Here is a 53054-nt window from a genome sequence, read left to right as displayed (position 1 = left end):
TTCTGCTGATCGACGAACGCCCGGAAGAAGTCACCGACATGCAGCGCACGGTGAAGGGCGAGGTCGTCGCCTCGACCTTCGACGAACCCGCCACCCGCCACGTCGCCGTCGCCGAAATGGTGATCGAAAAGGCCAAGCGCCTGGTCGAGCACAAGAAGGACGTGGTGATCCTGCTGGACTCCATCACCCGCCTGGGCCGCGCCTACAACGCCACCGTCCCGTCGTCGGGCAAGGTGCTGACCGGCGGCGTCGACGCCAACGCCCTGCAACGGCCCAAGCGCTTCTTCGGCGCCGCGCGCAACGTGGAGCAGGGGGGCTCGCTGACCATCATCGCCACGGCCCTGATCGACACCGGCAGCCGCATGGACGAGGTCATCTTCGAAGAGTTCAAGGGCACGGGTAACTCGGAAATCGTCCTGGACCGCAAGGTCGCCGACAAGCGCATCTTCCCGGCCATCGACGTGCTCAAGTCCGGCACCCGCAAGGAAGACCTCATCACGCCGAAGGATCAGCTGGCCAAGACCTATGTCCTGCGCCGCATCCTCAACCCGATGGGGCCGCAGGACGCGATCGAATTCCTGCTCGACAAGCTGCGCCAGTCCAAGAACAACGGCGATTTCTTCCAGTCCATGAACACATAATTCCGGCCCTAGCGCCGCCCGCGCGGCGGGCGGCTGCTTGAGGGCGTGTTTCACGTGAAACACGCTCCGGTCTGAAAGGCGAACGTCATGAAGCTGAACATCGAGATCGACTGCACCCCGGCCGAGGCCCGCGCCTTTCTCGGCCTGCCCGACGTGACCGTGCTGAACGACCATCTGGTGGCCGAGATGCAGAAGCGGATGGACGCCAACATGGCCTCCCTGCAGCCGGATGAACTGATGAAGACCTGGACCAGCTTCGGCGCCCAGGCCCAGGATCAGTTCCGTCGTCTGATGGAAGCCGCCGTCACGGGCGCGCCCAAGGGCTGACGATTTGACTGCCAAGGCCGACACCATCTTCGCCCTGGCTACCCCGCCGGGGCGGGGCGCCATCGCCATCCTGCGCCTGTCCGGCCCGGGGGTGGACGTGGCGCTGACCGCGCTGGGGGCAGGGGGACTGACGCCGCGGCTGGCGGCGCTGCGCACCCTGCGCCATGACGGCGAAATGGTGGATCAGGCCCTGGTCCTGCGCTTCCCCGGCCCCAACTCCTACACCGGCGAGGACTCGGCCGAGCTGCATCTGCACGGCGGCCGGGCCGTGATCGAGGCCGTCAGCCGCGCCCTGATCGCCCTCGGGGTTCGTCCGGCCGAGCCGGGCGAGTTCACCCGTCGCGCCTTCCAGAACGGCCGCATGGACCTGGCCCAGGCCGAGGCCGTCGCCGACCTGATCGACGCCGAAACCGCAGCTCAGAAAGCTCAGGCCCTGGGCCAACTGGACGGCGCCCTCAGCGCCGCCTACGCCGGATTCCGCCGCGACCTGCTGAAAGCCCTGTCCCTGGTCGAGGCCGAGATCGACTTCCCCGACGAGGAGGTCCCGGACAATCTGGCCCGCACCGCCGGCCCGGTCCTGGATCAACTCGCCGCCGACCTGCGCGCCGCCCTGGCCGATTCCGATCGCGGACGGCGGGTGCGCGAAGGCTACCGCATCGTCCTGATCGGCGAGACCAACGCCGGCAAGTCGTCGCTGTTCAACGCCCTGACGGCGCGCGAGGCGGCTATCGTCACCCCTATCGCCGGCACCACCCGCGACGTCCTGGACGCCGAACTGATGATCGGCGGCTACGCCGTGACCCTGTCCGACACCGCCGGTCTGCGCGACAGCGACGACGTGGTTGAGGCCGAGGGCATCCGCCGCGCCCGTCTGCGGGCGCAGGAGGCGGACCTGCGGCTCTGGGTCCGGGCGCCGGGCGTGGGGCAGGGGGAGGGGATGGGCGAAGATCCCGCCGCCGCCTTCGCCCAGGCCGACGACCTGCAGATCCTGAACAAGGCCGACCTCGGCGCCGCCGCTCCGGCCTCTGGGCTTGAGGCCCTGACCGTCAGCACGACGACGGGACAGGGGCTGTCCGAGCTGCACGACTGGATCGCCGCCCGTCTGGCCCGCGACCTGTCCGGCGCCGACTTCCCGGCGGTGACGCGCGAGCGCCATCGCCGTCGTCTGGACGAGGCCCTGGCCGCGGTCGAGGCGGGGCGCCGCGCCCTCGATCTCGCGCCGGAGATGGCGGGCGACGATCTGCGCCGGGCCGCCGACGCCCTGGCCCGGGTCACCGGCGCCATCGGCGTCGAGGACATCCTGGGCGAGGTCTTCTCGACCTTCTGCATCGGCAAGTAGTCGCCGATCAGCGGTGTTTCACGTGAAACACCGACGTCGTTCCAGTGGCGATTTCGGCCGGGATAGACTATGTCCTCGGCCATGAGTTCCTCCCCCTCGACCTCTTTCGACGTCATCGTCATCGGCGGCGGCCACGCCGGCTGCGAGGCTGCGGCCGCCTCGGCGCGCGCGGGCGCCCGCACCCTGCTGCTGACCCAGAAGCTCGAAACCGTCGGCGAGATGAGCTGCAACCCGGCCATCGGCGGCCTCGGCAAGGGCCATCTGGTGCGCGAGATCGACGCCCTGGACGGCGTCATGGGCCGCCTGGCCGACGTGTCCGGCATTCAGTTCCGTCTGCTGAACCGCTCCAAGGGCGCCGCCGTGCGCGGGCCGCGCAGCCAGATCGACCGTCGCCTCTATCGCGAGGCCATGCAGGCCGAGCTGGCCCAGACGCCGAACCTGACCCTGATGGCCGGGACGGCCGAGGGCCTGATCCGGAACGGCGACCGCGTCGTCGGCGTCACGACGGGCGAGGGGACCGAGCTGCGCGCCGGGGCTGTGGTCCTGACGACCGGCACCTTCCTCAACGGCGTCATCCATCGCGGCGAGGAGCGCATCGCCGCCGGCCGTCACGGCGAGGCGCCGTCCGTCGGCCTGGCCGTCGACCTCTATGGCTCCGGCCTGATGATGGGCCGATTGAAGACCGGCACGCCCGCGCGTCTGGACGGCCGCACCATCGCCTGGGACCGGCTGGAGATGCAGGCGGCGGACGACCAGCCCGTGCCGTTCAGCTTCCTGACCGACCGGATCGAAGTGCCCCAGATCGCCTGCGGCATCACCCACACGACCGAAGACACCCACCGCATCATCGCCGAGAACCTGGGCGAGAGCGCCGTCTATGGCGGCAAGCTGTCAGGCCGCGGCCCGCGCTACTGCCCCTCGATCGAGGACAAGGTGGTCCGCTTCGCCGACAAGACCAGCCACCAGGTCTTCCTCGAGCCCGAAGGTCTGGACGATCCGACCGTCTATCCCAACGGCATTTCGACCTCGGTGTCCGACGCGACCCAACTTGCATTCCTCAAGACGATGCCCGGGCTGGAAGCCGTCGAGGTCTTTCGCTTCGGCTACGCCATCGAATACGACTATGTCGATCCGCGCGAACTGACTCCGGCGCTGGAGGTCAAGAAGCGGCCCGGCCTCTATCTGGCGGGTCAGATCAACGGCACGACCGGCTATGAGGAGGCGGGGGCCCAGGGCCTGATCGCCGGCCTCAACGCCGCCCGCGCCGCCGCCGGCTCGGACCCGATCATCCTCGGCCGCGACCAGGCCTATATCGGCGTCATGATCGACGACCTGGTGACGCGCGGCGTCACCGAGCCTTATCGCATGTTCACCAGCCGGGCCGAGTACCGCCTGACCCTGCGCGCCGACAACGCCGACGTGCGCCTGACCTCGCTCGGCATCGACGCCGGGATCGTCGGCGGCGACCGCGCCAAGGTATGGCTGGAGAAGGCGGACCAGTTGGACCGGGCGAACCGTGTTTCACGTGAAACGCAGTTCACGCCCAAGGAGGCCGGCGCGATCGGCATCAGCGTCAACGCCGACGGCCAGCGCCGCTCGATCCGCGACCTGCTGTCCTTCCCCGGCGTGACGCTGGACCAGTTTGTCGCCATCCGGCCCGAGATCGCCGACTGGGCGCCGGGCGTGCGCGAACAGGTCGAGATCGACGCCGTCTACGCCGGCTATCTGGACCGTCAGGCCTCGGAGGCCGAGGCCCTGCGCCGGGAGGAGGGGCTGACCCTGCCCGAAGGTCTCGACTACGCCGCCATCGGCGGCCTGTCGCACGAGGTGCGCGAGAAGCTGATCCTGGTCCAGCCCCGCACCCTGGGGCAGGCGGGACGGATCGAAGGCATGACCCCGGGCGCCCTGACGGCCCTGCTGGCCCATGTGAAGAAGGCGACGTCGCTCGCCGCAGAAGTCGAGACCATCGTCGCGTGAGCCTGGACCCCGTCGCCGCCTTCCGCGCCCATACCGGCGCCAGTGAAACCCAGATCGCCGATCTGACCGCTTTCCTCGGCATGCTGACCGAGGCCAACGAGGTGATGAACCTGGTCGGTCCGGATTCCATTCCGGACTTCTGGAATCGGCACGCCTGGGACAGCGCCCAGCTGCTGGCCCTGGCGCCCGATGCCCTGACCTGGGCCGATCTGGGCGCCGGCGCCGGCTTCCCCGGCGTGGTCCTGGCCATCCTGCTGAAGGACCGGCCCGAGGCTCATGTCTGGTTGATCGACAGCCTGGGCAAGCGCTGCCGGTTCCTGGACCAGGTGGTCGAGGCCCTGGATTTGCCGGCGACCGTGATCAACGGCCGGGCCGAGGAGCAGGACATCGAAGTCGACGTCGTCACCGCCCGCGCCGTGGCGCCGATGGAGAAACTGCTGGCTTATGCACAGCCTTACTTCCAGCACGGTGCACAAGGTCTGTTCCTGAAGGGGGAGAAGGCCGAAGCTGAGTTGAAAGATGCGGCCAAGGTCTGGCAGTTTAAGAGCGACCTCTCCGTCTCGCGCAGCGACCCGCGCGGACGCATCGTCCATATCCGGAGTCTTCGCCGTGTCCGCTGATCGCGAGAAACAGACCCGCGTGCATGAGACCAGAGTCCTGGCTGTCTCCAACCAGAAGGGCGGGGTGGGCAAGACCACGACCGCCATCAACCTGGGCACCGCCCTGGCCGCCATCGGCGAGAAGGTGCTGATCGTCGACATGGATCCGCAGGGCAATGCCTCGACGGGTCTGGGTGTTCCACGTGAAACACGCCGAGCGACGATCTATGACGTCATCGTCGACGGCCGTCCCATCGACCTGTCGGCGGTCGAAACCGCCGTTCCCGGCCTGTTCATCGTTCCCGCCGACGCCGACATGTCGGGGGTCGAGATCGAACTGAGCCAGGCGGATCGCCGCTCCTATCGTCTGCGCGACGCGCTGGCGGCGCAGGGCGGCAACGGCCATACGCGGTATGACTATGTCCTGATCGACTGCCCGCCGTCGCTGAACCTGCTGACGCTGAACGCCATGGCCGCCGCCGATGCGGTTCTGGTGCCGTTGCAGTGCGAGTTCTTCGCGCTGGAGGGCCTGACTCAGCTGATGCGGACCATCGACATGGTCAAGCAGAGCCTCAATCCGGCGCTGGAAATCCAGGGCCTGGTCCTGACCATGTACGACCGCCGCAACGCCCTGTCGGGGCAGGTGGCGGCCGATGTGCGCAGCCACTTCGGCGACAAGGTCTATGACAGCGTCATTCCCCGCAACGTGCGGGTGTCCGAGGCGCCGTCCTTCGGCAAGCCGGTGTTGATCTACGACCTGAAATGCACCGGCAGTCAGGCCTATCTGAAGCTGGCGCGCGAGCTTGTGGCGCGCGAACGCCAGCGTCGTCAGGCGCTCGCCGCCTGATCGGCGGCTTTCCCAGTAAGTAGAACGGAATCAGCATCTTGTCCGAACGTCAACGTGGTCTGGGCCGGGGCCTGTCGGCCCTTCTGGGAGAAAACGTCGCCGAGAGCGCGCCGGTCGACGGCGGCGTTCAGCCGACGGGCGTGCGCGCCGTGCCGATCGAGAGCCTGAAGCCCAATCCCGACCAGCCGCGCAAGCAGTTCGGCGCCGAGCATCTGGAAGAACTGACGGCCTCGATCCGCGACAAGGGGGTGCTGCAGCCCATTCTGGTGCGGGCTCAGCCCGGCGAGGACGGCGTCTGGCAGATCATCGCCGGCGAACGCCGCTGGCGCGCCGCCCAGGCCGCCCGGCTGAAATTCGTGCCCATTATCGAACGCCCGATGGACGACGTCGAGGTGATGGAGGTCGCCATCATCGAGAACGTCCAGCGCGCCGATCTGAACCCGGTCGAAGAGGCCATGGCCTATGGTTCGCTGATCTCGCGCTTCGGCCGCACCCAGGACGCCCTGGCCGGCGTGGTCGGCAAGAGCCGCAGCCACGTCGCCAACACCCTGCGCCTGCTGCAACTGCCCGACAGCGTGCTGAACCATGTCATGGAGAACCGGCTCTCGGCCGGTCACGCCCGCGCCCTGATCACCGCGCCCAACCCCGAGGCCCTGGCCGAGCAGGTCCTGTCCAAGGGTCTGAACGTGCGTCAGACCGAGGCCCTGGCCCGTCGCGCCGCCGATGGTCCCAAGGCATCGAAGGCCAAGCCGGTCCTGAGCGGGGAGGGCGCCGCCGACGTCGCCGCCCTGGAGCAGGATCTGGCCGACGCCCTGGGCCTGAAGGTCCTGCTGGCCGACAAGGGCGGTAAGGGCGAGATCACCATCAAATACGGCACCCTGGAACAGCTGGACGACCTGTGCCGCCGCCTGATGCGCGGCTGACGGGCGTTTCCGGTCAGGTCGTGCTAGGGTGCGTTCATGACTGAACCGACCGACAAGACCAGCGCCACCGAAGCCCTGAAACGCGCCCTCGCCGCCAAGAAGGCGGGCTCGCAGCCGGGCCCTGCCGGCGCCAAGGGCGGGGCGCGCGGCGCGGAAAAGACGATGCAGCGCCAAGCTGCTGCGGCGAACAAGCCCGCCTTCCGCAAGGCCTCGAAGCGGGGCTGACTGAGGCTTTCCTCCCCATTTGACGGGGAGTGGCGCGCGCTATAGCGCCGTCACGGAGGGGGCGTCTCGACGCCTACCCATAGCGTCGCCCCCTCCACCGCTACGCGGTCCCCCTCCCCACAAAGTGGGGAGGAAAGAGGGGGCCAAGCCTCAAGTAGGCCGAAGGCCGGTAGGCGCCTAAATTAAAGACCCATGCGGCGGGCGCGGGCGGCGATTTCCAGCAGCAGGCGCTCGGCGATCAGGGCCTCGGGCATGCCCGTGGTCTTGGTGGCGATGTCGGCGGTGTTGACGCTGTCCTGGACCTCGTCGAGCAGTTCCAGCCGCCAGGCGCGGGCCTGACGCAGGATCTCGGCCTCCTGTTTCCAGAAGACGCCGGCGGCCTTCGCAGCCTCCTTGGCGCCGGCGCCGGAGGCCTGCAGGACGTTGATGCGGCGCAGCTTGCCCAGATGGATGGCCGCCATGCGCACGGCCATGACAGCGCTTTCGCCCTCGGCCAGGGCGCGGCGCAGACCCGATTGCGCGGGACCGGGGCGTCCGCCGAAGGCCTGCAGCGCGGCGTCGGACAGGGAGGCGTCGGGCTCGACACCCAAGTGCTCTTCCAGTTCCGGCACGTCGATGGTGCGGCCCGAACCGGGGCCGATATAGAGGACCAGTCGCTCGATCTCCTGACGCATCAGGCCGCGTTCGCGGGGCAGGCGGGCGACGAAGCGGTCCAGGGCGTCGCCGGTCAGGCCGACCTTGTCGGCGCCCAGGGCCTCGCGCGTCATGCGGGCGACGTCGCCGACCTCGTCCTCATAACAGGCGATGCCGACGGCGCCGGGCGACTTCTCGGCGGCCTTGCGCAGGGCGGATTCGCGCCCCAGGGCCCCGGCCTCGATGACCAGCATGGCGTCGGGATTGTAGCCGCCGTCGGCGTGGATGGTCAGGGCGGCGGCGATGGCCTTGTCGACGCTGGGCTTGCCGTCCGACAGGCGGATGCGCACCAGACGCCGCCCGCCGATCATGCTCAGCGCCGTCAGGGCCTCCTCCAGCTTGACCGCGTCGCCGTCGATGTCGGCTTCGGTCAGAAAGGTGACGTTGAACGGGTCGTTCAGGTCGGGCGTGATGGCCTTGTAGAGGGTCAGGGCGCGCTCAGTGACGCCCGAGCGGTCCTTGCCGTGGATGACGGCCGCGCGAATGTTCGCGTCCGGCGCTTTCAGGAAACGGTCGACCTCGGGCCGCTTGGCCAGGATCACGCGGACATCCCCTTCAGAACAGGCTTCACTGGCCCGCCAGGGCGCGCATCATGTCCAGCCGGATCAGACGCGCCAGATCGGCGGCGGCGCGGTCCTCGCCGTCCTGCTGGGCGGCGATGGCGGCATAGGGCTGGTCGGCGGCGGCATAGGTGGTGGTCGTGGTCTGCGAGCCCTTGATCGGGGCTCCGCCGCTGACCGGGGTCAGGGTCCAGTCGGCCTTGACGGTCAGTTCGTAACGGCTGGCCGTGTCGTCGATGCGTCGGCCCAGGGAGCGGCGTCTCTGCACCACCTCGGTCGACAGACGATAGAGGGGCTGGGCCGACCCGTTCCAGCCGAAGACGTCCTCCAGCTGCTCGCGCAGCCGGTAGCCCAGGCGGTTGTCGGGGGTGGAGACCGCGATGCGCGACAGGCCCGCGCCCACGCCTGTCTCGCCGTACAGGGGCGTGAAACCGCAGCCGGACAGCAGGGCCGCGCCTGCGACGGCGATCAGGGCGAGGGCGCGGCGCATCAGCCGGCCACCAGATTGACGATACGGTCGGGCACCACGATCACCTTGCGGACGCTCAGGTTGTTGGCGGCAAGGTAGGCCTGAACCGTCGGATTGGCGAGAGCGGCGGCCTCGACCGTCGCATTGTCCGAGCCGCGCGGCAGGACGACCTCGCCGCGGCGCTTGCCGCCGATCTGGACGGGCAGGACGACTTCGTCGTCGGCGGCCAGGGCGGCGTCAAAGACGGGCCAGGGCGCGTCCAGGACCATGCCGTCCTGACCCAGACGGGCCCAGGCTTCTTCGGCCAGGTGGGGCGTGAAGGGGGCGATCAGGCGGGCCATGGTCGTCAGCGCCGTCTTCCGGGCCTCGCCGCCCGCCTTGTCGTGCTGACGCAGGGTCGCCAGGAAGGCGTAGAGCTTGGCGATGGCCGAGTTGAAGCGGAAGCCTTCGACGCCTTCGCTGACGGCCTTGATGGTCTTGTGCGTCTCGCGGATCAGGCTGGCGTCCACGTCGGCGTTGGCCGGGGCGGCGGGGTCGAAGCCGTCGAACTCGGTCCAGACGCGCTGGACGAAGCGGCTGGCCCCCTCGACGCCGCCGGCCGACCACTGGACGTCGCGCTCGGGCGGGCTGTCGGACAGGACGAACAGGCGTCCGGCGTCGACGCCATAGGCCTCGATGATGTCCTGCGGCGCGACCACGTTCTTCTTGGACTTGGACATCTTCTCGATGTCGCCGATCGTCAGGGCCGCGCCGTTGGACAGGCGGGTGGCGACGCGCTGGCCGTCCACGGTCTCGATGCGCACATCCGAGGGCTCGACCCAGCGCGGCTTGCCGCTGGCTTCATGGCCTTCGTAGTAGGTCTCGTGGACCACCATGCCCTGGGTGAACAGGCCGGCGAACGGCTCCTTCACGTCCATCAGACCGGCGTCCGACAGGGCGCGGGTGATGAAGCGGGCGTAGAGCAGGTGCAGGACCGCGTGTTCGACGCCGCCGATATACTGGTCGACCGGCAGCCACTTCGACGCGGCGGCCTTGTTGATCGGCTCGTCCGCCTTGGGATCGGCGAAGCGGGCGAAATACCAGCTGGAATCGACGAAGGTGTCCAGCGTGTCGGTCTCGCGACGGGCTTCGCCGCCGCACGTCGGGCAGTTGACGTGCTTCCAGGTCGGGTGACGGTCCAGCGGGTTGCCGGGCACGTCGAAGGTCACGTCCTTGGGCAGTTCGACCGGCAGCTGCTCCGCCGGCACCGCCACGGGACCGCAGGCCTCGCAGTGGATGATGGGGATGGGGCAGCCCCAGTAGCGCTGGCGGCTGACGCCCCAGTCGCGCAGGCGATAGATGGTCTTGGCCTCGCCTTGGGCCGCCGCCTCGATGCGGGCGATGGCCTCGGCCTTGGCCGTCTCGATGTCCAGGCCGTTGAGGAAGTCGGAACGGAAGATCGAGCCGGGGCCGGTATAGGCCTCGGTCCCCACGGCGAAGTCGTCGCCGGCGCCTTCGGGGCGGACGACCGGGATGACCGGCAGGTCGTATTTGCGGGCGAAGTCCAGGTCGCGCTGGTCGTGGGCCGGGCAGGCGAAGATGGCGCCCGTGCCGTATTCCGACAGGATGAAGTTGGCGATCCAGACCGGAACCTCGGCGCCGGTGAAGGGATGGACGACCTTCAGACCGGTGTCCCAGCCGATCTTCTCGGCCTGTTCGATCTCGGCCTGAGAGGCGCCGCCCTTGCGGCATTCGGCGACGAAGGCGGCGATCTCGGGGTCAGCGTCGGCCAGCTGTTTCGAGATGGGATGATCGGGGGCCAGGCCGACGAAGCTGGCGCCGAACAGGGTGTCGGGACGGGTGGTGTAGACCTCGACCGTCTCATGACCGGCGGGCGCCGCGTCGGGCGCGAAGGCCCATTTCATCTGCAGGCCCTTGGAGCGGCCGATCCAGTTTTCCTGCATCAGGCGGACCTTGTCGGGCCAGCGGCCCTCCAGTTCGGACAGGCCGTCGATCAGATCGTCCGCATACTGAGTAATGCGCAGGAACCACTGGTTCAGCTTGCGCTTCTCGACCAGGGCGCCCGAGCGCCAGCCGCGCCCGTCGATGACCTGCTCGTTGGCCAGGACCGTGTTGTCGACCGGGTCCCAGTTGACCACGCCGTCCTTGCGATAGACCAGACCGCGTTTGTACAGCTCCAGGAACCAGGCCTGCTGCTTGCCGTAATAGGCCGGGTCGCAGGTGGCGAACTCGCGGCTCCAGTCCAGCGACAGCCCCAGAAGCTTCAGCTGGTCGCGCATGGTGGCGATATTGGACCAGGTCCAGTCGCCGGGGTGGACGCCGCGCTCCATGGCCGCGTTCTCGGCCGGCATGCCGAAGGCGTCCCAGCCCATCGGATGCAGAACGTCGAACCCCTGCGCCCGCTTGTGACGCGCCACCACGTCGCCCATCACATAGTTGCGGGCGTGGCCCATGTGGATGTTGCCCGACGGATAGGGGAACATCTCCAGCACATAGTATTTCGGACGGCCGGTGTCGGCGTTGGGCACCGAAAAGGCGTCAGCGGCCGCCCAGCGGGCTTGCTGGCGGGGTTCGGCGGTCTTGGGCTCGTAACGAGTGGCCACGGCGTATCCTGAGGTATCGCCTCAGGCGCGAAGCTTGAGGCGGCCCTGAGGTCTGCGTTGGGGTGGCGGGTGAGAGGCGGCTCTTAGCGAGCCGCGTTGGCGAGATTAAGTTGGCGGGCGCGGGTCAGGATGGCGTTTTCCAGATCCGTTTCCGTCTGGGCCGCGACCGGGGCGGCCGACCAGGCGCCGGCGGCGTCCTTGACTTCCTTGGTCACCGACACGTTCAGGGCGTCGGCGCGCAGGCGGCGGTCCAGGATGAAGACGGTGGCCTTGAAGCGCTCGTTCGGCGCCTGCGGATTGACGTACCAGTCATAGTTGACCACGCCGCCCCACGGGTCGGCGCTGGCCAGGGGCATGAAGGCCAGGGTGTCCAGGGTGGCGCGCCACAGATAGGCGTTCACGCCGATGCCGAGCTGGGCGTCGGCCTTGGGGGCCTTCTCCTTGGCGCCGACGAAGGGCAGGCTGGAGCAGCCGCCGAGCAGCAGTCCCGACGCGATCAGGGCGACCGCAGCGCCGCGAACAAATGCCATTCCGAGAATCTCCGTAAGGGTTCGAGGTCGAGCCGTGATGCGGACCCCGAGCGCGCACGCCCGAAGCCGCGCACGTCTGCGCCGCAGCGAAGCTCTATAACACGGTGAAAAGGGGCGATGACAAGGCGAACCCGTGTTCGGGCGGCGCAAGCCGACTTATTGGCGTGCTGTCAGCGCCACAGGGCGGCACCAGAGTCGCGTGGAACCGTGTGCGCACGGCCACGTTGCGTTGACCGGGTGGACCAGCGGTGTCTAATCGCTGCGTTCCCGGGCTTCGGCTCTGGGTTCAGGAACAAGGACCGGCGCGTGAACGCCGCTCCAAGGGTTGGAAGATGCGTTTCGTTGCGATCATCGCTGCGACTGTGAGCGTTCTGGCTGTCGCCGGGATGGCCGTTGACGCTTCGGCGCAAGCCCGCCGTGCGCCCGCCGTCTCGCTGACCGAAGCCGCGGCCCAGTCGTCGACCTCCCCGGTCGCGCCGCAGCGCCGGGGATTGCGCTGGAACGACAGCGGCCGTTGGGGCCTGAATTTCAACCTGAACCAGCCGGTCGGCCGCGAGACCGACTGGGGCGACGTCGAGGCCGGCGCCTACTACCGCCTCAGCCCGCGTCTGCGCGTCGGCGCCGCCGCCAACCTGGCCTCGCCCGAGATCGACCCAGCCCGCGCCCCCGAAAGCGGCGCCGATCGCCGCGCCGCGCCGCGCGTGCGTCTGGAAACCATCTTCAAATTCTGATCGCGACCGGCTTTTAGGCCCTGAAGGCGGTCTGAACGGCGTCCACACCCGCGATCCCGCACGCGCCGGATCCGATCAGGGCCGCCGCATTGGCCGCGTTGACGCCGCCCAGGGCATAGACAGGGCAGGGCGCGGCCGTCGCTATCGCCCTGAAGCCTTCGATCCCCAGCGCCGCCCTGGCCGCCGAGGCGCCGCCCGCCGCGAACACCGGCGACAGGACCAGGGCGTCCAGATCGCGCGCGGCCTTCACGGCCTGCAACGAATGCGCCGCTCCGGTCAGCAGCCAGTCCGGCCGTCGTCCTGACAGGGCGTAGGCCGCCGACAGCGCCCGTTCCGGCAGATGCACCCCGTCCGCCCCGATCCGCTCGGCCAGATCGGCGTCCAGCCCGACCAGCAGCTTCACCCCTGCCGCCTTCGTCGCCGCCCGCAGACGGAGGCCCGTCTCCAGGGCGTCGGCCGCCCCGAAATGACGGAACACCACGCCTGCGCCCGCCGGCAATCGCGCCGCCGTCTCCCACGGCCGGGGCGTCCGCGCCGGGTCGGTGAAGAACAGCAGAGGGGGCAGGGACTTTCGGGGCGGGCTGACAGCCGCCGCCGCACGGGCTAGAGCCGTCGCCGTCCGCCACAGGGCGTCTGCGTCTTCGGTGAGGGTCATGACCGCCTCTAATCCCGCTTCCGTCGTTCCGTCCATCCATGATCGCTTCGCCGCCGTGCGCGACCGCATGGCCCGGGCCTGCGTAGAAGCGAGCCGAGACCCGGCGTCCGTGACCCTGACCGCCGTGTCCAAGACCCAACCGCCCGAGGCGCTGGACGCGGCCCTCGCCGCCGGCCAGCGCGTCTTCGGCGAGAACCGGGTGCAGGAGGCGCAAAGCCACTGGGCCGAGCGCCGCGCCGTTTTCCCCGATCTGGAGCTGCGCCTGATCGGCCCGCTGCAGACCAACAAGGCGGTCGAGGCGGTCGAACTGTTCGACGTCATTGAGACCCTGGACCGCGAGAAGCTGGCCGCCGCCCTGGCCGCCGCGATGGCGAAGACCGGCCGTCGCCCCCGCGTCCTGGTCCAGGTCAACACCGGCGCCGAGCCGCAGAAGGCCGGGGTCCTGCCGGAGGACGCCGACGCCCTCATCGCCGCCGCGCGCGACGTCCACGGCCTGACCGTCGAGGGCCTGATGTGCATTCCTCCGGCCGATGAAGCGCCCGAACCGCACTTCGCCCTGCTGGCCGAGATCGCCGCGCGAAACGGTATGCCGGTCCTGTCGATGGGGATGAGCGGCGACTATGAAACCGCCATTCGCAGCGGCGCGACCCATGTCCGGGTCGGTTCGGCCCTGTTCGGGGAACGAAATACGCCGCTGAAGCCCTCTTAAAGCGATGAAATAGCGGAGCGCCCTTGGCGAACCCCTCAAGCCTCGCCATTCTCTACCCATGCCGACGCCCAAGACCATCCTGATCATCGACGACGACGACGACCTGCGCGAGGCGCTGGCCGAGCAGTTGGCCCTGCACGAGGAGTTCCGTCCCGTCCAGGCCTCCACCGCGACCGACGGCGTGCGTCAGGCGCGCGAGGTCCGCGCCGACCTGATCCTGCTGGACGTCGACCTGCCCGACATGGACGGCCGCGAGGCCTGCCGCCTGATCCGCAAGGCGGGGGTTTCGACCCCGGTCATCATGCTGACGGCCCAGTCCTCGGACTCCGACGCCATCCTGGGCCTCGACTCCGGCGCCAACGACTATGTCACCAAGCCCTTCCGTTTCGCCGTCCTGCTGGCCCGCATCCGCGCCCATCTGCGCAGCCACGAGCAGTCCGAGGACGCCGTCTTCCAGATCGGCCCCTACGAGTTCCGCCCGGCGTCGAAGATGATGCTGGACGACAAGGGCAGGAAGGTCCGGCTGACCGAGAAGGAAACCAACATCCTCAAATACCTCTATCGCGCCGGGGCCAAGCCCGTGTCGCGCGAGGAGCTGCTGACCGAGGTCTGGGGCTACAACGCCGGCGTCACGACCCACACCCTGGAAACCCACATCTATCGCCTGCGCCAGAAGATCGAGCCCGAGCCGGGCCAGGCGCGGCTGCTGCTGACCGACGCGGGCGGCTACCGCCTCCAGCCTTGACGCGGGCATGAGCGAGCGTCGCCCGACCCCGCCTCTGGTGGCGCTTCGGGCGTTCGACGCGGCGGCGCGCCTCGGCAGCTTTCGCGAGGCCGCTGAGGAACTGGGCGTCACCCCCGGGGCCGTCAGCCGCCACATCAAGGCGCTTGAGATGCGGCTGGGTCTGCGTCTGTTCGACCGCTTCAACCGCTCCGTGGTCCTGACCGCCGACGGCCGTCGTCTGGCGCAAGGGGTGGCCGACGCCTTCGAACGCCTGGAAAGCGCCCTGGAGGCCGTGCGGCCGGGCCGTAGCCGTCAGCTGCGGATCTCGGCCCTGCCGTCGCTGGCCGGCAAGTGGCTGTCGCCGCGCCTGCACCGCTTCAGCGAGGACAACCCTGACCTCGACCTGATCGTCTTCGCCGAGGACCGGGTCGTCGACCTGTCGAACGGCGAGGCCGACGTCTCCCTGCGCTACGGCGAAGGGCCCTATCCTGGCCAGACGGCGCGTCGGTTGATGAGCGAGCGTCTGATCCCGGTCTGCGCCCCCTCTCTGGCGGCCGCCCGTCGGGTCAGCAAACCCGCCGATCTTCTGGACGCGGTGCTGATCCACGAGACCTGGCACGACATGCCCTACGCCGACCGCATGGGCTGGAAGGCCTGGTTCGAAAGCGCAGGGGTCGAGGACCCGCGCGTCAACCATCTGCGCGGTCCGGTCTTCAGCCACAGCCATCTGGCGCTGGAAGCCGCCCTGTCGGGCCGGGGCGTGGCCCTGACCTCGGCGCCGCTGGCCGCCGATGACCTGAGAGAGGGGCGCCTGATCCAGCCGGTCGATCACGCCCTGACCAACAACCTGGCCTATTGGGCGGTGGTCCTGCCGGAACGCGCCGACGAACCCAAGCTGCGGCGCTTCCTGAACTGGATCGAGGCCGAGGCTCATGCCGACCCGATCGAGTGATCTGAACTCACTCGACCAGGCCTAAGCGTGGTTTGTCCACAGCGGCTCGATGGACCATGTTCGGCGGGTTCGGATCTCCCCGCCGAAAAGGACCCAAGTCATGAAACTCGTGCATCCCCGCGCCGACGCTCTCTCGTTCGAAGCCGTCGTCGTCTTCACCGGCAGCGTCACCCTGATCCTGCTGGGCGTTCTGGCCGGCGCCAAGCTGTTCGGCGCCGCCTGACGCAGTAGAGGCAGGCGGTCGCTCCCCCGACCGCCTGTCGTCCGCTCATCTGAAATTTTCTAGACGTCCAGGTCCATCACGACCGGGGCGTGGTCGCTGGGCCGCTCCCATTCGCGCACCGTGTCGAGGATGCGGGCGCTGCCCTTGACCACGGCGGGCGTCAGGCCGGGCGAGGTCCACAGGTGGTCCAGCCGCAGGCCGCGGTTCGAGACGCGGAAGTCCTTGGCGCGATAGCTCCACCAACTGGCCAGCTTGACCGGGTCCGGGATCTGGTCGCGCACGACATCCGCAAAGCCGCCGGCGTCCTGCAGTCGGCGCAGGGTCTCGATCTCGCCCGGCGTGTGGCTGACCACCTTCAGCATGAACTTGTGATTGAAGACGTCGTTGTCGCCCGGCGCGATGTTGAAGTCGCCCGCCAGGACCAGGGGCCGCTGCTGATCACGCGTCTTCATCTCGGCGGTCAGGCGCTCATAGAAGTCCATCTTGTGATCGAACTTCGGGTTCAGCTTGCGGTCGGGGATGTCGCCGCCGGCCGGAATGTAGAAGTTCTGCACCTCCACCCCGCCGATCAGGCCCGAGACGCAGCGGGCATGGCCCTCGCGGCAGACGTCCAGCTTGGGGTTGTCGAGGATGGGCAGGCGGCTGGCGATGGCCACGCCGTGCCAGCCTTTTTGGCCGCCGATGCGCAGATGGGGCAGGCCCATCTCCTCGAAGGCTTGGCGCGGGAACTGGTCCTCGGTGCACTTGATCTCCTGCAGGCACAGGACGTCGGGCGCGTATTCGGCGACGAAGCGGGCGACCTGATCAATGCGCAGGCGGACCGAGTTGATGTTCCAGGTGACGATACGAAGGGTCATGCCGGGGGCTTAGCATGGCCGGGAGATGAAAAAAGCGCCCGGAACGGATCCGGGCGCTGTTCAGTTCGTCTCTCTCGCCGCCGGGAGGGGATGATTCCATGGCGGACAGAACGGCCGCCGCCGTTCTGTGGTCAGAATGTCACACGATCGAAAAAAGTCAAATCAACAAAAGGCGTCAAGGCTGTGCAGCCCGCGTGACGCCCGTTCCGGTTGCGGCCTCTAGTTGCGGCCGGGACGCCGCGTCGGGTCGCGCAGCTGGAACAGGCTGGCGGCCAGACCCGAGGCCGGCTGCAGCGAGGTCAGCTGGATGCGGGTGCGCGAGCCTTGGGCGTCGGTGATGCTCCATTCCTGCAACCGCAGCGGCGACCCGGCGAAGGCCAGGATGACCGAGCCTTCGTTGGGCTTGGAGGCGTCGCGGGCGGTGATGGCGAAGGCGCCGGACGCCATGCGGGTGACGCGGTCGACGCGCACGCCCTGATCCAGTCGGACCTCGCGGGCCAGGAAGGTCGACAGAGGCGTGGCCCGCAGCGGCACCTGACGGAAGACGTTGAGGCGCGGGTCGTAACGTTTGACGTTGTTGCCGTCGGCCACGACCAGAAGGCCCGCCGGTTCGGTGTACTCAAAGCGCATCTTGCCGGGGCGCTGCAGCCAGAACCGACCGGAGCGTTGCTGGCCGCCAGGGCCGGTCTCGACGAAATTCCCCTGCGCCGCCGTCAGGGCGGTCAGATAGGCCTGGGCCTGCCGCAGGGTCGCCTGGTCCTCGGCGGACAGGGTGGACTGGGCCGAGGCGGGCGCGGCGGCGATGATGGCCAATGCGGCGGCGCTGAAGCCGAAGGCGCGGCGTGAAAGGGTCATGTCTTGTCTTCTCCCGTTCGGGATGAGGGTTCGGATGGTCATCAAGCCGGATGCAGACGGCGACCCCATGACGCCAGCCTGACCATATTTCGGCGGCCCGATGAAGCGCTGTTCATTGTTTTGGGTCCTAACGCTCGCGACGCGGTCGCTCGCTGCTTGAGGACCATCGCAGAAACAGGCGGCGCTGAAGCAGCGAGCGACCGCGGCGTGAGCGATAGCGCCCGGCAGCGAAGCTGCCGCCTCGGCTGACAAGCCGATCACACCATAGGCGGAGGCCCGGCCAGGATGTCGCGTTTTCCGGCGTGGTTGGCGGGGCTGACGACGCCTTCCTGCTCCATGCGCTCGATCAGGGTGGCGGCGCGGTTGTAGCCGATCTGCAGGCGGCGCTGGATGTAGGAGGTCGAGGCCTTGCGGTCGCGCGTCACCACGGCCACGGCGCGGTCATAGAGGTCGTCGCCCGACATGCCGTCGCTGTCGCCGCCCATGGCCCCGTCGCCGTCGCCGTCCGGCTCGTCGGTGATCAGGTCGAGGTAGTCCGGCTCGGCCTGGAGACGCAGGTGTTTGCACACCTCCTCGACTTCCTGGTCCGTCACGAACGGGCCATGCAGGCGGGTGATGCGGCCGCCGCCGGCCATGTAGAGCATGTCGCCCTGACCCAGCAACTGCTCGCCGCCCTGCTCGCCCAGGATGGTGCGGCTGTCGATCTTGGACGTGACCTGGAAGCTGATCCGGGTCGGGAAGTTGGCCTTGATGGTGCCGGTGATGACGTCCACCGACGGGCGCTGCGTGGCCATGATCAGGTGGATGCCCGCGGCGCGGGCCATCTGGGCCAGACGCTGGACCGCGCCTTCCACGTCCTTGCCGGCGACCAGCATCAGGTCGGCCATCTCGTCCATGACCACGACCAGATAGGGCATGGGCTCGGGGCGGATCTTCTCGCTCTCGTAGACCGGGCGGCCCTGTTCGTCGAAGCCGGTCTGGACGGTGCGCTCGAAATGCTCGCCCTTTTCCTGGGCCTCGCGGGCGCGCTCGTTGTAGCTGGCGACGTTGCGGACGCCGAGCTTGGACATGCGCCGATAGCGGTCCTCCATCTCGCGCACGGTCCACTTCAGGGCCACGACCGCCTTCTTGGGATCGGTGACGACCGGCGCCAGCAGGTGCGGGATGCCGTCATAGACCGACAGCTCCAGCATCTTGGGGTCGATCATGATGAAGCGGCACTCGGCCGGCGAGTGGCGGAACAGGATCGACAGGATCATGGCGTTGACCCCGACCGACTTGCCCGAGCCGGTGGTGCCCGCGATCAGCAGGTGAGGCATGCGCGCCAGGTCGGCCACATAGGGCTCGCCGCCGATGGTTTCGCCCAGCGCCAGCGGCAGGAGATGGCTCTTCTTGTCGTATTCGCCGGACGCCAGCAGGTCGCGCAGGTAGACGGTCTCGCGCTTGGCGTTGGGCAGTTCGATGCCGATGGCGTTGCGGCCCTGCACGACCGAGATGCGGCAGGCGCGGGCCGACATGGAGCGGGCGATGTCGTCGGCCAGGGCCACGACGCGGCCGTGCTTCACGCCCGGCGCGGGGACCAGTTCGTAGAGGGTGACGACGGGGCCGGGGCGGATCTGGTCGATCACGCCGCGCACGCCGAACTCCTGCAGCACGCCCTCCAGCATCTTGGCGTTCTGCTTCAGCGACTCCTCGTCCACGGCGCCGCCGCGCTGGCCGGGCTTGGCCAGGATGCCGAGCGAGGGCAGGTCGAAGCCCTCGCCGGGCTCGAAGTCGAAGGCCTGCTGGTCGGCGTCCGAACGGGGCTTGGGCGCCTTGACCGCCGCCACGCGCGGCTCGACCGTTTTCGGCGCGCGGGCCGAGGGCGGGGCGATCGGGGCGGGGGCCGCGTCCTCCCACGGCGGGGCATAGGCGGCGGGTTCGTCGTCGGCGTAGGGATCGGCCGCATAGGGGTTGTCGTCGGCCTCGAGGTCGGGCGACGGGGCGGCGGGCGCCTCCGGTTCATGAACGCGGCGCGGGCGGCGCGCGGCGGTCGCGGCGGCGGGCGCAGCCTCGGCGACGGCGCGGGCCGGCTTGGCCGGGCGCTCGGCCTGCTGGGCGCGGCGGGCGGCGTTCTTCTCGGCGGCCCAGCCGGCGGTGTCGGTGAAGTCGCGCAGACGAAGGCCGACCGCATAGCCCAGCGCCCACAGGCCGAGGATCAGGAACAGGCCCCCGGCGATCCAGCGCCCGCCCGGAACGTGCAGGGCGGACAGCCCTTGCGCCGACAGACCCGTCACCCCGTCGCCCCACAGACCGCCCAGACCGGCCGCCAGGCGCCAGGCGGCGGGCGCGGCCAGGGCCGACAGGGCGGCGGACAGCAGCAGGACGCCGGCGATCGAGCAGAAGATCTTGAAGGCCGTCGGCTGCAGCCGGTGCTGCAGGGCGTCGCCGATGGCGGTGGCCAGACCGAAGGCGATCAGCAGCAGGACAGCGGGCCAGGCCGCCAGCCCCAGCGACTGCATCATCAGGTCGGCGAAGACGGCGCCGGTCCCGCCCAGCCAGTTGGTCGCCCCCTGCGTCGAGGCGGCGTTGAGGCTGGGATCGGCCGGGTTCCACGAGATCATGGCGACCAGCAGCAGGGTCGCCAGCAGGGCTTGCAGCACGCCGCGGAAACGCACGGCGAAGGGCGCCGCCCAGACGATGCGGGCGGTGGACCAGGCGCGTTGGCCGAGCGCGAGGGCGGCGGACATGAAGGCGAACCTCAGAAGACTAGTCCCTCCCTTGTCGCGCGACAGGGTTAAGGGGCTGTTTACCAGGGCGGCCGGATCAACCCTTCAGACGACAGGATTGATCAACGATGGCGGATCGAAAGCTGGAAGGACCCGGCAGCGCTGAAAGATTGAAGTCTGTGCGGAGGGGCTTTCAGCAGGTTTCGCGACGGCTAAGCTGGCGCGATCGGTTGCAAGGATGGGCCGCCTTGGGCCGCTCCTTTGTCGCATGGTTCATCGGGTTGGCGCTGTTCGCCCTGGCTGTGCTGATGATCGCCGATCGGCTGGCCTGAGCACTTGCGACCTCTCGCCTCTGGACGCGGGCGATCATCGGCGCGACACAGGCGGCATGGCTCAGACGGACTACGACATCATCATCGCGGGCGCGGGACTGGCGGGGGCGACGTTTGCGCTCGCCGCGGCGCAGGGCGGGCTGAAGCCGGTGCTGGTCGATCCCCAGCCGTTCGACGCCCAGCTGGCGCCGACCTTCGACGGGCGTTCCACCGCCATCGCCTATTCCACCTTCCGCATGCTGGACGCGCTCGGTTTGGGCGAGAGCCTTCGCCCGCACGCCTGCCGCATGGACCGCATTCTGGTGACGGACGGCAAGCGGCCGGGCGCCGCCAGCCGGCCGCCGTCGCCCGCCTTCATCCGCTTCGACGCCGACGAGATCGGCGACCGCAACGGCGGCGAGCCTCTGGGCTATATGCTGGAGAACCGCCGCATCCGCACGGCTTTGGCGCAGGCCGTGACCGCCGCGGGCATCGAGGTCCGGGCGCCGGCCAGCGTGGCCTCGGTCGACGTCGGGCCGGGTCTGGCGACCGTGACGCTGAAGGACGGCTCGACGATTCAAGCGCCTCTGGTTGTCGGGGCCGAAGGCCGCGGCTCGACCGTGCGTCAGGCGGCCGGGATCGACACCCTGGGCTGGGGCTATGGCCAGAGCGGCGTGGTGGCGACGGTCAGGCTGGGCCGCGACCACGGCAATGTCGCCCACGAGTATTTCCTGCCCGACGGCCCCTTCGCCATCCTGCCGCTGACGGACCAGCGCGCCAGCCTGGTCTGGACCGAGAGCACGCGCCGGGCCGAGGCCCTGAAGGCGGCCTCGGACGAGGCCTTCCACGCCCACCTGATGCGGCGCTTCGGCGAGTTTCTGGACGGGGTCGAGGTGGTCGGGCCGCGCTTTGTTTATCCGCTGTCGCTCAGCCTGGCCGAGAAGCTGGTCGCGCCGCGCATCGCCATCCTCGGCGACGCCGCCCACGGGGTGCACCCGGTGGCGGGGCAGGGGCTGAACATGGGGCTGAAGGACGCCGCCGCCCTGGCCGAGGTCCTGACCGACGCCGTGCGCATCGGTGAGGACATCGGCTCGGAGCTGGTGCTGGAGCGCTATGCCCGCTGGCGACGCTTCGACAATGCGGCCCTGGCGGCGGGCTTCGACGGCTTTGTGCGGCTGTTCTCCAACGACTTGCCGCCGGTGCGGCTGGCGCGCGATCTGGGCATGGCGGCGGTCAACCGCATCGCCCCCCTGCGCCGCGCCTTCATGCACGAGGCCGGCGGCGCGACCGGGGACCTGCCGAAACTGCTGAGGGGCGAGCGCCTCTAGACGCCATGCCGGAGATGCGAACCGACCTGGCGACGCTGGCTTTTTCTTCTGCCGAGGCCTTGCGCGCCTGGCTGGAGACGCATCACGCGACCTCGCCCGGCCTCTGGATCAAGTTCGCCAAGCCGGCGGCGAGCGCGCCCTCCGTCTCCAAATCCGAGGCGATCGACGCCGCCCTGTGCTTTGGCTGGATCGACGGCCAGCTCGCGCAGCATGACGACAAGTGGTGGCTGACGCGGTTCACGCCGCGAAAGGCGCGCAGCAAATGGTCAGCGATCAATGTGAAGCGGGCCGAGGCGCTGGTCGCTTCCGGGCGCATGCGCCCGGCGGGTCAGGCGCAGATCGACGCCGCCAAGGCTGATGGCCGCTGGGACGCGGCCTATGCACCGGCCTCGAGCGCCGTGACGCCGGACGATCTGGCGGCGGCGCTGGCGACGAATCCGAAGGCCCGGGCCTTCTTTGAGACGTTGAGCGGCGCCAATCGCTACGCCATCCTCTACCGTCTGCAGGACGCCAAGAAGCCCGAAACCCGGCAGCGGCGGCTGGAGACCTTCGTCGCCATGCTCGAGGCCGGCGAGACCCTGCACTAGTCCCAGGTCGCCGCGCCGCCTCCCTGCCGCTGGGCGACAGGGAGGACGGACGCCTAGTCAGTCGTGGGTGTGCAGCAGCACGTCGCCGCCGTCGCGGCGGTCGGCTTCCTCGACGGCGCAGCGCAGGGCCGAGGCGCGGTTCTGGAACAGGCCGAAGAAGAGGCCGTCCGAGGAGGCCAGGCGCCAGACCCGGCCCATGCGCTGGATTTCGAACAGCACCGGATGGGCGCGCCTGGCGCCCGAGGGAGAGAGAGGTTCGGCGGTCATGCTTTGGTCTCTGGCTCGGCGTGGTTCAGGCCGTCGGCCTGGCGCTGAAGCTGGCGGGCGATGCGAAGCGCCGCCGCCTGGTCGGGGAAGGGCCGGGTGGCGCAGCTGTCCAGGGTGACGCACCAGCCGCCGTCGCGGGCGACGACGCCATAGGTGCGGCAGCGGTGCGGCACGGCGACAGACTGGGCCTCGGGCACCGAGGCGTCGGGATAGCCGGTCATCATCGCGAGCGGCTCCGGTCGCCGGGGTCGCGCGGGGTGCAGCCGAGATAGAGGGCCAGAACGGTCTGGGTCATACGCCAAACACCGGGAGATGTGGCGCTGGGCGGCGGCGCGGAGGCGGGGTTCAGGGACTGGTTCAACAGGGCGCGGCGGCTCATGGGGGTCTCCTTCAGAGCCTGAAGAAGACGCCCAAATCGCATAAGGGCGCGATGAGGAAAGCGAGCCGCCGCCTAAGCGCGGCGTAAACTCAGTCCCCCTTGAATCAATCCAGGGGGCGGGCGTCCTCGACCAGCATGATCGGCACGCCGTCGCGGATGGGGAAGGCCAGCTTGGCCCCGGCCGAGACCAGTTCGTTGCGCTCGCGGTCATAGGTCAGGCGGCCGCGCGTGACCGGGCAGACCAGAACCTCCAGCAGACGGGGATCGACCGAGACGGGGGTGTTGAAGGCGTCGCTCATAATTTTAGACCCTATCGCTCGCCGCGGCGGCGGCTCGCTGCTTGAGGGGGTTTAGGCCCTATCATTCGCGACGCGGTCGCTCTGGGCTTTCTTAGTGGGCTATCGCGCTTCGCGCTACTTGAGCCCGTTGGCGCAGCGGGTCTTCACTGCATCGCCGGGCTGTCGTCGTCGCCGGGGTCGGCGGCGTCGATGCGGAGGAGGGCGGTCAGGGCCTCGGCGCGGTCCTCCAGCGTCATGGCTTCCAGCAGGGCCTGTTTCTCGGGCGGTTCGAAGGGCAGGGCCATGGCCAGGCTGTTGATCAGGGCCTCCTGCGGCGCGATCCCGGCCGTGTCCCAGTCCACGTTCAGCCCTCGATGCTCCAGATAGGGGCGCAGGGCATCGAGGAAATGGTCGCGGTCGAACTCGGCGGTCGGGTCGGGGGCGCGCAGATCGGCCTCGAACGGGGCGAAGTCGGCGCGGACCTGGCGATAGGGCGTCTTGACCTGCAGCTCGCCGGTCACGCGATAGCGGCAGACCCCGGTCAGGGTGATCAGATAGCGCCCGTCCGAGGTCTCGTTGAAGCTGGTGATCCGACCGGCGCAGCCGACGCGGGCCAGCGGCGGCTGCGGCTCGGCGGCGCCGGTCAGGGGCTGGATCAGGCCGATGATCCGATCCCCGGCCATGGCGTCGTCGACCATGTTCAGATAGCGCGGCTCGAACACGTTGAGCGGCAACTGGCCGCGCGACAGCAGGATCGAGCCGGGCAGGGGGAAGACCGGGATCACCTGGGGCAGTTCAATCGCCTTGATATAGCCCTGGGCCATCGCCGGTCTCCGATCAGGCGAACAGGATGGACGACAGGCGGCGGCGGCCGTCGCGGGCCACCTCGCTGGTCGCGCCCGCGGCCTCGAACACGGTCAGCAGCTGCTTGCGCGCCGCCTGGTCGTTCCAATCGCGGTCGGCCTTGACGATGGCCAGCAGTTGATCGACCGCGCCGTTCAGGTCGCCCGCCGAAGCGAGCGCCAAAGACAGGTCGTAGCGGGCCTGATGGTCGTTGGGATCGGCGGCGATCTGGGCCTGCAGTTCGGCGGTCGGGCCGGTCGGGGCCGAGGCGGCCAGCGCCAGCTGGGCGCGAACGCTCTGGACCATGGGGTCGGTCGAGTCGGCGGGGGCCATGGCGATGGTCTGGCGGGCCTGTTCCGCATCGCCCTCGGCCAGATAGACGCGGGCCATGCCGGCGATGGCCTTGGGGTTGTCAGGCTCCATGGTCAGGACGTGGGCGAAGGCCTGGGCCGCGCCGCCGAGGTCGTTCAGCGACAGGGATTCCTCGCCCAGCGACAGCAATTGCTCGACGTCGGTGTTGACGCCGGCCCCGCCGGTCAGCTTGTCGATGAAGGCCTTGATCTGGCTGTCGGGCACGGCGCCCTGGAAGCCGTCGACCGGCTGGCCGTTGACGAAGGCATAGACCGTCGGGATCGACTGGACCCGCAGTTGCCCCGCATAGGCCGGGTTCGCATCCACGTCGATCTTGACCATCTTCACCGCGCCGGCGGCGCCGCGCACGGCCTTCTCCAGCGCCGGGCCCAGGGTCCGGCACGGGCCGCACCAGGTGGCCCAGAAGTCGACGATGACCGGCTGATGTTTCGAGGCCTCGACCACGTCCTGCATGAAGCTGGCGTCGGTGCCGTCCTTGATCAGGTCGTCGGAAAGCTTGGGGTCGGCGAAGGTCATGATCGGGTCCGCGTAGGGGTCGAAGAATCGTAACGGATCAGATGGCGTCGGGATGCCTCGCCATCAAGCGCCAAGTGCAGGAAGTGAGGCGTCTGGCCGCAACCGCGACCGGTCCGCGAGAAAAACAGAGTCCAATTCGTCTGAATCGTCTGAAATCGGCGATCAGATTCAACCTGCCTATAGTGGATCGCTGCGTCAGAAGAGGTCGCTTCCGAAGGAAAGCCCTCCCCCTCGAGGGGGGAGGGTTGGGTGGGGGTGGAGGCAGATGATGTGACCGGGGAACGCAGGGGGCGCGGTCGCGTCTCGCGCGCCTTCATGGTCAGGGCAGCGTCCACACCCCCATCCCCGGCCCTTCCCCCCTCGAGGGGGAAGGGGGCAAGGAGACGATTCTACAGCCGGTCCATGCGCAGCCAGCGGCGGTCCCCCAGCCAGGCGGCGCGCAGGGCCGCTTCCGCCGTCGCCGCCGCGTCGGCGTGACCTTGCGCCGCTTCGCTGCGGGCCAGGCCGTAGAGGGCCCAGCCGTTGTTGGGCGTCTGGGCCAGGGCGTAGCGGAAGGCGACGGCGGCCTCGGCGGGGCGACCGGCCTGATAGAGGGCCGCGCCCAGCGACTGGTTGACCGGATAATACCAGTAGGGCGGCTCCTGATAGGGCAGGCCCGCTTCGATCTCGGCGGCGCGGCGATAGTGGCCGGCGGCTTCGAGATGGCGGCCGCGCGCCGCAGCCAGCCGACCGCGCGCCACGGCCTCGGCCAGGCTCAGCAGGTCGGGGGCCGGCACGCCCTGGGCGACCATGTCGGCGAAGGCGTCCGAGGCCTTCAGCGCGTTCAGCGCCGCCAGCTCGCGCTCGAAGCCCCTCTGGTCGCGCAGCCGGGCGTAGGCGACGGCGCGGGCGTAATGGCGCATGGCGACGGCGTAGGGCAGACGGGCGTCAGGGGCGGGCGCGGCCAGGATGGCGCGCGGCGCGGCGAACTGGGCCAGGGCCTGATAGGGGGCGGCGTCGATGACCTGAATCCAGGCGATCCTGGCCGAGGTCGCCGGGTCCAGCACCGTGCGCAGGCGCCGCGCCTCGGTCAGGGCGGTGGTCATGTCGCCGGCCATCTGGGCCGAGGCGACGATGAAGTGGATGTTGTGCGGATAATAGCCGTAGCGGACCAGGCTCTCGTCGCCGGCGTCGCGGATGAAGGCCTCGTCGGCCCGCGCCGCCGCCACGTTCAGGCGGATGGAGTCAGCGTAGCGCCCGCGCCGCACATAGATGTGGCCGGGCATGTGGACCAGATGGCCGGCGCTGGGCGTGGAGGCCGCGGCCAGGCGGTCGGCCGCGGCCTCGGCCCGCTCAGGATCGGCGGCCTCCATCAGGTGGATGTAGAGGTGGGCGGCCTGCACATGCGCCGGGTTGCGGGCCAGGACCCCCTCGACCAGACGCACGGCCTCGCCGCTGCGTCCGATCGAAGTGCGCTTGTCGGCCTCCCAGTAGTTCCACGGGGTCGTGTCCATCGCGGCCTCGGCGGCCAGGACGGCGATGTCGCTGTCGTCAGGAAAGCGGCGGGCGACCGCCAGCATGGCATCGGCGTAGGCGGCGTCCAGCGCCGCCCGGTCCGCATTGGGATCGCGGGAGTAGCGCAGCGCCAGGGCCTCGATCAGGGCCTGCTCCTGCGGCGTGGCCAGCGTCCGCAGGGCCATGGCCCGGCCGAGGGCCTTGAGCGCGGCGGCCCGGTCGCGCTCGTCCATCGGGGCGTTGATGTTGGGGCCGAGCGCCACGGCCTCGCCCCACCAGCACAGGGCGCAGTCGGGATCCAAGCCTTGCGCCTCGCGGAAGGAGCGCACGGCGCCGGCGTGGTTGAAGCCATAGGCCAGCATCAGGCCCTGGCTGAAATAGGCCTGGGCCCGCGCATCGCGCGTCGTCGCAATCAGCGGGGAGGCCGTCAGGTCGGGATAGAGGGGAATGGGCTGGGCCTGGCTGGCCGGGGCGGCGACGGCCGAGGCGATCAGCAGCTCGCGGACCAGGGCGCCGCCCGCCTTGGCCGGGCCGCACAGGGCGCCGAACAGGCTGTTCGTCTCCAGGGTCGCGGCCGACAGATGCGGCGTCGCCGCCGAGCCCGTCAGGACCAGTCCGGCGCCGCCCACGGCCAGGGCTTTCCACAACAGTCGCATGCACCGTCCCCCTTGAGGGTCTGACGCGATAAACGCCCGCGGCGCCGTCCGGCGCAGAGATGAAGAACGGCGATATTATTCGTCGCGGCGCCGGATAAAAGGGCGATTCCGGGAAACGGGACTTTTCCGCGTCCGGGGTTGCTCCACGAAAGAGCGCCGTCCGATCCAGGGTTCGCCTCGGATGGGGCCGACCCTGAACACGGACCCGAGCGTCACCCCCTCGCCGGAAGGGGGCGCCGCAGATCGTCTAGGCCGTGAACGGGCGCCGCTGGATGTAGAGGGCGGCGCCGCCCGCCAGCGCGAGGCCAAACAGGATCATCGCCCATTCGGACATCGTTGGGACAGGGGCGGGCGCGCTATAGGTGATCGAAACCAAGCCATCACCAGCACGCGCACCGGCGACCGTGGAACCGCCCGTCACGCCCCCCAAATAGGACGACCCGCCGCCGGCCCCGGAGTGAGCGCTTGAAACGCCGCCGCCGTAGTAGCCGCCGCCGCCGCCGCCGACCCAGGGCGTGCTCGCCCCCGTTGCATGGCCGCCGACACCCAAGGCCCCGCCGATGGAGCCGCCGGCGGACTGGGTTCCGCCGGTTCCGATGCTGCCGCCGCAGCATACAGAGCCATCCGCCCCGACGAGCCCGCCGCCGTTGCCGCCTGGCGTTCCATTGCCTGTGGACCCGCCGCCGCCGGCGCCGACGATCTTACGATCAGCCAGCGTGGTTCCGCCCTGCCTGACATCGCTAGCGCCGCCGCCGCCGCCGACAAAGCCGTTGCCTGACCCGTTGTTCACGCCGTTGCCGCCGCCGTTGAAGCCGCCGCCCATGATGACGCCGGCGCCGATCGCCGCCACGCCGCGTCCGCCGACGTTGATCTGCAGCGTCTGGCCTGGCGTGACCGCCAGCACGCCGGTCGCTCGGCCGCCCCGTCCGCCCAAGGTCCCACCACTGTCAAATCCCTGGGCGCCCTCGGCGACGATCGTCACCGAGGTCACGCCCGCGGGCACGACCCATGACTGCGACGCGCCGGTATGGCTGAAATTCACCGTGGTCTGCGCCTGAGCGGTCTGGGGGGCCAGGAGTGAGCCTGCGACCATGGCGACGGCGACAGCCAAGGCCCGGCCCTGGCGTGCGAGCAGAAATGAGAACATGGAACCCCCGAGGAGCCTGAGAATGCTCAAGCTTAAAGAACACGGTTAATCGAATCTTACTATCCGAGTCCAGACTTATCTGCTGGGCCGACGCCGCCATCGGTTCGCGGGGGGCCGAACTCAGTCCAGGGCGTTGAAGTTCACGACCAGCGGCTTGCGGTCCAGCAACTCAAGCATCCGACGGAAGCTGTCCTGATCGAGCGCGGTGGTCGCCGTGTTGGTCAGGGGGTGGAAGTTGACGATGTCGGCGTCCCACAGGCGCTGATCGAGGACGAAGGTCACGCGGCGATCTGCGTCGTTGATCAGGCCGAGCGCCGTGACCGAGCCGGGGCGGACGCCAAGCGTCTGCCACATCAGGATCTCATTGCCGAAGGAGAGGCGGTCCGAGCCGAGCGTCCGGTGGGCGCGTTTCAGGTCGATGACCGTGTCCTGGGCGGCCGAGATCAGCCACAGCCGGCCCTTCTTGTCCTTGAGAAACAGGTTCTTGGTGTGGACGCCGGGCAGGGCGGTCTTCAGCTCCAGCCCTTCCTCGACGCGGAAGACGGCGGGGTGGTCGTGGGTGGTCTGGTCGATGCCGTTTTCGGCCATCCAGGCCAGCAGGCGGGCGCGGTCATACTCGGGGACGGACTCTGGGACGATCAGTTCGGCGGCGGTGTCGGTCATCTCGGCCTTGTCGGGCGGGCGGCGGGGGCGATAGGGGAGGAGAACACCCTTCGTTACCCCCTGTCCGTCCAATTTGGGAGCCGCGTCTTGGAACTGGAATGCTATCCGATGACCGCTCGGCCGTGCGACCTCGTGCCGGGCCGCCAGTCGCGCAACTGGATGGACGCCTTCGCCAGTCGGCATCCCTATCGCTGCCTGCCGCTGAATATGGCCAACACCACGGGGTGGGAGATCCTCTGCCCGTTCGGCTTCACCGCCGAATGGAACGGCGGCCCGGCCCAGTCCGACATCAAGATCACGCCCGACCGGCACCAGCCGGAAATGGACCACTTCGTCACCTCGCACTTCTCGCGCGGGGTGCTGACCATGCACCCGCAGTATCTGTTCCGCACGCCGCCGGGCTGGGGCATGCTGGCGCAGGGCTCGCCCAACCACGTCAAGGACGGCATCCAGCCCCTGGTCGGCCTGATCGAGACCGACTGGCTGCCCTTCCCCTTCACCATGAACTGGATCTTCACGCGGCCGGGCAAGGTCCGGTTCGAGAAGGGCGAGCCCTTCTGCTTCATCCTGCCGATCGAGCATCGCAAGGTGGAGGCCTTCGAGCCGGTGATCCGCTCGCTGGAGTCCAACCCCGGCATGAAGGGCCAGTTCGAGGCCTGGAACCGGGCGCGTACCGACTTCAACACCCGCCTGGCCTCGGGCGATCCCGACGCGGCCAAGGAGGCCTGGCAGCGCTTCTACTTCAAGGGCGAGGTGCCGGAGGCTCTGGGCACGGCGCCCGCGACCCACTCAAACAAGCGCCGTTTGAAAACGCCTCGGGTCGGCTGACATTTTCAGAGGCCTATCGCGCTTCGCGCTACTTGAGGCCCTGACTAGAGACAGCAGAACGCCCGCCCCCATCGCTGAGGCGGGCGTTCTTAGTTTTGCGCTCAAGCAGCGAGCGACCGCGTCGCTCGCGTTAGCGCTCTTGCTTCCTGCTAGGAAGCCGGCCGCGTCACGCGCGGGCCGAGGTTGTTGATGACCTCGCGGGCGTCGAAGGCGTTGGGATCGCCGGCGGGCTTGGGTCCGCGGCCCATGACGATCTCGGCCGAGGCCTCGTAGCGGTCGACCTGGCGGATGTCGCGGTCACGACCCCAGTAGGGATCCCAGGTGCTCCACATGCCGCGCTGGTGGAAGCGCCACTGCGGACCCCAGAAGGGACCGTAGCGGTCGTAGTAGAAGGGGTCCGGCGTCGAGTAGAAACGGGTGTCCCGGTCGGTGGCGCGGTTGACGGTGGCGAACCAGTCGTAGCCGTTCTCGACCGTCAGTTCGGCCGAACGCAGCAGCAGCGACATCTCGACCTGATCGCGCGAAGTGACGGAGTTGCCCGAGAAGCTGACGCGGAAGCGGTTGGCCTCCAACCGCTGCTCGGCATAGCCGCCGCGCTCGCCGTTGTAGCCGGCCGGTTGATACGGGGTGGCGGTGGCGCAGGCGCCCAGGGCCAAGGCGCCGGCGAGAGCGACCAGAACCGACGTTTTGCGAAGGTTTTTCATGGGAGGTTCTCCTTGAACATCCATTGAACGTCCGTGGTGCTGAACGAGGCGTGAACGGTAAAGCTCCTCATCACGGCTGCAGATGACCTACCCGTGCAATCTGGTGACGATCAGGACGGCCGCAAGGATCAGCAGGCCGCCGACGAAGATTCCGAAGCCGCGCTTGAAGCGGGGCTCGTTCATCCGGTCGGCCAGGGCCGCGCCGCTCAGGCCGTAGGCGCTCATCGACAGGACGTCCATGCCGATGGTGGCCAGGGCGAACAGGGCCAGCTGGGGCGCGACCGGGCGGTTCACGTCGAGGAAGGGCGGCAGGACGGCGGTGAAGAAGAGGATGGCCTTGGGGTTGGCGATCTGGACCGTGAAGCCGTCGATCAGGGCGCTGCGGCCCTGCCTGACCTCGACATGATCGGGCTGGGCCTCGGTCTGGAAGGCGCCGCGCAGGGCCTTGATCCCCAGCCAGGCGACATAGAGGGCGCCGAGGACGGCGATGAGGCGAAAGACCTGCGGGAAGGCGGCGACCAGGGCGCCGAGGCCCAGGGCTGCGGCGGCGAACCAGACCAGGGTGGCGGCGTTCATGCCGACCACGCCGATCAGGGCCGAGGCGCGGCCCTTCTCCATGCCCGTCGCCACGGCGAACAGGTTGGCCGGGCCGGGGGTGACGGCCATGACGGCCATGACGCCGAGAAAGGCGGCGTAGAGATGCGGATCGACGGGAAGCGCGGCCATACGAACCCCTTTCCGGCGGGGGGCCGGTCAGGTCAAGCGCGCTGAGCCTCGGGGATCAGATCTCCGCGGGCGGAGCCGGGGGCGCGGGCGGCGCGGGCATGGCCTCAACTCCTTCGAGCGCGGCCTTCATGCCCTCCATCGACTGGCTCAGGGCGTAGTCGGCGGCCAGGCCGTAGGTGACCAGTTGGTCGGGGTCGGGGTTGGCCCAGGCGCTGTTGACCGCCAGGCCCTGAATCAGGGGGGCGACGCCGGCCATGGCCTCGGTCACGACGGCCTCGATGTCCACCTCGGCGAGGGCCTGCTCGGCGATCTCGCCGGCCTGGCGCGCGGCCATGTCGGTGAAGGCGGCGACGTGGGGCTGGTACTGCGACCACAGGGCGGCGACGCGCAGGCCCTTGGTCGTCTCGTCGAGGGCGTCGTCGTCCTGGATGGCCTCGGCGCGTTCGCCGAACTCCTCCATCTTCTTCTCGAAGCGGGCGGCCGCGGCTTCGAGCTGGACCTCGGCCGAGGTCTTCTTTTCCTCGGCCACGGCGGCGGAGACCGGCAGCAGGGCGAGGGCGGCGGCGAGCGACAGGGCGCGGATCATCACGAGGCTCCTTTGAGCGGACGCCGCACGGTCGACCGAACAGGCCGCGGCCTCAAGTGAAATCGCGGTAAGGCGAGGGGCGGCGCGAGGGCCGCCCCTTCCTCGGGGTCTTAGTTGGGCGACGCGACGACCGTGGCGGCCGGGGCGGCGGCGGCGGCCGTGATGGCCTGCTGCACGGCCAGACGGATCTGCGGGGCGATGCCGCGGATGGCGGGGCCGACCTTGGCGCGGGCCGCGGTCAGTTCCTGGCGCTCGCTGTCCTCGGTCGCCGCCGCCAGCTGGCCGTCGAGGAAGGTCTCGAAGGCGGAGGCGAAGGCGTCGAAGTCGGGCTGATAGCGGCCCAGGATGACGTCCGCGGCGGCCATGCGCTTGGCTTCGTCGCCGCCGTCGGGGCCGTCGACCACGGCGGTCAGCTCGGTCTGCAGGCTCCCCATGCGGGCCTGGAAGGCCTCGGCCTTGGTCTCCATCTCGACCTCGGCGGGCGACTTGGGCTTGGCGGGGGCGGGGGCGGGAACAGAGGCGGGGGCGGCCGGGGCGGCCTCCTGGGCGAAGGCGGGCGCGGCGAAGGCGAGCGTCGCCGCGGCGGCGGCGAGGGTCAGACGCAGGGACATGGGGGAGGCTCCGGCAGGGCGGGAGAATGAAACTCGCCGCAAGACAACACCGACCGTATCGGTCGATCACATCTCAAGGTTGGCCTTGTCAGAGGCCGAGGGCAAGCGCCAGCATGGCGACATGAAACCCTCTTTCGCTCTTTTCGGCCTGTCTGTCGCGCTCGGCCTGCTGTTTGGCGGCTCCCAGGCGGAGGCTCAGACGCGCGCCTACGCCGCCTCCGGCGACTGCGGCGGGCGACCCGCGACCACGGTGCGGATGACGCCGGGTCTTTGCCTGGGTCTGGTCTGGCAGGGGGCGGGCGCCGAAGGGCCGCGGATGCCGCGCGGTCTGATGCAGTTGCCGAACGGCGACTGGCTGGTCACGGACCTGGGCGGCTGGGAGGCGGGCCGGGGCGCGGTCTGGCGGCTGTCGGTCGCCAGCGACGGGGCTGTGCGCTGGCGACGGCTGGCGCGCGGCCTGTCGATGCCGCACACGGTGGCGCGGGGGCCGGACGGGCGCGTCTATGTGTCCGAGATGAACCGCATCCTGACGCTGGACCCGGATTCGGCCGATCCGGGGGCGAGCGTGCGGACCGTGATCGGCGGCCTTCCGGACAACCGGCTGCACGACAACCGCCACCCGCTGTCGAGCTTCGTCTTCGACGGGAACGGCGACCTGCTGGTCAATGTCGGGGCGCCCAGCGATCGCTGTCTGGACGCGGCGGGCAAGCCCAGGACGGACGCGCGCGGGGCCTGCGTCGAGGAGGCCGCGACCGCCCAGGTGCGGCGTCACGCCTATCTGGGGAATGGGCGCTGGGCCGAGGAGAGCACAGTCTTCGCCTCGGGTCTGCGCAACTCCATCGCCCTGGTGCGGCACCCGTCGGGAACCATCATGCAGGCCGAGAACTCGGTCGATCTGCCGACGGCGGAGCATCCGTTCGACGAGGTCAATGTCTTGCGGCAGGGCGGCCATTACGGCTGGCCCTATTGCGTGGATTTGCAGACGCCGTTGCCGGGTTGGCCGGCGCGCCAGGCGCGCTGCAGCGAGCGGGACAAGCCCGTCGCCCTGCTGCCGCCGCACGCGGCGCCGCTGGACATGATCTATTACGAGGGGGCGATGTTCCCGGAGCTGCGCGGGCGGCTGCTGATGACCTGGCACGGCTATCGCCGCACGGCGGGGCGGATCACGGCGGTGGAGACGGATGCGCAGGGCGTTCCCCTGACCGACATAGGCGGGCGCTACGCCGTCTATCCGCGCGGGTCGCTGGCCTATCCGGCGGGGGCGCCGAGCGTGAAGGGCAAGGTGCTGACGCCGGGCTGGGATCGCGTGGCCGGGCGTCAGCCGCGCGGCTCGCCGGTGGTCATGGCGGTCGCCGCCGACGGGTCCATCTGGGTCACGGACGACCGCAGCCGGGCGATCCTGAGGATCGCCCGGCCTTGAGGCTTCTAGGGCTTAGCCCTTGGTGCGGGCGTCGCGCTTGGCCAGGACGCGCAGGCGCAGGGCGTTCAGCTTGATGAAGCCGGCGGCGTCCTTGTGGTCATAGGCCTGGACGCCTTCCTCGAAGGTCACCAGGTCCTGATCATAGAGGCTGTTTTCGCTCTCGCGGCCGATGACGGTGGCGTTGCCCTTGTAGAGCTTGACCTGGACCGTGCCGGACACCTTCTGCTGGCTGTAGTCGATGGCGGCCTGCAGCATCTCGCGCTCGGGCGAGAACCAGAAGCCGTTGTAGACGAGGTGGGCGTATTTGACCGCCAGTTCGTCCTTCAGGTGCATGGCGCCGCGATCGAGGGTGATCGACTCGATGCCGCGGTGGGCCGCCAGCAGGATGGTGCCGCCCGGGGTCTCATAGACGCCGCGCGACTTCATGCCGACGAAGCGGTTCTCGACCAGGTCCAGACGGCCGATGCCGTTGTCGTGGCCGTACTGGTTCAGGGCGGTCAGCAGGGTCGCCGGGCTCATGGCCTCGCCGTTGATTGAGACGGCGTCGCCCTTTTCAAAGCCGATGGTGATGACGGTGGCCACGTCCGGGGCGGCTTCCGGCGACAGGGTGCGCTGGTGCACGAACTCGGGGGCCTCGACGGCGGGATCTTCCAGCACCTTGCCCTCGGACGAGGAGTGCAGAAGGTTGGCGTCGACCGAGAAGGGGGCCTCGCCGCGCTTGTCCTTGGAGATCGGGATCTGGTGCTTCTCGGCGAAGTCCAGCAGGGCCTCGCGGCTGCGGAACTCCCACTCGCGCCAGGGGGCGATGACGTGGATGTCGGGGTTCAGGGCGTAGTAGCCCAGCTCGAAGCGGACCTGGTCGTTGCCCTTGCCGGTGGCGCCGTGACAGACGGCGTCGGCGCCCAGCTGGCGGGCGATTTCGATCTGGCGCTTGGCGATCAGCGGACGCGCGATCGAGGTGCCGAGCAGATACTGGCCTTCATACAGGGCGTTGGCGCGGAACATCGGGAAGACGAAGTCGCGCACGAACTCCTCGCGCAGGTCGTCGATGAAGATGTTCTCGGGCTTGATGCCCAGCTTCAGCGCCTTCTCCTTGGCGGGGGCCAGCTCTTCGCCCTGGCCCAGGTCGGCGGTGAAGGTGATGACCTCCGCGCCGTATTCCGTCTGCAGCCACTTCAGGATGATCGACGTGTCCAGCCCGCCCGAATAGGCGAGGACGACTTTCTTGGGGGCGGGCGAGGTCATCGGTCGAAACATCCTTTCAGGAAACGCGGGGAGGCGTGTTCGGCTGGCTTAAAGGACCAGACGCCCCGTGATGCAAGGGCATGATTGCGGCGGGGCCGCCGCATACGAAAAGGGCGCCACGGCTGAAACCGCGACGCCCTCCGTTTTTCAGGCGCTTACAGGCCTCAGGCGAGGGCCTTCAGCTGGTCGACCAGATCGGTCTTCTCCCAGCTGAAACCGCCGTCGGCGTCGGGCGTACGGCCGAAGTGGCCGTAGGCGGCGGTGCGGCGATAGATGGGCTTGTTCAGGCCCAGGTGCTCGCGGATGGCGCGCGGCGAGGCGCCGCCGATCAGCCTGGGCAGTTCGGTCTCCAGCACCGCCTCGTCGATCTTGCCGGTGCCGTGCAGGTCGACGTGGACCGACAGGGGCTTGGACACGCCGATGGCGTAGCTGATCTGGATGGTGCAGCGGTCGGCCAGGCCGGCGGCGACCACGTTCTTGGCCAGGTAGCGGCAGGCGTAGGCGGCCGAGCGGTCGACCTTGGTCGGGTCCTTGCCGGAGAAGGCGCCGCCGCCGTGCGGGGCCGCGCCGCCGTAGGTGTCGACGATGATCTTGCGGCCGGTCACGCCGGCGTCGCCGTCAGGCCCGCCGATGACGAAGGTGCCGGTCGGGTTGATGTGCCACTCGGTCTCGTTGGTGATGAAGCCGGCGGGCAGCACCTTCTCGACATAGGGTTTGACGATGGCGGCGACCTGATCCTGGCTCAGGCCGTCCTTGTGCTGGGTCGAGACGACGATCGAGGTCGCGCGCGTCGGGCGGCCGTTCTCGTAGTAGAGCGTGACCTGGCTCTTGGCGTCGGGCTCCAGGCCCGGCTCCTGGCCGGAATGGCGGGCGGCGGACAGGGCCTTCAGGATGTTGTGGCTGTACTGCAGGGTGGCCGGCATCAGCTCGGGCGTCTCGTTCGAGGCGTAGCCGAACATGATGCCCTGGTCGCCCGCGCCCTCGTCCTTGTCTTCGCCGGCGTCGACGCCCTGGGCGATGTGGGCCGACTGCGGGTGCAGGTTGTTCTCGAAGCGGAAGGTCTTCCAGTGGAAGCCGTCCTGCTCATAGCCGATGTCGCGCACCACGCCGCGCACCGTATCCTCGATCTCCTGCTCGACGCCGGGGGCCCAGTTGCCCTCCGTGTCCATGATGCCCTTGCCGCGGATTTCGCCGGCGATCACCACCAGGTTCGTCGTCGTCAGGGTCTCGCACGCCACGCGCGCCTCGGGGTCTTTCGACAGGAACAGATCGACGATCGAGTCGGAAATCTGGTCCGCGACCTTGTCAGGATGGCCTTCCGAGACGCTCTCGGAGGTAAACAGAAACGACGAACGGGCCAAGGCAGGCTCCTGCAAGACGGTGAGGCCGACAGACATATAAAGATATGCTTATACGTTCAAGGGATGTCCGCAGCGCGGCGCGAAATCACAGACGCGCAGGGACGCGCACAGACGTGCGACGGCCGCCTGCAAGGGCGAACATCGGCGGATATCCATGTCTGGAAGGAAGTGGTGCCGCTTAGGTGACTCGAACACCTGACCCCATCATTACGAATGATGTGCTCTACCGGCTGAGCTAAAGCGGCTCCGGTCGGCGGCCCAACAAAGTGTCGGAGAGCCGCGCGAGGTGGGGTCTTTATACGGGTCCGGCGGACTTGCCAAGCGCTGTCAGCATGGATGTTTCTTCGGGTGCGTCGGCGGTGCGGATTTCGGCGAAGCCGAGGGCGGCGAGGGGGGCCGCGGCGGCGGCGGAAATGCAGACGGCGAGGCGCTGTGCGGCGGCGTCGGGCGTCAGGACCGTCGCGAGCGCGCGGGCGGCGCGAGGGGAGTGGAGCAGGACCGTATCGAAATCGGCGGGGGCGACGGCGCCGGTTTCCTCGGCGGCGTAGACCGGCAGGCGCTGGACGTCGTGGTCGGGCAGCAGGGCGGGCAGGTCGCCGGCCGGCTCGCGGGCGCCGGGGGCGAGGATCAGGCCCTTGATCGGGCTGGCGTTGATGAGGCGGGCCAGGGCGTGGATGTCGCCGGCGGCCGAGCGGGCGTCGGCGAAGCCCGCCGCGCGGGCGGCCTCGGCGGTGGCGTCGCCGACGGCGAAGACGGGGCGGTCGCGCAAGTGAGGCGTCAGGGCGGCGAAGGCCTCGACGCCGTTGGGGCTGGTGAAGGCCAGGGCGGCGACCGTGGTCAGGTCGGGGGCGTCGGCCAGGGCCTCGGGCAGGGGGCGGATGGTCAGCAGCGGCGCGACCACGGGCGCGAACCCCAGCGCGGTCAGCCGGGCGGCGGTGCGCGCGGCGCCGGGCTGGGCGCGGGTGATCCAGACGCGGCGGATCGGCCGCATGGCCTAGAGGTCGATCTTCTGGTCGCCGGCTTCGGCGTGAACCTCGGCGCCGAGACGCTGGCCCAGGACGCGGGCGTGGTCGAGGGCGGTCGTGGCCGTGACGCCCGAGATTTCTCCGGCGCGGCGCCAGCGGGCCGAGCCGTCGGGGCTGAGCATTTCGGTGGTCAGGCGCAGGACGCCATGCTCGATCACGGCGTGGGCGCCGATGGCGGTGCGGCACGAGCCCTCCAGCGCCGACATGGCGCCGCGCTCGGCGGCGACGGCCAGGGCCGTCAGGTCGTGGTTGAGGACGCGGGTCCAGTCGGCGTCGGCGTCGTCCTCGCGGGTCTGGATGGCCAGGGCGCCCTGGCCCGGCGCGGGCAGGAAATCGTCGAGCGACAGGCGCTCGCGGATCACCTCGGAGAAGCCGAGGCGGTTCAGGCCGGAACAGGCCAGCAGGATGGCGTCGAAGTCGCCGTCCTTGAGGCGACGCAGGCGGGTGTCGACATTGCCGCGCAGCATCTCGATCTGCAGGTCGGGACGCAGGGCCAGGGCCTGCGCTTGCCGGCGCAGCGAGGCGGTGCCGAGGCGGGCGCCGTGGGGCAGGTCGGCGAAGGTCGCGAAATACTCGCTGATGAAGCCGTCGCGGGCGTCTTCGCGTTCGGGCACGGCGGCGATGGCCAGACCCTCGGGCTGTTCGGCGGGGACGTCCTTCATCGAATGGATGGCGACGTCGACGCGGCCGTCCAGCAGGGCCTCCTCGATCTCCTTGGTGAACATGGCCTTGCCGCCGATTTCCAGCAGGCGGCGGTCCTGAACCCGGTCGCCGGTGGTGACGATCTCGACCAGGGGGACCAACTGTTCGATGTCGGCCTCAGCCACGCCGAGCGCGCGGCCGATGGCGCGCTGCATCATGCCGGACTGGGCCAGCGCCAGCTTGGAGCGGCGGGTGCCGATGCGAAGAAGCGGGGTCATGAGGTCGCGCAGCCGTTGCGAAAGGGGGGACGGGCCGCTACCTCGACCCGATGAACACTGGCGCGGACTATAGCAGCGGAACGACGGGGGCAACCAAGCCCGCGTCCCGGCCCACTGGGACTGAAGGCCGCGCCCCCGGCGCCGTGCTGACGGTTCTGGGTCTGGAGACCAGCTGCGACGAGACCGCCGCCTCGGTGGTGCGCCTGTCGGCGGCCGGGGCCGAGGTCCTGTCCAGCGTCATTCACAGCCAGATCGAGGAACACGCGGCCTTTGGCGGCGTGGTGCCGGAAATCGCCGCTCGCAGCCATGTCGAGATGATCGACGGGGTGGCGCGCCGGGCCATGCTTGAGGCCGGGATCGACTACGCCGCCCTGGACGGCGTGGCGGCGACCGCCGGGCCGGGTCTGGTCGGCGGGGTCATGGTGGGGCTGTCCTACGGCAAGGCGACAGCCCTGGCGCGCGGCCTGCCGCTGATCGCGGTCAACCATCTGGAAGGCCACGCGGTTTCGGCGCGGCTGGGGGCGGAGACGACCTATCCCTTCCTGCTGCTGCTGGTCTCGGGCGGGCACTGCCAGCTGTTGGAGGTGCGCGGCATCGGCGACATGAGCCGGCTGGGCACCACCATCGACGACGCGGCGGGCGAGGCCTTCGACAAGATCGCCAAGGCCATGGGGCTGGGCTATCCGGGCGGGCCGGCGCTGGAGAAGCTGGCCGCGTCCGGCGACGGGTCGCGCTTCGACCTGCCGCGGGCGCTGCTGGGCCGCAAGGACTGCGATTTCTCTTTCTCGGGACTGAAGACGGCGGCCTCGCGGCTGGCCCAGACCTGCGAGACGGATCAGGACAGGGCCGATCTGGCCGATGCGGTGCAGAAGGCGATTGCTCGTCAGCTGTCGGAGCGGACCGAGCGGGCCATGCTTGCCTATGCCGAACAGCATGAGCAGCTTCTTTTCGTGGTGGCCGGGGGCGTCGCTGCTAACAAGACGGTCCGGCGCACGCTGGAGGACCTGGCGACCAGGCATGGCTTCGCCTTCCTGGCCCCGCCGATGGCCTATTGCACCGACAACGCCGCCATGATCGCCCTGGCGGGGGCGGAACGGCTGGAAAAAGGCCTGACCTCGGACATCGATGTCGCCGCCCGGCCGCGATGGCCTCTGGACGAGGCGCGCGCGAACGCCGATCCTGTGCACAAGAAAACGGGCCGCAAGGGCGCGAAGGCCTGACGGCCCTTCGTCCGCGCGGTGGTCGGGGGACCGGAGAAGACATGGAATTTCATACGGCAGGCGTAATCGGCGGCGGCGCCTGGGGCACGGCCCTGGCGCAGAGCGCAGCGGCGGCGGGCCTCGCGGTCGTGCTGCAGGCGCGCGAGCCTGAGGTGATCGAGAGCATCCGCGCGCGGCGGGTCAACGAGGCCTTCCTGCCGGGCATCGAGCTGGACGCGGCGATCAACGTCACCGCGGATCTGGCGGATCTGGCCGACTGCGACCTGATTCTGGCCGTGCCCCCGGCCCAGCACATGCGCGCCACCCTGGCCGCCTTCGCTCCCTACGCCCGGCCCGGCCTGCCCATCGTCCTGTGCGCCAAGGGCATCGAGCGCGGCTCGCTGAAGCTGATGACCGAGGTTCTGGCCGAGACGATCCCCTCGGCCACGCCCGCCGTCCTGTCCGGTCCCAGCTTCGCCGCCGAGGTGGCGCGCGGCCTGCCCAGCGCCGTGACCCTGGCTTGCGAGGACGAGGACATGGCGGTCGCCCTGGCGACGGCCCTGTCGGGTCCGGTCTTCCGCCCCTATCTGGCCGACGACCTGATCGGGGCCGAGACGGGCGGGGCGCTGAAGAACGTCCTGGCCATCGCCTGCGGCATCGTCGAAGGCCGCGAACTGGGCCGCAGCGCCCACGCCGCCGTCATCACCCGCGGCTTCGCCGAGATCGTCCGCGTGGCCCAGGCCCTGGGCGGCAAGGCCGAGACGGTCGCCGGCCTGTGCGGCCTGGGCGATCTGGTCCTGACCTGCTCCAGTCCGCAGTCGCGCAACATGAGCCTGGGCCTGGCCCTGGGCCAGGGCATGAGCGTCGAACAGGCCCTGGCCGGCAAGCGCTCGGTGGCCGAGGGCTATGAGAGCGCGCCCGCCGTGCGCGAACTGGCCCGTCGCCTGGGCGTCGAGACCCCCATCTGCGAGGCCGTCGCCGCCGTCCTGGCGGGCGAGACCACGGTGGACGCCGCCATCGAGGCCCTGCTGACCCGGCCGCTCAAGCCCGAACGCGAATAGTGTCCGAGCCAGGGGAAGCGGCGCCGGAGGAGCGCAAGCGCGTCTGGACGACGCCGCCGAACGTGGCCCTGTGCGCCGAGGACGACATCGCCGACCCCGGCTCGCGCGGCTTCGTGCTGCAGATCGGCGAGGCCTTCTTCCACGGCTTCGTGGTCAGGAAGGACGGCCAGGTCGCCGGCTGGATCGACCGCTGCCCGCACGCGGGCTTCCCCATCGCCATGGAGCTGGACCGCTATCTGACGCCGGACGGGTCGCTGATCATGTGCGGCTGGCACGGAGCGATCTTCGAGCCGCTGTCGGGCGCCTGTGTCGGCGGACCGTGCGCAGGCGGCAAGCTGACGCCCTGGCCGGTCGAGGCCAGGGGCGGGATCATCCGTACCGCCTGAAGCGGTCTATTTCCGGGGGACGATCTTCGGATCCTTGGTGAAGGCCTCGTCGACCTCTTCTTCCGTGATCCGCTTGGACGGATCGCCGGGCTGGTTGAGGTTCTGCTCTTCAGTGCCGTCGCCCATCATGCCGGGGTGCGGGTCGGTCTTCTTGGGGTCTTGCTCGGCCATGTCAGGCTCCTTGCTGGACTACAGCAAGCAACACCGCAGGTCGGGGCGGCGTTCCATCACGCCGCTCATCATCTTGCCTTGAGCTAGGGTTTCAGGCGCTTGGCGTTGGCCACGGCGGCGGCGTGGATCGGCGACAGGGCCTGGGCCTGCAGCTTCAGCATGGCGTTCCCCATGTCCCAGCCGTCGGCGACTGCGCGCGACCAGACGCCCATGCCCCAGGCGGCCTGCAGCGCCGCCGCCCCGGCCAGGCTGTCGGTCTGCGACAGCCGCGCCAGATGGGCCGAGGCCTCAAGGCCCTCGCGGTCGGCGATGCGGCGGCCCTGATCGGCAAGATCCAGCGCGCCGGCCGCCACGGCCCCGGCCGAGGCCGTCAGGGCCTCGACCTTTTCCACGCCCATCCGACCCAGTTCGGCGTGATCGGCGCGCAGGGGATCGGCCAGGGCCTCGCCCATGATGGCCAGACGGCGGGCGATGACCTGGGCCGAAGCCTCGGCGGTCTCCTGTCCGGCGCGGGCGGTGCGGGCGGCGCGATCGATGGGGTTCATGCGGGGACCGTGGGCCTGTTCCACTGACAGGGCAAGCGGATCAGGCCCCCAGGCTCAAGGAAGGACTTCGGCGGCGAAGGCCGAGACGTCCTGAATCAGCGCCGGGATCGAGGCGTCGATGATGCGCTGGCCGGTCTCGGGGCTGGCCTGGGCCGGGTCCGAACCGATGCGGCCGTCGGGGAAGCGGGCGCGGTAGTCGAGCGCGTCGCGGATCGGACCCATAGGGGCGATCTTGGGGCTGTAGTCGGCGATCTTGATGTGGTCGGGATAGGCGGCCTGGGTGACGGCGATTTCCGACGGGGTGGCGTGGGCGCCGTGACCGACGGGGAAGATCTCCTCGCACAGCTTGTGCACGCCGGGCAGGTCCCACCAGTTGCGCAGCTTGAGCACGAACGGGGGCTGTTCCTCGACGAAGGACCATTCGGCGTAGATCTCGGCGAAGGTCGCCTCGATGGTGGCGATGTTGCCGCCGTGGCCGTTGAGGAAATAGATCCGCTCGAAGCCGTGACGGGCCAGCGACGACACCCAGTCGGTGATGGCGGCCATGAAGGTCGAGGGGCGCAGGGAGATGGTGCCCGGGAAGGCCAGGTGATGCTGGGCCATGCCGATGTTGAAGGTCGGGGCGATGATCAGGCTCTCGTCGCCCTTCTCGGCGGCGTGGGCGATGATTTCCGGGCAGAGCCAGTCGGTGCCGAGAAGGCCGGTCGGGCCATGCTGCTCGTTCGAGCCGATCGGCACGATGACGGTCTTGGACAGGGCGGCGCCGGATTTCAGGCGCGCGTCGATCTCGGGCCAGGACGACAGGTGGATCAGCATGGGGGACTCCGAAGGGGCAGGGCTTGCCGGGCCTTTACGCCGATCCGGCGAAAGGGCCAAACCGGAGACGGCTAGTCCGGGGCGAAGGCGCGGAAGAAGCGCCGCGCGATCTCCCGGGCGCGGGCGTGCACGTCGGCGACGGGCGGGTGGGGCACGCCGAGGATGGAGCGCAGATGGCCGTGGCCCAGGGTCATGCCCGAGAACATCTCGGCGGCGTGGGCCGGGTCGGGCACGGCCAGGACGCCCAGCCGGTCCTGTTCGGCCAGCCAGGCGGCCAGACGGCGCAGGGATTCGCCCGGCCCGGCGTCATAGATGGCGGCGGCCAGGTCCGGCGCCTCGGGCGACATCAGGGCGACGCCGCGCAGGGAGGCGCCCTTGTGCCCCTCGCTGACCTTGGTGATCAGGGCCTCGGCGACGGCGGCCAGAACCGCCTCGGGCGCGTCGTGGACCCGCAAGGGGGCGGTGACGGCGTCCGACCGGCGCGCGGCAAGAGCGCGGCCGATCTCGGCCTTGGAAGGGAAGCGGTTGTAGAGGGTCTGTTTCGACACCCCCGCGCGCCGGGCGATCTCGGCCATCGAGGCCCCGGCGCCCTTTTCCACGAACAGGTCCGAGGCGGCCTGAAGAATGGCCTCGCTCTTGCGCTCGTCGATCTGACCGGGAATGCGCGGCATCAGTGCATCTCGGACGGTTCGGCCGAAGGGTTCGGCTTGCCGGGCTTGGACAGCAGGGTGACGAAGGCGGCGGAGGCGCAGGCCACGGCCAGCAGGGCGAAGGCGTCGCCGAAGGCCAGGGTCGTCGCCTGTTTCTGCAGCATGCCGTAGAAGGCCTTCATCGCTGAGGCCTGCGGGTCGATGGAGCCGGAGAAGCGCTGGGCCAGGCCGGCGATCATGTTTCTGACCGCCACGTCCGACTGATTGATGGCGCTGGTCAGTTCGACCATGTGCAGGGCGGTGTTCTGGGTCAGGGAGGTGTTGAGGATGGCCAGGCCGAAGGCGCCGCCGACGTTGCGCGACAGGTTCACCAGGCCCGAGGCGTTCTTGACCATGTGCGGCGGCAGGGTGGACATCGTCACCTGCTGCGAGGCGATCATGGCCAGCATGACGCCGGCCCCGCGCACGGCCTGGACCCCGGCGAACTCCCAGAAGCCCCAGTCGCCGGTGAGGGCGCGGGCGTCCCACATCCCCCAGGCGCACATGCCGAAGCCCACGAACATCAGGACGCGGGGGTCGAACGCCCGCACCAGCCGTCCGGCGAAGGGGGCCATGGCGAACATGGCCAGACCCGAGACGACCATGGTGGTGCCGACCTCGGCCGCTGAATAGTCGCGCACCCGACCCAGGAACAGCGGCAGCAGGAAGGTGCCGCCGAACAGGGCCGCGCCGACGATGAAGGTCATGACGACGCCGACCACGAAGTTGCGGTTGGCGAAGGCGCGCAGCTCGACGATCGGATTGTAATAGACCAGCGAGCGCCAGATGAAGGCCGGGCCGCAGACCGCCGCCACCAGGCTGAGCAGCAGGATGTGGTCGTCGGCGAACCAGTCGTTCCTGGCGCCTTCCTCCAGCACGAATTGCAGGCTCATCAGGAAGGCGGCCATCAGGCCCAGGCCCCACCAGTCGAAGCCCTTGGCCAGCGACGGATCGCCCTTGTCGAAATGGGCGTAGCGGCCGACCAGGAAGAGGACGACGACGCCGGGGAAGATGTTGATGAAGAACAGCCAGCGCCAGCTGAGCCATTCCGTCAGGTGGCCGCCCAGGGTCGGGCCGACGGTGGGGGCCAGGGTGACGATCAGGCCCATGATGACGCTGGCGGTGACGCGCTTCTCGGGCGGGAAGGCGGTGAAGGCCACGGCGAAGACGGTGGGGATCATGGCCCCGCCGAGGAAGCCCTGCAGCGCGCGGAAGAAGATCATCATCTCGACCGACGACGACAGGCCGACGGCCACGCTCATGATCAGGAAGCCGATGCAGGAGGCCAGAAACAGCTTCTGCGTGCCCCACAGGCGCGACAGGTATCCCGACAGGGGGATCATCACGACCTCGGGGATCAGATAGGCGGTCTGGATCCAGCTGATCTCGTCGGCCGAGGCCCCGACCCCGGCCTGGATCTGGGGCAGGGAGGCGGCGACGATCTGGATGTCCAGAATGGCCATGAACTGGCCGATGACCATGCCGGCGAAGCCGAGCAGCAGCACCGTCCAGTTGATTTCGGGTTTGGCCTCCGCGACGGCGGCGCCGTCGGCGGGAAGGACGCCGTCTCTCACCGGACCGGGACCAGGGACGCGACGGCGACCTGACCCAGATGGGCGTCGGCGAAGGCGGCGCCGCCCTGGCTCTTCAGGTCGACCTTGACCTCGACCGACAGGCCGGGGCGCAGGGCGATGGGGTCGCCCGAAGCGCGGCGGTCGACGACGATGCGGACGGGCACGCGCTGGGTGATCTTGGTGAAGTTGCCGGTGGCGTTCTCGACCGGGATCAGGGCGAACTCGGAGCCGGTGGCCGGGGCGAAGCTGTCGACGCGGCCGACGATGGCCTGGCCGGGGAAGGCGTCGGCCTTGATCTCGACCGCCTGGCCCAGACGCATGCGGCCGACCTGGGTCTCCTTGAAGTTGGCGACCACATAGGTGTCCTGCAGGGGGACGATGGACATCATCTGCCCGCCGGCCTGCACCACCTGGCCGACGCGGACGCCGCGGGCGCCGACGACGCCGGCGACGGGGGCGCGGATGACGGTGCGGTCCAGGGTCAGCTGGGCCTGTTCGACCAGGGCTCTAGCCTGCTCGACGGCGGCGACGCTCTGGTTGCGGGTCGAGCCGAGGACGGCGGCGGCGCGCTGTTCGGCGGTCAGGGCGGCCTGGGCCTGCTCGACCGAGGCGGCGGCGGTTTCGGCCGAGGCGCGCTCGGTCTGGATGCGCTGCTGCGACACCCAGCCCTCAGCTGCCAGCTTGCCGTAGCGGTCGACCTGGGCGCGGGCCAGTCCGGCCTGGGCGCGGGCCTGGGTCACGGCGGCCGCCTTCTCAGCAATGGTGGCCTGTTCCTGGGCTGAGCGGGCGTCGACGTTGTCGACCGCGGCCATGACCGCCGTCAGATTGGCCTGGGCCTGGGCCAGGGCCGCCCTGGCGTCGGCGTCGTCCAGACGGGCCAGGATCTGACCTGCCTCGACGCGCTGGTTGTCCCTTACCAGGACCTCGATCACCGAGCCGCTGATGCGCGGGCTGACCAGGACGGTGTCGGCCTGGACGAAGGCGTTGTCGGTCGCCTCCCAGCGCTGCTTGCCCTGCCACCAGACCACGCCTCCGACGATCAGGGCGACGCCGACGATGCCGCCGACGATCAGCGGCAGGCGTTTCTTCAGGGAGGCGGGGAGGGCCATGGGGAGACAGCTCGCTTCGATTTCGGCGCGTAAAATGGACAGGTCCGTCCAGAATACAAGGGGCGCCTGCGCGATTTCGCCGCAGCGTGTCGGCGGCGCCCGGTTGACGCCGCGCGCGGGGAAGGCGAAGCGGGGACATGACCGTCCGCAAACGTCCCGCCGCCAAGGCTGTCCGCGCCGCCCTGACCCCGCCGCCCGGCAAGCGGTCGCGCGCGCCGAAGAAGGCGCCGGTCGGGGCCGTGATCGGCTGGCCGCCGGACGAGGACCGGGTCGAGGAGATCTTCGTCCGTCTGTCGGGGGTCATGCCCGACCCCAAGACCGAGCTGGAATTCGTCAATCCCTACACCCTGGTGGTGGCCGTCGCCCTGTCGGCCCAGGCGACCGACGTGGGGGTCAACAAGGCGACGCGCGCCCTGTTCGCCGTCGCCGACACGCCGCAGAAGATGCTGGCGCTCGGCGAAGAGGGGCTGATCCCCCTGATTTCCTCCATCGGCCTCTATCGCACCAAGGCGCGGAACGTCATCGCCGCCGCGCGGATGCTGGTCGAGCAGCACGGGGGAGAAGTGCCGCTGAACCGCGCCGACCTGCAGGCCCTGCCCGGCGTGGGGCGCAAGACCGCCAGCGTGGTGCTGAACGAACTGGGCATCGAGCCGGCCATCGCGGTGGACACCCATGTGTTCCGCGTCTCGCACCGACTGGGCCTGGCCAATGCGGCGACGCCGGACAAGGTCGAGGTGCAACTGCACAAGGTCGTGCCCGAGGCCTGGCTGCCCAAGGCCCACCACTGGCTGATCCTGCACGGCCGCTACACCTGCCTGGCGCAGCGGCCGAAATGCCTGTCGTGCGTGATCGCCGACCTGTGTCCGTCGCGGGCGAGTTTCGTCGGGGTCTAGGCGCCTTACTACGTTGAGCGCAGGCGGGCCCTCACGTCTGCTGCCTCCCTTCCCCCTCGAGGGGGGAAGGGCCGGGGATGGGGGTGTGGAACGCGACATGGCCGATAGGGCGCATGAGGCGAAGCCCCGGTCTCCAGCGCTCCAGTGGACAAGGCCTGCAAACACCCCCACCCAACCCTCCCCCCCTCGAGGGGGAGGGCTACGGAAGTACCGACGGATTTACAGCCCCAGCCGCTCCGCCACGGCGCGGCCGAAGCGGGCGCCGGCTTCGGGGACAGCGCTGAGGTAGAAGTCCGGCTCGATCAGTTCGGCCTCCATCAGCAGCCAGCGGCCGTCGGCGTCGGGCACCATGTCGATGCGGGCGTAGAGCAGCGGCTCCTCGATCGCCGCCAGCGTCCGTTCGGCCAGATCGAGCGCGCCCTCGGGGGCCTGATCCAGACGCCGGTACTGGCCGCCGTACTGGACCTGGATGCGGAACTCGTCGGCGTGGGCGGGGCGCTTGTTGACGACGTGGCTCAGTTCGCCGCCGAAGAAGAGCAGCGAGGTCTCGCCCGCCGTGGCGATGGTCGGCAGGAAGGGCTGGATCATGGCCCCGCCTTCCGGCGCGTCGGACAGGACGTCTTCCAGCAGGTCGCCCGCCGCGACTTTCAGCGTGCGCCAGGCGCCGCCGGACACGGTCGGTTTGACGATCAACTGCTCGGCGCCCGTCGCAGCAAAGGCGGCTTCGACCACGGCGGGACTGGCGTGGTCGGTCCAGATGGTCGGCGGGATGGCCACGCCCTTCTCGGCCAGCCTGGCCAGATAGCGCTTGTCGGAGTTCCAGCGCAGCACCTCGGCGGGGTTGGCGAGAGGCGCGTCCGCCTCGGCCCAGGTCGCGCAGGCCTGGATCCAGCGCTCATGGTCGCGGTGATAGCCCCAGACGATCAGCGGCAGGACCAGGGGAAAGTCCATCAGGCCGTGGGCGCTCTCGACATGATCAGTCCACGGCGTCGGCCGGGCCTTGATCCCCGCCGTGGCCAGGGCCGCCGCCAGACGATCCAGCACGCCCGGCCATTGCCCGGCATAGGAGGGGTCGGCGGGATCGGGGGTCAGGACGGCGACTTCGGTCATGCAGCAAACTCCTCGGCGGCGACCTGCATAGGCTGTTTTCGAGGGCGGCGAAAAGCCCGGCGCTGGCGTCGTCGCCCCTGGCCCGCTATGGGGCGCGCATGACCCAGACCGCCATCTCCACCGCCCGCTTCGACGTCTGCGCCGTCGGCAACGCCATCGTCGACGTGCTGAGCCCGTGCGAGCCCGCCTTCCTCGAGGCGCATCATCTGGTCGCCGGCTCGATGCAGCTGGTCGACGAGGATCAGAGCGCGGCCCTCTATGACGCCATGGCGGCGGGGGTCGAGGCCTCGGGCGGTTCGGCCGGCAACACCGTGGCCGGCGTCGGCTCGTTCGGCGGCCGCGCGGCCTATATCGGCAAGGTGGCCAAGGACACCCTGGGCGAGGTCTTCAGCCACGACATCCGCGCCGCCCACGTCCACTTCGACACCCCGGTTCTGGAAGACGGCGCGGGTTCGGGCTTCGGCACCGGCCGCTGCCTGATCAACGTCACGCCCGACGCCCAGCGCACCATGTGCACCTTCCTGGGCGCCGCCAACCAGCTGACGACGGCGGACATCGACGCCGAGCTGATCGGCGCCAGCGAGATCGTCTATCTGGAAGGCTATCTGTTCGACCCGGCCCCGGCCCGCGCCGCCTTCGAGGCCGCCGCCGCCGCTGCTCACGCCGCGGGTCGCAAGGTCGCCATCACCCTGTCGGACGCCTTCGTCGTGCATCGCTGGCGCGCCGAGCTGCTGGCCTTCATCGAGGCCTCGGCGGACATCGTCCTGGCCAATGAGTCCGAGCTGCACGCCCTGTTCGAGACCGAGGACTTCGACCACGCCGCCGCCCACCTGGGCCGCATCGTCGAGGTCGCCGCCGTGACGCGCGGGGCCGCCGGCTCCGTCATCTTCCGCGGCGACGAGCGGGTCGAGATCGCCGCCTTCCCGGTCGACAAGGTGGTCGACACCACGGGCGCGGGCGACCAGTACGCCGCCGGGGTCCTGCTGGGTCTGGCGCGCGGTCTGTCGCTGGCCGAGGCCGGAGCCCTGGGTTCGCTGGCCGCCTCGGAAGTCATCGCCCACTGGGGACCGCGCCCGATGGTCAAGCTGGAGGCTCTGGCCGCCGAGCACGGGCTCAAGCTCTGATCGCGACCCAAGTTCTGATCGGGACCAAGGGCCACGCGCGGGGGGCGCTTGCCGTTCCCCGCCGCGCCGCGTAATCGGCGGACCATGTTCGGCCTCGCCAATCCCGACCGCTTCATGCGCTTCACCCGCCCGCTGACCCCGGTGCTGTGGGGGCTGGCGCTCGTCCTGCTGGTGGTCGGAACCTGGCTCAGCTTCACCGCGCCCGCTGACTATCAGCAGGGCGATACCGTGCGGATCATGTTCGTCCATGTGCCGGCTGCGACGCTGGGGCTGGGCGCCTATGCGGCCTTGGGCGTGTCCAGTTTCTTCGCCCTGGTGTTTCGTCACCCGCTAGCCGACGCCGCCGCCCGCGCCGCCGCCCTGCCTGGTGCCGTGCTGACGGGCCTGGCCCTGATCACCGGTGCGCTGTGGGCTCAGCCCATGTGGGGCACCTGGTGGGTGTGGGACGCGCGGCTGACCTCGGTGCTGGTGCTGTTCCTCTTCTACCTCGGCTACATGGCCCTGCGCGCCTCGATCGACGACGAGGCCAAGGCGGGACGCGCCGCCGCGGTGCTGGGTCTGGTCGGCTTGATCAACCTGCCCATCGTCAAGTTCTCGGTCGACTGGTGGAACACCCTGCATCAGCCGGCTTCGCTGCTGCGCGCCGGCGGGACCAGTCTGGACCCGGCTTACCTTACGCCCCTGCTGACCATGATGGCGGCCTATGGGATGCTGTTCGGGGCCGTCTGGCTGACGTCGATCCGCACCGAGGTGCGCCGTCGCCGCGTCCTGTCCTTGCGCGCCCGCGCCGCGCAAGAAGCCTGAGGAGACGCCGATGCTCGATCTCGACATGAGTCCCTACAGCGTCTTCGTCTGGTCGTCCTGGGCGATCAGCGCTGTGGCGCTCGCCGCCATTTCGCTGCGCGCCCTGATCGCCGCCCGGCGCTGGAAGCGCGAACTGGCCCGACTGGAAGAGGCGCGCAAATGAACCGCTGGTTCGCCCTGATCCCCATCGCCGCGCTGGCCGCCCTGGGCGTCTTTCTGATGGTCCAGCTGAACACCATGTCCGGCGCGCCGGGCGAGGGGCGGGAGTACAAGCCCGACGCCCTAGTCGGCCAGCCCATTCCCGAGACCGTGTTGCCCATCATGCAAGGCGACGTCGAGACCGATCAGCGGCTGGACCTGAAGACGGCGGGCGTCGGCAAGCCGATGATCGTCAACCTGTTCGCCAGCTGGTGCGCCCCGTGCCGGCTGGAGCATCCGCAGCTGATGAAGCTGAAGGCGCAGGGCATCAACGTGATCGGCGTGGCCTACAAGGACGACCCGGTGGCCACCCGCGCCTTCCTCGACGAACTGGGCGACCCCTTCGCCCTGGTCCTGGTGGACCGCGAGGGGCGGGCGGGGCTGGACCTCGGCGTCTCGGGCGTGCCGGAGAGCTTCGCCGTCGACGCCTACGGGACCATCGTCGCCAAGTCCTCAGGGCCGGTGCTGACCGACGCCGACCTGCAGAAGCTGACGGACGCCCTGAAGGCGCCGGTTCGTTAAGCGCGCGGTCGTCGCCAAACACGGTGAATCGCGCATTAACCATATCTAGACCGTTTGGGCGGATCGTCGGCCCATGTCCGCGATTCCTTCAGACCGTCCGGCCTTCCCGCCTTCCGCAGGCGGCGCGGCCCATACGCTGAGAACCTCCCAGTCCGCCTTCTTCCGTGCGGCCATGGGCCTGAGCGCGCCGACGCCCGCCGCCGCCGCCGTCGAGACGCGGGCGGACACGCCGGTGAGGTCGGTTGCGACGCAGGAAGCGGCGTCGCCCGCGCGCTATCAGCGGCCCGGCTCGCTGCTGGATATCCGAGTCTAGAGCCTGATCGGTTGAGGAGGAATCGCTTCGCGATTCCGCCGATGCCGTGAATCAGGCTCCAGCATTGATCCTGGAGCGAAGATCTGGGTTCAGATGCGATCGCATCTGAACCGATTTCGCTCTAGGCCTTCGCCACGTCCTTGAGCGGGATGATGACCGCCTCGGTCACGCCCGCGTCCGCGTCTGCGTGAGCGACGGCTTCGACGACCTTCTTCTTCTTTTTCGACTTGCCACCGTCGAGCGCCTTCTTCGCGGCCTTCTCGGCCTTGCGCGCGTCCTTGGCCGCCTTCTTGGCCGCCTTGGCCTCGGCGCGGGCCTGCTCCGGCGCGGCGTCGGCGGCGTCGGTCAGGCTGGTCAGCAGGTCGAGGAAGCCCTCGCGCTTCGTCTTGGGCAGCAGGGCCAGGATGCGCTTGTCGGCGGCCGCGACGCGGGGCCGGGCGGCCTCCAGCGCCATCTGACCGGCTTCGGACAGGCGCACGGCCTTGGCCCGGGCGTCCAGCGCCGAGCGCTCGCGCTCCAGCAGCCCCTTGGTCGTCATGCGGGCGACCAGATCGGCCAGGGTCGAGCGGTCGATGCCGGTGGCCTTGACCAGATCGGTCTGGGTCAGGCCCGAGCGGACCGAGACCGCCTCCAGCACGGCGAACTGGCGCTGGGTCAGGCCGTCGGGTCCGGCCTCCTCGGCGTAGATGTCGAGCGCGAGCTGCAACACCCGGTGCATCAGGTGGCTGGGCGATTCCGCCAGCCCGCCCTTGATTTTCGCCTGCTTGCCTGACTTGACCATCGTCCTCGATCCCCGTTCCGGCGTCATTGAAGACGGCCGAACATGGCGTGACAGCTAACAGCCGCGCTTTACGCTTTGACGACGGAAAGCCTGACGGTTTGAAGACATTTTATCAGGGGGCCTACCGCGCTTCGCGCTACTTGAGGCCCAGGCAGGACAGGCTGGACAAGAAGCCGTCGTCATCCCGGAAGCGGCGTAGCCGCTATCCAGGACCGCTACAGACACGACGTCGGCGCTTTGGGCGGTCCCGGCTCTTCGCCCTCGCTGGCGCGAGGGCTGCGGCCGGGATGACGGAGGGGGCGGCCCTCAGAGCCCCGTGTCGGGCGAGATCGGGCCGGACTCCTCGTCCTTGATCATGTTCTTCATGATCAGCGGCACCTGGCACAGGCCGAAGATGGAGGCGGCGATCCACAGGACGCCGCGGAAGGCGGTCCAGACGCCGTTGGGATCGGGGGCACCGAGGTTCAGCGCCGACCAGATGGCGGTGACGGCCTCGGGGCTGCGGAAGACCTCGTTGGCGGCGGCGACGCAGAGGAAGTAGATCCCGTAGCGGAAGGTCAGCTTGCGCCAGGCCGTGTCCGTCACCTGAATGGCCGAGCCGAGCAGGGCCTTGAACGGCGACTTGTTCAGCGGGATCGAACCCAGCAGGACGGCGGCCAGCAGGCCGTTCTGCACCGTCAGCTTCAGCTTCACGAACAGGTCGTCGTCGGTGAGGATGGTCAGGGCGCCGAAGATCAGGGCGAAGCCGCCGGTGATCAGCGGCATGGGCGCCAGCCGGCGCTCCAGAATGAAGCCGACGGTCAGGGCGATGGCCGAGGCGATGACCAGGACCCAGGTCGCCTTGATCATGTCGCGGGTGATGAAATAGGCGGCCATGAAGGCGATCAGGGCGCCGAAATCGACGGCCTGACGGATCCACTGCGGACGCTTGGTCTCGGTCGCTTCACTCATCACTCAGTCCTCGAGCCCGACCAGGGATCGGGAAAACGCACGTGCGTCGAAGGGTTGCAGGTCGTCGACGCCTTCGCCGACGCCGATCAGCTTGATCGGGGCGTCCGAGGCCTGGGCCACGGGGACCAGGACCCCGCCGCGCGCCGTGCCGTCCAGCTTGGTCATCACCACGCCCGAGACATAGGCCGTGCGGCCGAAGACCTTTTCCTGCTCCAGCGCGTTGCGGCCCACGGTGGCGTCCAGCACCAGCAGGGTCTCGTGCGGGGCCTCGGCGTCGATTTTCTTCAGCACACGGACGATCTTGAGCAGTTCGTCCATCAGGGCCGACTTGTTCTGCAGGCGCCCGGCGGTGTCGATCAGGACCACGTCGTAGCCCTCGGCCTTGGCCTTGGCA

61 protein-coding genes and 1 tRNA gene (2 of these 62 running past the window's edge) are annotated in these 53054 nt (G+C 69.6%); 26 read left to right on the top strand and 36 right to left on the bottom strand.

What is annotated here, in order from left to right; all coding sequences use genetic code 11:
• From rho to AC3IS2_RS14255, 8 genes are all read left to right on the top strand, one after another.
• Positions 1–641, top strand: the end of a protein-coding gene (gene rho / locus AC3IS2_RS14290) for a transcription termination factor Rho (protein ID WP_489198448.1). Its footprint begins 847 nt before the window's first position; 641 of the gene's 1488 nt are visible here — the last part of the coding sequence; the start codon falls outside the window, past its left edge; the stop codon is at positions 639–641.
• An 87-nt stretch (positions 642–728) separates the two neighbouring features.
• A complete protein-coding gene (locus AC3IS2_RS14285) occupies positions 729–968 on the top strand; it encodes a DUF6489 family protein (RefSeq protein ID WP_184267111.1) in 240 nt (79 codons plus the stop codon).
• A 4-nt stretch (positions 969–972) separates the two neighbouring features.
• Positions 973–2307 carry a tRNA uridine-5-carboxymethylaminomethyl(34) synthesis GTPase MnmE gene (gene mnmE, locus AC3IS2_RS14280; protein ID WP_489198447.1) on the top strand — a complete coding sequence of 445 codons (1335 nt, stop codon included), beginning with the start codon at positions 973–975 and terminating at the stop codon, positions 2305–2307.
• Positions 2308–2388: 81 nt separating this feature from the next.
• Positions 2389–4284, top strand: a complete 1896-nt coding sequence (gene mnmG, locus AC3IS2_RS14275) for a tRNA uridine-5-carboxymethylaminomethyl(34) synthesis enzyme MnmG (protein ID WP_489198446.1) — start codon at positions 2389–2391, stop codon at positions 4282–4284.
• The gene (gene rsmG / locus AC3IS2_RS14270; RefSeq protein WP_489198445.1) at positions 4281–4904 is read left to right on the top strand and encodes a 16S rRNA (guanine(527)-N(7))-methyltransferase RsmG; all 624 of its coding nucleotides are present in this window, start codon (positions 4281–4283) and stop codon (positions 4902–4904) included. Before mnmG ends, rsmG begins: the two co-directional genes overlap by 4 nt.
• Positions 4905–4923: 19 nt before the next feature.
• Positions 4924–5730 carry a ParA family protein gene (locus AC3IS2_RS14265; protein ID WP_489200159.1) on the top strand — a complete coding sequence of 269 codons (807 nt, stop codon included), beginning with the start codon at positions 4924–4926 and terminating at the stop codon, positions 5728–5730.
• 38 nt (positions 5731–5768) lie between these two features.
• Complete coding sequence (locus tag AC3IS2_RS14260; RefSeq protein WP_489198444.1) at positions 5769–6653, top strand: ParB/RepB/Spo0J family partition protein; 885 nt, start codon at positions 5769–5771, stop codon at positions 6651–6653.
• A gap of 36 nt (positions 6654–6689) precedes the next feature.
• Positions 6690–6878, top strand: a complete 189-nt coding sequence (locus AC3IS2_RS14255) for a hypothetical protein (protein WP_489198443.1) — start codon at positions 6690–6692, stop codon at positions 6876–6878.
• Between the two features lie 182 nt (positions 6879–7060).
• On the opposite strand, the gene holA is transcribed toward AC3IS2_RS14255, so the two are convergent.
• The 4 genes from holA to AC3IS2_RS14235 all read right to left on the bottom strand — a co-directional run bounded on the left by holA (position 7061) and on the right by AC3IS2_RS14235 (position 11733).
• Positions 7061–8113, bottom strand: coding sequence for a DNA polymerase III subunit delta (holA, locus tag AC3IS2_RS14250; protein WP_489198442.1), 1053 nt, complete (start codon positions 8111–8113; stop codon positions 7061–7063).
• Positions 8114–8138: 25 nt separating this feature from the next.
• Positions 8139–8621, bottom strand: a complete 483-nt coding sequence (lptE, locus tag AC3IS2_RS14245) for an LPS assembly lipoprotein LptE (RefSeq protein ID WP_489198441.1) — start codon at positions 8619–8621, stop codon at positions 8139–8141.
• A complete protein-coding gene (leuS, locus tag AC3IS2_RS14240; RefSeq protein WP_489198440.1) occupies positions 8621–11203 on the bottom strand; it encodes a leucine--tRNA ligase in 2583 nt (860 codons plus the stop codon). The genes lptE and leuS overlap by 1 nt, the downstream gene beginning before the upstream one ends.
• Before the next feature lie 83 nt (positions 11204–11286).
• Positions 11287–11733, bottom strand: a complete 447-nt coding sequence (locus tag AC3IS2_RS14235) for a DUF3576 domain-containing protein (protein ID WP_489198439.1) — start codon at positions 11731–11733, stop codon at positions 11287–11289.
• A 332-nt stretch (positions 11734–12065) separates the two neighbouring features.
• Here AC3IS2_RS14235 and AC3IS2_RS14230 point away from each other — a divergent pair, with 332 nt between their 5' ends.
• The gene (locus tag AC3IS2_RS14230) at positions 12066–12464 is read left to right on the top strand and encodes an NtrZ family periplasmic regulatory protein (RefSeq protein WP_489198438.1); all 399 of its coding nucleotides are present in this window, start codon (positions 12066–12068) and stop codon (positions 12462–12464) included.
• 13 nt (positions 12465–12477) lie between these two features.
• Here AC3IS2_RS14230 and AC3IS2_RS14225 read toward each other — a convergent pair whose 3' ends face one another.
• Positions 12478–13119, bottom strand: coding sequence for a thiamine phosphate synthase (locus AC3IS2_RS14225; protein ID WP_489198437.1), 642 nt, complete (start codon positions 13117–13119; stop codon positions 12478–12480).
• Here AC3IS2_RS14225 and AC3IS2_RS14220 point away from each other — a divergent pair.
• The 4 genes from AC3IS2_RS14220 to AC3IS2_RS14205 all read left to right on the top strand — a co-directional run bounded on the left by AC3IS2_RS14220 (position 13118) and on the right by AC3IS2_RS14205 (position 15727).
• Positions 13118–13828 (top strand): YggS family pyridoxal phosphate-dependent enzyme, encoded by a 711-nt coding sequence (locus AC3IS2_RS14220; protein WP_489198436.1) that lies wholly within the window; start codon positions 13118–13120, stop codon positions 13826–13828. The two genes, AC3IS2_RS14225 and AC3IS2_RS14220, sit on opposite strands and share 2 nt — an antisense overlap.
• A gap of 58 nt (positions 13829–13886) precedes the next feature.
• Positions 13887–14573 carry a response regulator transcription factor gene (locus tag AC3IS2_RS14215; protein ID WP_489198435.1) on the top strand — a complete coding sequence of 229 codons (687 nt, stop codon included), beginning with the start codon at positions 13887–13889 and terminating at the stop codon, positions 14571–14573.
• A 7-nt stretch (positions 14574–14580) separates the two neighbouring features.
• Entirely contained in the window at positions 14581–15504 is a 924-nt protein-coding gene (gene gcvA / locus AC3IS2_RS14210; RefSeq protein WP_489198434.1) for a transcriptional regulator GcvA, read from the top strand.
• A 100-nt stretch (positions 15505–15604) separates the two neighbouring features.
• Positions 15605–15727, top strand: coding sequence for a hypothetical protein (locus AC3IS2_RS14205; protein WP_489198433.1), 123 nt, complete (start codon positions 15605–15607; stop codon positions 15725–15727).
• Between the two features lie 59 nt (positions 15728–15786).
• On the opposite strand, the gene xth is transcribed toward AC3IS2_RS14205, so the two are convergent.
• From xth to AC3IS2_RS14190, 3 genes are all read right to left on the bottom strand, one after another.
• The gene (gene xth, locus AC3IS2_RS14200; RefSeq protein ID WP_489198432.1) at positions 15787–16584 is read right to left on the bottom strand and encodes an exodeoxyribonuclease III; all 798 of its coding nucleotides are present in this window, start codon (positions 16582–16584) and stop codon (positions 15787–15789) included.
• Between the two features lie 219 nt (positions 16585–16803).
• Positions 16804–17439 carry a LolA family protein gene (locus AC3IS2_RS14195; protein WP_489198431.1) on the bottom strand — a complete coding sequence of 212 codons (636 nt, stop codon included), beginning with the start codon at positions 17437–17439 and terminating at the stop codon, positions 16804–16806.
• A 257-nt stretch (positions 17440–17696) separates the two neighbouring features.
• Complete coding sequence (locus AC3IS2_RS14190; RefSeq protein WP_489198430.1) at positions 17697–20168, bottom strand: FtsK/SpoIIIE family DNA translocase; 2472 nt, start codon at positions 20166–20168, stop codon at positions 17697–17699.
• 367 nt (positions 20169–20535) lie between these two features.
• Between AC3IS2_RS14190 and AC3IS2_RS14185 the strand changes: the two genes are divergently transcribed.
• Positions 20536–21786, top strand: coding sequence for a UbiH/UbiF/VisC/COQ6 family ubiquinone biosynthesis hydroxylase (locus AC3IS2_RS14185; RefSeq protein WP_489198429.1), 1251 nt, complete (start codon positions 20536–20538; stop codon positions 21784–21786).
• Positions 21787–21791: 5 nt separating this feature from the next.
• On the top strand, positions 21792–22373 hold the full coding sequence (locus tag AC3IS2_RS14180; RefSeq protein ID WP_489198428.1) for a YdeI/OmpD-associated family protein: 582 nt from the start codon (positions 21792–21794) through the stop codon (positions 22371–22373).
• Between the two features lie 57 nt (positions 22374–22430).
• Here the strand turns inward: AC3IS2_RS14180 and AC3IS2_RS14175 are convergent, their stop codons facing one another.
• The 9 genes from AC3IS2_RS14175 to AC3IS2_RS14135 all read right to left on the bottom strand — a co-directional run bounded on the left by AC3IS2_RS14175 (position 22431) and on the right by AC3IS2_RS14135 (position 28988).
• Positions 22431–22640, bottom strand: coding sequence for a hypothetical protein (locus AC3IS2_RS14175; protein WP_489198427.1), 210 nt, complete (start codon positions 22638–22640; stop codon positions 22431–22433).
• Positions 22637–22864: a hypothetical protein gene (locus tag AC3IS2_RS14170; RefSeq protein ID WP_489198426.1), complete on the bottom strand. Its 228-nt coding sequence runs from the start codon at positions 22862–22864 to the stop codon at positions 22637–22639. The genes AC3IS2_RS14175 and AC3IS2_RS14170 overlap by 4 nt, the downstream gene beginning before the upstream one ends.
• On the bottom strand, positions 22861–23019 hold the full coding sequence (locus AC3IS2_RS14165) for a hypothetical protein (RefSeq protein WP_489198425.1): 159 nt from the start codon (positions 23017–23019) through the stop codon (positions 22861–22863). Before AC3IS2_RS14165 ends, AC3IS2_RS14170 begins: the two co-directional genes overlap by 4 nt.
• A 104-nt stretch (positions 23020–23123) precedes the next feature.
• Entirely contained in the window at positions 23124–23318 is a 195-nt protein-coding gene (locus AC3IS2_RS14160) for a Trm112 family protein (RefSeq protein ID WP_331033041.1), read from the bottom strand.
• A gap of 143 nt (positions 23319–23461) precedes the next feature.
• Entirely contained in the window at positions 23462–24121 is a 660-nt protein-coding gene (locus tag AC3IS2_RS14155; protein ID WP_489198424.1) for an LON peptidase substrate-binding domain-containing protein, read from the bottom strand.
• Between the two features lie 13 nt (positions 24122–24134).
• A complete protein-coding gene (trxA, locus tag AC3IS2_RS14150; RefSeq protein WP_489198423.1) occupies positions 24135–25028 on the bottom strand; it encodes a thioredoxin in 894 nt (297 codons plus the stop codon).
• Positions 25029–25417: 389 nt separating this feature from the next.
• Positions 25418–27178 (bottom strand): tetratricopeptide repeat protein, encoded by a 1761-nt coding sequence (locus tag AC3IS2_RS14145; RefSeq protein WP_489198422.1) that lies wholly within the window; start codon positions 27176–27178, stop codon positions 25418–25420.
• Positions 27179–27425: 247 nt separating this feature from the next.
• The gene (locus AC3IS2_RS14140) at positions 27426–28325 is read right to left on the bottom strand and encodes an IPTL-CTERM sorting domain-containing protein (protein WP_489198421.1); all 900 of its coding nucleotides are present in this window, start codon (positions 28323–28325) and stop codon (positions 27426–27428) included.
• Positions 28326–28445: 120 nt separating this feature from the next.
• Positions 28446–28988, bottom strand: a complete 543-nt coding sequence (locus tag AC3IS2_RS14135) for a prolyl-tRNA synthetase associated domain-containing protein (protein WP_489198420.1) — start codon at positions 28986–28988, stop codon at positions 28446–28448.
• Positions 28989–29075: 87 nt separating this feature from the next.
• Here AC3IS2_RS14135 and AC3IS2_RS14130 point away from each other — a divergent pair, with 87 nt between their 5' ends.
• Positions 29076–29816 (top strand): DUF6065 family protein, encoded by a 741-nt coding sequence (locus tag AC3IS2_RS14130; RefSeq protein WP_489198419.1) that lies wholly within the window; start codon positions 29076–29078, stop codon positions 29814–29816.
• A 149-nt stretch (positions 29817–29965) separates the two neighbouring features.
• Here the strand turns inward: AC3IS2_RS14130 and AC3IS2_RS14125 are convergent, their stop codons facing one another.
• The 4 genes from AC3IS2_RS14125 to AC3IS2_RS14110 form a co-directional block, all read right to left on the bottom strand.
• Positions 29966–30520, bottom strand: coding sequence for a CC0125/CC1285 family lipoprotein (locus AC3IS2_RS14125; RefSeq protein ID WP_489198417.1), 555 nt, complete (start codon positions 30518–30520; stop codon positions 29966–29968).
• A gap of 87 nt (positions 30521–30607) precedes the next feature.
• Positions 30608–31246 carry a LysE family translocator gene (locus AC3IS2_RS14120; RefSeq protein WP_489198416.1) on the bottom strand — a complete coding sequence of 213 codons (639 nt, stop codon included), beginning with the start codon at positions 31244–31246 and terminating at the stop codon, positions 30608–30610.
• A 55-nt stretch (positions 31247–31301) separates the two neighbouring features.
• Entirely contained in the window at positions 31302–31832 is a 531-nt protein-coding gene (locus AC3IS2_RS14115) for a hypothetical protein (protein ID WP_489198415.1), read from the bottom strand.
• Between the two features lie 110 nt (positions 31833–31942).
• Entirely contained in the window at positions 31943–32443 is a 501-nt protein-coding gene (locus AC3IS2_RS14110) for a translation initiation factor IF-2 (RefSeq protein ID WP_489198414.1), read from the bottom strand.
• A gap of 121 nt (positions 32444–32564) precedes the next feature.
• On the opposite strand from AC3IS2_RS14110, the gene AC3IS2_RS14105 reads away from it, so the two are divergent.
• A complete protein-coding gene (locus AC3IS2_RS14105; protein ID WP_489198413.1) occupies positions 32565–33863 on the top strand; it encodes a PQQ-dependent sugar dehydrogenase in 1299 nt (432 codons plus the stop codon).
• 12 nt (positions 33864–33875) lie between these two features.
• Here AC3IS2_RS14105 and AC3IS2_RS14100 read toward each other — a convergent pair whose 3' ends face one another.
• The 5 genes from AC3IS2_RS14100 to hemC form a co-directional block, all read right to left on the bottom strand.
• Positions 33876–35108 carry an argininosuccinate synthase gene (locus tag AC3IS2_RS14100; RefSeq protein WP_489198412.1) on the bottom strand — a complete coding sequence of 411 codons (1233 nt, stop codon included), beginning with the start codon at positions 35106–35108 and terminating at the stop codon, positions 33876–33878.
• A 164-nt stretch (positions 35109–35272) separates the two neighbouring features.
• Positions 35273–36469 (bottom strand): methionine adenosyltransferase, encoded by a 1197-nt coding sequence (metK, locus tag AC3IS2_RS14095; protein ID WP_489198410.1) that lies wholly within the window; start codon positions 36467–36469, stop codon positions 35273–35275.
• Positions 36470–36638: 169 nt separating this feature from the next.
• Positions 36639–36714, bottom strand: a tRNA-Thr gene (locus AC3IS2_RS14090).
• A gap of 50 nt (positions 36715–36764) precedes the next feature.
• On the bottom strand, positions 36765–37460 hold the full coding sequence (locus AC3IS2_RS14085) for a uroporphyrinogen-III synthase (protein ID WP_489198409.1): 696 nt from the start codon (positions 37458–37460) through the stop codon (positions 36765–36767).
• 3 nt (positions 37461–37463) lie between these two features.
• On the bottom strand, positions 37464–38414 hold the full coding sequence (hemC, locus tag AC3IS2_RS14080; RefSeq protein WP_489198408.1) for a hydroxymethylbilane synthase: 951 nt from the start codon (positions 38412–38414) through the stop codon (positions 37464–37466).
• A 50-nt stretch (positions 38415–38464) separates the two neighbouring features.
• On the opposite strand from hemC, the gene tsaD reads away from it, so the two are divergent.
• Genes tsaD through AC3IS2_RS14065 form a run of 3 tightly spaced genes read left to right on the top strand, consistent with a single transcriptional unit; the run spans position 38465 to position 41060 of the window.
• Positions 38465–39634, top strand: coding sequence for a tRNA (adenosine(37)-N6)-threonylcarbamoyltransferase complex transferase subunit TsaD (gene tsaD / locus AC3IS2_RS14075; RefSeq protein WP_489198407.1), 1170 nt, complete (start codon positions 38465–38467; stop codon positions 39632–39634).
• Between the two features lie 41 nt (positions 39635–39675).
• A complete protein-coding gene (locus AC3IS2_RS14070; RefSeq protein WP_489198406.1) occupies positions 39676–40674 on the top strand; it encodes an NAD(P)H-dependent glycerol-3-phosphate dehydrogenase in 999 nt (332 codons plus the stop codon).
• On the top strand, positions 40674–41060 hold the full coding sequence (locus AC3IS2_RS14065; protein WP_489198405.1) for a Rieske (2Fe-2S) protein: 387 nt from the start codon (positions 40674–40676) through the stop codon (positions 41058–41060). Before AC3IS2_RS14070 ends, AC3IS2_RS14065 begins: the two co-directional genes overlap by 1 nt.
• Positions 41061–41066: 6 nt before the next feature.
• On the opposite strand, the gene AC3IS2_RS14060 is transcribed toward AC3IS2_RS14065, so the two are convergent.
• The 6 genes from AC3IS2_RS14060 to AC3IS2_RS14035 form a co-directional block, all read right to left on the bottom strand.
• Positions 41067–41231 carry a hypothetical protein gene (locus AC3IS2_RS14060; RefSeq protein ID WP_489198404.1) on the bottom strand — a complete coding sequence of 55 codons (165 nt, stop codon included), beginning with the start codon at positions 41229–41231 and terminating at the stop codon, positions 41067–41069.
• An 83-nt stretch (positions 41232–41314) separates the two neighbouring features.
• Positions 41315–41776, bottom strand: coding sequence for a phasin family protein (locus AC3IS2_RS14055; RefSeq protein ID WP_489198403.1), 462 nt, complete (start codon positions 41774–41776; stop codon positions 41315–41317).
• Between the two features lie 54 nt (positions 41777–41830).
• The gene (locus AC3IS2_RS14050) at positions 41831–42592 is read right to left on the bottom strand and encodes a creatininase family protein (RefSeq protein ID WP_489198402.1); all 762 of its coding nucleotides are present in this window, start codon (positions 42590–42592) and stop codon (positions 41831–41833) included.
• 71 nt (positions 42593–42663) lie between these two features.
• Positions 42664–43263, bottom strand: coding sequence for a TetR/AcrR family transcriptional regulator (locus tag AC3IS2_RS14045; RefSeq protein WP_489198401.1), 600 nt, complete (start codon positions 43261–43263; stop codon positions 42664–42666).
• On the bottom strand, positions 43263–44855 hold the full coding sequence (locus AC3IS2_RS14040) for a DHA2 family efflux MFS transporter permease subunit (protein ID WP_489198400.1): 1593 nt from the start codon (positions 44853–44855) through the stop codon (positions 43263–43265). Before AC3IS2_RS14040 ends, AC3IS2_RS14045 begins: the two co-directional genes overlap by 1 nt.
• Positions 44852–45964: an HlyD family secretion protein gene (locus AC3IS2_RS14035; RefSeq protein ID WP_489198399.1), complete on the bottom strand. Its 1113-nt coding sequence runs from the start codon at positions 45962–45964 to the stop codon at positions 44852–44854. The genes AC3IS2_RS14040 and AC3IS2_RS14035 overlap by 4 nt, the downstream gene beginning before the upstream one ends.
• A gap of 137 nt (positions 45965–46101) precedes the next feature.
• Between AC3IS2_RS14035 and nth the strand changes: the two genes are divergently transcribed.
• The gene (gene nth / locus AC3IS2_RS14030; RefSeq protein WP_489198398.1) at positions 46102–46857 is read left to right on the top strand and encodes an endonuclease III; all 756 of its coding nucleotides are present in this window, start codon (positions 46102–46104) and stop codon (positions 46855–46857) included.
• Positions 46858–47076: 219 nt separating this feature from the next.
• On the opposite strand, the gene AC3IS2_RS14025 is transcribed toward nth, so the two are convergent.
• Positions 47077–47967, bottom strand: coding sequence for an ATP-grasp domain-containing protein (locus AC3IS2_RS14025; protein ID WP_489198397.1), 891 nt, complete (start codon positions 47965–47967; stop codon positions 47077–47079).
• 98 nt (positions 47968–48065) lie between these two features.
• Between AC3IS2_RS14025 and AC3IS2_RS14020 the strand changes: the two genes are divergently transcribed.
• The 5 genes from AC3IS2_RS14020 (at position 48066) to AC3IS2_RS14000 (ending at position 50928) form a co-directional block, all read left to right on the top strand.
• Complete coding sequence (locus tag AC3IS2_RS14020) at positions 48066–49091, top strand: adenosine kinase (RefSeq protein ID WP_489198396.1); 1026 nt, start codon at positions 48066–48068, stop codon at positions 49089–49091.
• Positions 49092–49175: 84 nt separating this feature from the next.
• Entirely contained in the window at positions 49176–49895 is a 720-nt protein-coding gene (locus tag AC3IS2_RS14015) for a heme ABC transporter permease (RefSeq protein ID WP_489198395.1), read from the top strand.
• A 10-nt stretch (positions 49896–49905) separates the two neighbouring features.
• Positions 49906–50058 carry a heme exporter protein CcmD gene (gene ccmD, locus AC3IS2_RS14010; RefSeq protein WP_489198394.1) on the top strand — a complete coding sequence of 51 codons (153 nt, stop codon included), beginning with the start codon at positions 49906–49908 and terminating at the stop codon, positions 50056–50058.
• Positions 50055–50615, top strand: a complete 561-nt coding sequence (locus AC3IS2_RS14005; RefSeq protein WP_489198393.1) for a DsbE family thiol:disulfide interchange protein — start codon at positions 50055–50057, stop codon at positions 50613–50615. The genes ccmD and AC3IS2_RS14005 overlap by 4 nt, the downstream gene beginning before the upstream one ends.
• 73 nt (positions 50616–50688) lie before the next feature.
• Positions 50689–50928, top strand: coding sequence for a hypothetical protein (locus tag AC3IS2_RS14000; protein ID WP_489198392.1), 240 nt, complete (start codon positions 50689–50691; stop codon positions 50926–50928).
• A gap of 121 nt (positions 50929–51049) precedes the next feature.
• Here AC3IS2_RS14000 and AC3IS2_RS13995 read toward each other — a convergent pair whose 3' ends face one another.
• The 3 genes from AC3IS2_RS13995 to ftsY all read right to left on the bottom strand — a co-directional run.
• The gene (locus AC3IS2_RS13995) at positions 51050–51709 is read right to left on the bottom strand and encodes a MarR family winged helix-turn-helix transcriptional regulator (protein WP_489198391.1); all 660 of its coding nucleotides are present in this window, start codon (positions 51707–51709) and stop codon (positions 51050–51052) included.
• Positions 51710–52015: 306 nt separating this feature from the next.
• The gene (locus AC3IS2_RS13990; RefSeq protein ID WP_489198390.1) at positions 52016–52660 is read right to left on the bottom strand and encodes an inner membrane-spanning protein YciB; all 645 of its coding nucleotides are present in this window, start codon (positions 52658–52660) and stop codon (positions 52016–52018) included.
• A gap of 3 nt (positions 52661–52663) precedes the next feature.
• Positions 52664–53054 carry the 3' portion of a signal recognition particle-docking protein FtsY gene (gene ftsY, locus AC3IS2_RS13985; protein ID WP_489198389.1) on the bottom strand. Its footprint extends 545 nt past the window's final position, so 391 of the gene's 936 nt are visible here — the last part of the coding sequence; its start codon lies beyond the right edge, outside the window; its stop codon occupies positions 52664–52666.

The organism is Brevundimonas sp. KH_025 (assembly GCF_057839885.1).
Note: the sequence above shows the minus strand (reverse complement) of the source record. Positions and strands in the feature narration are given on the sequence as shown.

Excerpts from the sequence above, each read along its gene's own strand:
- ccmD (WP_489198394.1), top strand. The coding sequence starts at position 49,906 with ATGCTCGATCTCGACATGAGTCCCTACAGCGTCTTCGTCTGGTCGTCC.
- gcvA (WP_489198434.1), top strand. The coding sequence starts at position 14,581 with ATGAGCGAGCGTCGCCCGACCCCGCCTCTGGTGGCGCTTCGGGCGTTC.
- AC3IS2_RS14165 (WP_489198425.1), bottom strand. The coding sequence starts at position 23,019 with ATGAGCCGCCGCGCCCTGTTGAACCAGTCCCTGAACCCCGCCTCCGCG.
- AC3IS2_RS14125 (WP_489198417.1), bottom strand. The coding sequence starts at position 30,520 with ATGAAAAACCTTCGCAAAACGTCGGTTCTGGTCGCTCTCGCCGGCGCC.
- AC3IS2_RS14285 (WP_184267111.1), top strand. The coding sequence starts at position 729 with ATGAAGCTGAACATCGAGATCGACTGCACCCCGGCCGAGGCCCGCGCC.
- AC3IS2_RS14190 (WP_489198430.1), bottom strand. The coding sequence starts at position 20,168 with ATGTCCGCCGCCCTCGCGCTCGGCCAACGCGCCTGGTCCACCGCCCGC.
- AC3IS2_RS14175 (WP_489198427.1), bottom strand. The coding sequence starts at position 22,640 with ATGACCGCCGAACCTCTCTCTCCCTCGGGCGCCAGGCGCGCCCATCCG.
- AC3IS2_RS14025 (WP_489198397.1), bottom strand. The coding sequence starts at position 47,967 with ATGACCGAAGTCGCCGTCCTGACCCCCGATCCCGCCGACCCCTCCTAT.
- AC3IS2_RS13995 (WP_489198391.1), bottom strand. The coding sequence starts at position 51,709 with ATGGTCAAGTCAGGCAAGCAGGCGAAAATCAAGGGCGGGCTGGCGGAA.
- AC3IS2_RS14160 (WP_331033041.1), bottom strand. The coding sequence starts at position 23,318 with ATGAGCGACGCCTTCAACACCCCCGTCTCGGTCGATCCCCGTCTGCTG.
- AC3IS2_RS14005 (WP_489198393.1), top strand. The coding sequence starts at position 50,055 with ATGAACCGCTGGTTCGCCCTGATCCCCATCGCCGCGCTGGCCGCCCTG.
- AC3IS2_RS14155 (WP_489198424.1), bottom strand. The coding sequence starts at position 24,121 with ATGGCCCAGGGCTATATCAAGGCGATTGAACTGCCCCAGGTGATCCCG.
- mnmG (WP_489198446.1), top strand. The coding sequence starts at position 2,389 with ATGAGTTCCTCCCCCTCGACCTCTTTCGACGTCATCGTCATCGGCGGC.
- AC3IS2_RS14115 (WP_489198415.1), bottom strand. The coding sequence starts at position 31,832 with ATGATCCGCGCCCTGTCGCTCGCCGCCGCCCTCGCCCTGCTGCCGGTC.
- AC3IS2_RS14050 (WP_489198402.1), bottom strand. The coding sequence starts at position 42,592 with ATGCTGATCCACCTGTCGTCCTGGCCCGAGATCGACGCGCGCCTGAAA.
- hemC (WP_489198408.1), bottom strand. The coding sequence starts at position 38,414 with ATGACCCCGCTTCTTCGCATCGGCACCCGCCGCTCCAAGCTGGCGCTG.
- AC3IS2_RS14000 (WP_489198392.1), top strand. The coding sequence starts at position 50,689 with ATGTCCGCGATTCCTTCAGACCGTCCGGCCTTCCCGCCTTCCGCAGGC.
- AC3IS2_RS14120 (WP_489198416.1), bottom strand. The coding sequence starts at position 31,246 with ATGGCCGCGCTTCCCGTCGATCCGCATCTCTACGCCGCCTTTCTCGGC.
- AC3IS2_RS14230 (WP_489198438.1), top strand. The coding sequence starts at position 12,066 with ATGCGTTTCGTTGCGATCATCGCTGCGACTGTGAGCGTTCTGGCTGTC.
- AC3IS2_RS14035 (WP_489198399.1), bottom strand. The coding sequence starts at position 45,964 with ATGGCCCTCCCCGCCTCCCTGAAGAAACGCCTGCCGCTGATCGTCGGC.
- AC3IS2_RS14105 (WP_489198413.1), top strand. The coding sequence starts at position 32,565 with ATGAAACCCTCTTTCGCTCTTTTCGGCCTGTCTGTCGCGCTCGGCCTG.
- trxA (WP_489198423.1), bottom strand. The coding sequence starts at position 25,028 with ATGACCTTCGCCGACCCCAAGCTTTCCGACGACCTGATCAAGGACGGC.
- AC3IS2_RS14255 (WP_489198443.1), top strand. The coding sequence starts at position 6,690 with ATGACTGAACCGACCGACAAGACCAGCGCCACCGAAGCCCTGAAACGC.
- AC3IS2_RS14085 (WP_489198409.1), bottom strand. The coding sequence starts at position 37,460 with ATGCGGCCGATCCGCCGCGTCTGGATCACCCGCGCCCAGCCCGGCGCC.
- AC3IS2_RS14220 (WP_489198436.1), top strand. The coding sequence starts at position 13,118 with ATGACCGCCTCTAATCCCGCTTCCGTCGTTCCGTCCATCCATGATCGC.
- AC3IS2_RS14195 (WP_489198431.1), bottom strand. The coding sequence starts at position 17,439 with ATGACCCTTTCACGCCGCGCCTTCGGCTTCAGCGCCGCCGCATTGGCC.
- AC3IS2_RS14015 (WP_489198395.1), top strand. The coding sequence starts at position 49,176 with ATGTTCGGCCTCGCCAATCCCGACCGCTTCATGCGCTTCACCCGCCCG.
- AC3IS2_RS14070 (WP_489198406.1), top strand. The coding sequence starts at position 39,676 with ATGGAATTTCATACGGCAGGCGTAATCGGCGGCGGCGCCTGGGGCACG.
- AC3IS2_RS14145 (WP_489198422.1), bottom strand. The coding sequence starts at position 27,178 with ATGCGACTGTTGTGGAAAGCCCTGGCCGTGGGCGGCGCCGGACTGGTC.
- nth (WP_489198398.1), top strand. The coding sequence starts at position 46,102 with ATGACCGTCCGCAAACGTCCCGCCGCCAAGGCTGTCCGCGCCGCCCTG.
- AC3IS2_RS14100 (WP_489198412.1), bottom strand. The coding sequence starts at position 35,108 with ATGACCTCGCCCGCCCCCAAGAAAGTCGTCCTCGCCTATTCGGGCGGG.
- AC3IS2_RS14225 (WP_489198437.1), bottom strand. The coding sequence starts at position 13,119 with ATGACCCTCACCGAAGACGCAGACGCCCTGTGGCGGACGGCGACGGCT.
- xth (WP_489198432.1), bottom strand. The coding sequence starts at position 16,584 with ATGACCCTTCGTATCGTCACCTGGAACATCAACTCGGTCCGCCTGCGC.
- AC3IS2_RS14135 (WP_489198420.1), bottom strand. The coding sequence starts at position 28,988 with ATGACCGACACCGCCGCCGAACTGATCGTCCCAGAGTCCGTCCCCGAG.
- lptE (WP_489198441.1), bottom strand. The coding sequence starts at position 8,621 with ATGCGCCGCGCCCTCGCCCTGATCGCCGTCGCAGGCGCGGCCCTGCTG.
- AC3IS2_RS13990 (WP_489198390.1), bottom strand. The coding sequence starts at position 52,660 with ATGAGTGAAGCGACCGAGACCAAGCGTCCGCAGTGGATCCGTCAGGCC.
- AC3IS2_RS14215 (WP_489198435.1), top strand. The coding sequence starts at position 13,887 with ATGCCGACGCCCAAGACCATCCTGATCATCGACGACGACGACGACCTG.
- AC3IS2_RS14205 (WP_489198433.1), top strand. The coding sequence starts at position 15,605 with ATGAAACTCGTGCATCCCCGCGCCGACGCTCTCTCGTTCGAAGCCGTC.
- AC3IS2_RS14060 (WP_489198404.1), bottom strand. The coding sequence starts at position 41,231 with ATGGCCGAGCAAGACCCCAAGAAGACCGACCCGCACCCCGGCATGATG.
- AC3IS2_RS14055 (WP_489198403.1), bottom strand. The coding sequence starts at position 41,776 with ATGAACCCCATCGATCGCGCCGCCCGCACCGCCCGCGCCGGACAGGAG.
- AC3IS2_RS14020 (WP_489198396.1), top strand. The coding sequence starts at position 48,066 with ATGACCCAGACCGCCATCTCCACCGCCCGCTTCGACGTCTGCGCCGTC.
- AC3IS2_RS14140 (WP_489198421.1), bottom strand. The coding sequence starts at position 28,325 with ATGTTCTCATTTCTGCTCGCACGCCAGGGCCGGGCCTTGGCTGTCGCC.
- AC3IS2_RS14180 (WP_489198428.1), top strand. The coding sequence starts at position 21,792 with ATGCCGGAGATGCGAACCGACCTGGCGACGCTGGCTTTTTCTTCTGCC.
- tsaD (WP_489198407.1), top strand. The coding sequence starts at position 38,465 with ATGAACACTGGCGCGGACTATAGCAGCGGAACGACGGGGGCAACCAAG.
- AC3IS2_RS14235 (WP_489198439.1), bottom strand. The coding sequence starts at position 11,733 with ATGGCATTTGTTCGCGGCGCTGCGGTCGCCCTGATCGCGTCGGGACTG.
- AC3IS2_RS14045 (WP_489198401.1), bottom strand. The coding sequence starts at position 43,263 with ATGCCGCGCATTCCCGGTCAGATCGACGAGCGCAAGAGCGAGGCCATT.
- AC3IS2_RS14170 (WP_489198426.1), bottom strand. The coding sequence starts at position 22,864 with ATGATGACCGGCTATCCCGACGCCTCGGTGCCCGAGGCCCAGTCTGTC.
- AC3IS2_RS14110 (WP_489198414.1), bottom strand. The coding sequence starts at position 32,443 with ATGTCCCTGCGTCTGACCCTCGCCGCCGCCGCGGCGACGCTCGCCTTC.
- AC3IS2_RS14185 (WP_489198429.1), top strand. The coding sequence starts at position 20,536 with ATGGCTCAGACGGACTACGACATCATCATCGCGGGCGCGGGACTGGCG.